We start from the raw sequence: 55,041 nt of genomic DNA on the forward strand, positions 1-55,041 counted from the left end.
GCCGGCCGGGCGCGAGCAGATGCTCGGCGACGCGCTGGCCTACCGGGACGAGGCGCTGCTGAGGGCGGTGCTGTCGGCGGCGCTGGAGGCCGGGCAGGACGCACTGCTGGATGTGTGGGCGGCGCGGGAAGGGCGGACGGCGCTGCTGACCGAGGTGCGGGCGCTGCTGCTGCGCACCGGCATCGACCCGCGGACGCTGGCGGGCGCGGCGTGATCGCCATGGGAGCCCAGGCCGGGCGGGTTCGGCGTCGCCGGGGTGCGGCCGGCGGGGTGCTGCGGACGGTCGGGTCGGCGTGGCCGCGGCTGTGGTCGGCGTCGCGGGCCGCGTTGCCGGCGGCGCTGACGGTGGCGGGGTTCGTACTGCTGTCGGCGGCGGCGTGGACGTTGGCGACGGCTGCGGGGCTGGCGGCGGCGGGCGCGTCGTGCCTGCTCTTGGAGTACCTGACGCACGAGGAACCGACCCACTTGGAGGACAGGGCATGATCACGTGCGAGGACATCGAGCGTGCCGCCGGCGAGTTGCAGGCCGCGAACAGCGCCGCCGAGGCCCTGGGTCCCCTGCATCGGTTCATGCCGCCCACCGACGCGCAGGCCGCCGCACAGCGCGAGGTCGAGGCGGCGGCCGGGCGGCTGGAGGCGCTGACCGCCCGCAGAGACGCCGAGCAGGCCGAGGTCGCCGAGCGCGGTCGGCGGGAGAAGGCCGCGGGCAAGTACCTGACGGCGGCCGCCGCTGAGCTGGAGGCGTCCCGCCGTAAGGTCGCTGCCGCCGCCGCGGACGCTCAGCAGGCGCTCGTCGCGTTGCTGTCGGCCGGAGCCGAGTATGACGCGGCCGTGTGCCACCACGCCGCCGACCTGGTCGCGCGGGGCCTGCCCTTGGACGACGAGGTGGGCGCGGAGTACGAGACCGGCGGCGGCCGGGGCAAGGTGCGGATCCGCGGGAAGTGGACGCTCGGTGTCGACCCGAGCGTCGTCGTGCTGTGGGTCCTGTCTCGTGTCGCGCACGCGCAGCTGCCCCGGCGCGCCGTGGTGTGGGCGCCGCCGCCGGCGATCGGGCCGCACCGGCTGTTGAACGGCCGTGTCGACGGGCTGCTGGACGATGTGCCCGCGGTGCCGACCGTGCCGGGCGCGTAAGGCAGGGGCCGGACGGTGAATAACGAGATCGGGTTCCGCATCTTCGGCAGGAACGACGGCTCGCAGGCCTGGCGGGATGCCGAGCGCGACGTCGAGCACTTCCGCCGCTTCGCCGACGGCCGCCTGCGTGACATGAACGGCCGGTTCGTCAGCGAGGGCCGCCTCGCCGGCGCCGGGTGGGGCAACGCCGCGGGCAAGGGCATGGCCGCCGCCATGGCCGGCATCGCCGCGAAGGCCGGGGCGATGCTGGCGCCAGTGGCCGCTGCTGGGATGTCCCTCGCTGCGGTTGGCACCACGGCGATCTCAGCGGCGCCGCTCATCATGCACGCGAGCGCGGCTCTCGCCGAGGTCGGCTCGGCTGCGATCTCGGCGGCGCCCGCACTGCTCGCGCTCGGCGTCGCCGGGAAGCTCGTCCAGTTCTCCCTCACGAAGATCTTCGAGGAAGGGTCGGCGGCCCGCAAAGCGCTGGCGCCCCTCAGCGATGGGCTGAACAAGGCAGGGCAGGCCGCGTCGGCCGCCGCCGCCAAGGGCATCAAGCCGCTCGCCGAAGGGCTCTGGAAGGCCGTGGGCCCGGCGGTGAAAGGCGCGATGGTCGACATCGGCGAAGCCACCAACCGCGTCATGTCCGACTTCCTGAAGTGGGGGAAGTCCGCCGAGGGCGTGAAGTCGATCAAGGGCATCGTCGAGCCCATCGGCAAGGCGATGAAGGACCTGGCCCCGCACGTGTCGAACGTGGGCATCTCGTTCGTGAAGATGCTGGGCCGGATCATGGGCGTGTCGGCCGCAGCCGGCGAGAACGGGCTGGCGAAGGTCTTGGACGCGCTGGCCAAGAAGTTCGACAAGATCACCGCGTCAGGTGTGAAAGACGGGCTGGAGACGCTCGGAAGCGTGTTCGGCAAGATCGGCCGCGCGATCAAGACCGTGATGACCGTGGTCGAGCGGCTGTGGGACATCGGCAAGCCGATCTTCGACCGGTTCAAGGCGCAGATCTACGGGCTGATGGACGTGATCGCGCTGCTGGTGATCGCGTTCGGTGGCCCCGTCGCGGCGGCGATCGCGGCGGTTGGGCTGATCATCCGGCACTGGGACCAGCTCAAAGCCGCCTTCGCTGGCACGAAGGACTACTTCAAGTCGCCGGTCGGCAAGGGCATGATGTCCGACCTGATGGACGCGGCGAAGACCGTCTTGCCCGCGCTGAAGAAGGCGTTCGCCGACATCAAGCGGGCCGTGCTGCCGGTGCTGGAGGAGCTCGGCGACAAGATCGCGAACAAGCTCGGCCCCGCGTTCGCCGACTTCATGAAGAATGCGGCGCCGGTCGCGAAGTGGCTGATCGAGAAGATCGGCGGCCCGGCGGTAGCGCAGGCCTTGAAGGGAACGGTCGAGATCCTCGAAGGCCTTGTCGATGCGCTGTCTGGACTTTTCAAGATCTTGTCCGGGCTGCTGTCGGGCGACATGGGCAAAGTCGGTGACGGCCTGAAGGATCTGTTCTCTGGCCTCGGTGAAATCGCCATCGGCGGCCTGCGGCAAATGCTCGCGCCATTCGGTGACGTGCTCGGCAACATGCGCCGCATGACCGAACGCGCGGTCGACTGGTTCGTCGAGAAGTGGGATGACCTGAAGCACGGGGCGTCCAAGGTCAGGGCTGCAGCCCGGTCCATCCTCTCCGCGATCACCGGGCTGCCAGGTCAGATGAAGGCGCTTGCGTTGCGCGCGGTCGCGAGCGTGGTGTCCGGCCTGTCGTCGATGGGCAGCCGGGCGGCGTCGACCGTGCGGGCCGGGGCGAGCAAGGTCCGCTCGGCGGCGTCGTCGGTGAAGTCCGCGATCACCGGCGTGTTCAGCGGTGCCGCAGGGTGGCTGATCGGCGCGGGGCAGCGGGTCCTGTCGGGCCTGCTGTCCGGCATCCGGTCCAAGATCGGCGAAGTCCGGGGCCTGCTCAGCAATCTCACGAACATGATCCCCGACTGGAAGGGCCCGGCCGGGAAGGACGAGCGGCTCCTCCACAAGGCGGGGAAGCTGATCATCAAGGGCCTGATGGACGGCATCGACTCCAGCACGGACGCGCTGAAGACCAAGCTCGGCAAGATCACCGACGCGATCAAGAAGCACTTCTCCGGCCGGCACGAGGACCGCCTCGTCGCGTGGGCGAAGAAGAGCAACAAGCGGCTCCTCGCGGCGGCGACCGCGCGTGAGGCCCTCGCCAAGCGCATCGCCGACGCCCGCAAGTACGCGGCCGACATGGCGAGCAACCTGTCCGGCGGATCCCTCGGCGGGCTGGACGGCGCGAAGGGCGCCGACGACATCCGGCAGGGCCTGTCCAACAAGCTTGCGCAGCTCCGCCAGTTCGCGACCGCGATTCAGCAGCTCACCCGTAAGGGCCTCAACCGGCAGCTCCTGCAGCAGATCATTGAGCAGGGCCCCGAGAAGGGCTTGGATCTCGCGACGCAGTTCCTCCAGGCCGACAAGTCCACGTTCCGGCAGATCAACAGCATCCAGTCGCAGATCGGCAAGACCGCCGGGCAGGTCGGCAACATGGCCGCCGACGCCCTGTTCGACTCGGGGAAGGGCGCGGCGCGCGGCTTCCTCACCGGCTTGCGCGATCAGCACGCGGCGCTGGAGCGGCAGATGGACAAGCTCGCGGCTCGCTTCAGCAAGTCCCTGCGCAAGGCATTCCACCTCCCAGCAAACAAGAGCCACCGCGGGCATGCGGCCGGTGGTCCAGGCGGTGGATGGGCTCTGGTCGGCGAGCAGGGAGCTGAACTGGTCCGCCTTCCGTATGGCGCGAGCGTGATACCTGCAGGGCAGACCGCGTCTATGCTCGGCGGCGGCGGTAGAGGAGGCGGGGCGACGGTGCTGCGGATCGAGTCGGGCGGGTCCCGCCTGGACGACCTCCTGCTGGAGGTGCTGCGCAAGTCGGTCCGGGTGCGCGGCGGCAACGTGCAGTTGGTCATCGGGCAGGGGGCGTAGACGATGGACGCTTCCCGCTGCACGGCTGAATTCGCCGCAGAGGTCTCAGTCGAATCGATCGGTAGCGTGCACGGCTATGAGACCTGGTGCGCCGCCGCCGGCCTCAAACCCGATGAGGGACCTTACGGGCTGGTGCTGGGAACCACCGAGCACGGCGACCGCGTCACCCTGCTGACCGATGACGTGAACTACATGGCGATGGTCTTGCAAGCCGTCGCCGCCTCTCAGATCACCGAGGGCATCGAGCTGGCAAGTGAACGGTTCGTGGTCCGGGACGGCTGGCCGTGCGACTGGCCGGTCCCAGAGACGGGCCACGGACGCTAGCGAGTGTCGATGCGTCCCTCTCGGCGCGGGCGGCGGTCTCGGCGCGCAGCCGAGTCGCCAGCTCCTCCAGCTCCTCCACCGACGGCCCGCCGGGGATGTACGCGGCTTCGGCGATCTCCCGGGCGGTCTGCGTAGCGAGGCGGGCATCTGCGGCGGCGAGGATCTGCGCGGCTTCGCTGATCGCCTGCTGGTAGGTCGTCACTGGCTGCGCCGAGCCTTGTCGCGCAGTGCACGGATCCGCTCTTCCAGCTCCTCCGCGGACGGCCCGTCGGGCACGTATGCCTCCTCGGCGGCCTGCCGGGGCGTGTGGCGCGCCATGTGCGCGCGGGCGCTGGCGAGGACCTGCCCGGCCTCGGCCGCGGACTGCTTGGCCGCGTTGGCGGCGACCTGCTCGGCGCGCAGCGCGCGGATCCGCTCCTCCAGCTCGTCGATCGACGGGCCGCCCGGCACGAACGCCTCCTCCGCCGCCTCGCGGGCGGTGAGCGTCGCCATGTGCACGCGGGCCTCGGCGAGGATCCGGCCGGCGTTCTCCATGGCCTGCTCGCGGGTGACGTGGATCAACGCCGCGCCCTCGTTTCCGAACCAAGGTAGGGCCGCAGCAGCGCCACCAACCGCGCGATCTCGGCGGACGACAGCGGCCGGTCGTACTTGGCGTCTTCGATGCCGGCCTGGAAGGCGTCCTCGGGGGTGCGGCAGATGCGCCGGGTGGGCTCGTCGGGGGTCGAGCATGCGCTGTCCATATCGCGACGCTGGGGCCCAGGCCCTGCCGCCACGCACGACCTTCCCGGAACATGGGCGAGCGATAGAGCGGGATCTACCCGTCGGCCGCCTGATGGGCAGCCGGGCGAGCGTGAGGGATCAGCGCCGCCAGCGATTCTGGCCGGGCCCCTTGCAGGTATACACGCGCCCTCTCCACGTCCCGGTGGCGCCGCCTGGTGAGCAGAACGCGCCTGGCCGGACATCGCTGACGCCCCCGCCGTCGGAATCGGACGGGTCGTCGGTGGGGTAGGGGTCGGGTGTCGGCGCGGCCTTCTTCACCTTGGGGGTCTTGACTCGGACGTTCGCGCGGCACCACGCCTGGATCCTCGCGCTGCGCGTGTCGGCGGGTCCGAAGGCGAGCCGCTGCACTTCCGGCACGCTGGATCCGAGAGCGTCCATCGCCGCTTCGCTCTGCGCGTCGCTCTCTTCGTCGTAGTTGCCGACCTTGTGATGCGCGGCGGCGAGAGCCGACTGGGCGCACATCGTTCGCGCTGACTCATCGATCGCGGCCATGGTCGGCGTTGCGCTGTCGCTGACGGACACGGTTGGCGAGGTGAACGAAGTCGACGGTTCCTTCTCGTCGTCGCCACCACCGAAGACCACTGCGGAGCAGGACACGAGGACCAGCGCGAGCACTGCTAGGCACCCGCAGCCCACAGCCATGTCTTTTGGTGACGATTCCTGCTGAGCCATGCACGCTCCGAGGTCAGGTGGTGCTTGTGTGACGCGCAACACTCACTGATGGTTCACTCGGGGTGACGACCTCAGTACCCATCTCGCGGGTCTGGCCGGAAGCTGCGCGTTCATCTAACGCACGCCTGGCACTCCGGCTCCGAATAATCTCTCGCCTTTGGAGATGTCCCTTGACTGGTGGCATATCGGCGCAAGTCGGCATTGACCTCAGCAGATAGCGCGCCGGGTGAGGGCGATTTCATCGTGCCCAGGGTCAGCGGAGCAGGCGGCGAAGGTCGGCCGCCATTCGGGCCCGCTCGGCGGCCGGGACGATGTCGGCGCCGCGGCGGCCGGCGAAGTTGAGCACGAACCGCCCAACGCGGATCGCGTCGGCACGGGCGAAGGCGGCCGCGGCGAAGCGGCGGGCGTGCCCGACGGTCCGGAACCGGTAGATGCTGACGCGGTCGGTGGTGAGGAGCTCGTCAGAGCCGATGTCCGCCATCGGCGTGTTCGAGCGTGGATTCGGAAGCCTGTACTTCCGCGCGAGTCGGGCGGCGAGCTGCTGCGCGGAAGGCTGCGCACGCGGCGCCGGCTTCACCGGGGCCAAGGTGCTGTGCCGCGTCCGCGAGCTCGAGCTCGCCGCGGCCGGCTGCTCCTTGGTCTTCGGCGGCATCCCGGCGACGGCCGCGGCGATGACCACGATCACCAGGAGTAGGCCGCCGATCCCGCCGCCGATGAGGCAGCCGAGCGGCACGCCTCGGCGCGGTCCGGGCTCTAAGCCGGGCGGCGGCGGGATGGGGGCTGCGTGCACGGCTATCTCCCAGGGCTGAGAAGGGGATTGTGTGACGCGTGGCATGGCGAAGGGGTTCACCGCGACCCCGGGCGCACGACGCACCCGGGGCCGCGGGAGACTAGATCGCCACGCCCGCCAGCAGCATCCGCCACCGCTCCTCAGCGATCCGGTGCCGCTGCGCCACGGCCTCGTGCACCACCGGCTTCCCCCGCCGATAGTCGGTCCGGCGGATGTACCACCGGCCCCCGATCAGCCCGAACTCGTAGGTGATCGGGCTGCACTGGTGGCAGGTCGACGCCTCCACCCGCATCCGCACCGGCGACGTCACCGGCGTCCACTGCAGCACCTCGGCGCCCGCCTGAGCGATGCGCGCGTGCAGCGCAACGGCACACGGCGCGGTGAGCACTTCCGGGGCTTTCACGCGGGGCGGCACGGGTCACCACCTGGTGGCCGCGGCGGCGCGGACTGCGGGTACGGTGCCGCGCCGCCGCGGCTGCTGATGTCGCGCGGCCGGGTCCACTTCCCCCAGCCCCCGGCCGCGCAACGTCCCCCCTCCTCGCAGAGCGACGCGTCACGCCCTGCGGAACCGGGCCGCGCTACCACCAGCCGTCCGCCAAGAGGCCGGGCCGCGCAGCTCCGGGCGTGCCGGCCGCGGGCACTGTGGGGAACAGCGCTCGCCCACGGCCGGCACGCGTCTGTGAAGCAGGACGGCGCCAACCGGCTCGGCGGCTTCGTCCTGTCGGTCTGGATGTGAACGCGATAAGCAACTGCCGCTGCTGCACTGGCTGTGCCCGCGCTCATCGCCCCTGCTCCACCACGCGAATCTCCAGAAGCTGCTCGCGTAAGAGGGCGGGGCCATCGGTGATGACCTCGGACACGGCGTGCGGGCCGGTGCGCAGCGCCCACCAGCGGCCCTGGTCGCTGATCAGGAACGACCAGCCGGGGAACTCGGCGCGCAGGGCATCCAGCTCTCCGGCCTCGTCGAGTCGACCGGGAGCGGCCAGATCGTCATTGCGCAGACGTTGTGAAGCGGATTCTCTTAGGTTGGTCATCTGCCAGGACTCGCTTCCTGGAAGGCCCCGGATCACCGACGTTGGCGCGTCGGCCGGGGCCGCCCTGTCGTTAGGGCGGGGGCGCGCCGGTCCTCTCTCGGGAGAGGGGGGTCGAACCACACGGGAACTTCAGTGGGCTGGCGCGTACCCGCACCACCTAGGGAAACGGCTGCATCCCGCCCGGCGGAAGGCTGATACTGCGGACATGGGGTGGACACGAAAGTGTCTGCATCCGACGGTCGAGCGATGGTGGTGCACGCAGATGACCGAACGACCGCATCCCGCATGGCCGCGCCGTCTTCGCGCTGAACGCGAAGCACGGGGCTGGAGCAAGCGCGAGACTGCCCGGCGTCTGTTTCGCGCAGCGGGGATCACGAACGGGCGCGTCGACTCGCTCGCCCGGCAGGTCGGCGGATGGGAAGACGGCGATCACTTCCCGCGCGACTGGGCAGCGGCCTATGCGACCGTGTTCGAGGTCGACCTCGACGACCTGTTCGGCTCAGCGCTCGACGGCCAGGACGCCGACGTCGACCGGCAGCGCCGGCATCTGCTGTCGTGCCTGAGCGCGCTAGGCGTCGAGGGCGCCGTCCGCATGGAGCCGCTGGAGCCGATCCGCGAGGCGCTCGTCTCGGTCCTGCCCGGTGATCCGCACGCCCGCATCGTTCAGGACTGGGAAGAGATCGCGTTCGAGCACGGGCACGCCTTCCTGACGACGGCGCCCTCCCTGCTACTGCCCGACCTGGCCGCCGATCTCGTCGCGCTCCAGGACGTGATGCAGCGTGCCCGTGACGACGAGCAGCGCCGCCGGCTGTGCGGCCCTGCCGGCAAGCTGTCGGCGCTGGTGGCGATGACGGTCGCCACCCTTGGTCAGCCTCGGCAGGCCCGCGACTGGTGGCGGGCCGCCCGGCATACCGCCGACGCGTCCGGCGACCGCGACCTGCGGGTATGGGTCCGTGGGTACGAGGCGATGAACGCGCTGTACAACGGCCGTCCTCTCGCCGCTGTGCTGCGGCTGGCCGACGACGCCATCGCCATCGCCGGCGGCGCGTCCGGTGCCGCCGTCCTGGAGGCCATGGCCAGCAGGGCGCAGACGTTGGCGTTGCTCGGCCATGCCGAGGACGCCGAGAAGACCATCGCCGCCATGCACATGCGGTTCGAGGGGCTGCCCGGTGCCAGCCCGGATGAGCGGTTGTCCACCTCGGCATGGCCGAAGACAGCGCTCCAGCACACCACGGCGTTCACCTTTACCCACTGCGGCCCGGCCGCCCGCGCCGAGCGTGCCCAAGCCGACGCGCTCGCGCTGTACCCGCCCGGGATGCGGCGCCAGCGTGCGCAGATCGCTCTGCTCCAAGCCGTCACGCAGGTACGGCGGGGCGACATCGACACCGCCGTCGACATCGCTGGCCGCGCGGTGAGCTCGCTCGACCCCGGACAGCGCACGACCACCATCCGCCGGGGCGCCCGCATGGTCTTGGACGCGGTGCCCGAGGTCGAGCTGTCCCGGCCCGCCGTCCGGGACTACCGTGCGGCGTTGGCGCTCCCGTCCGCGAGCGGCGCTGGAGCGAAGGAGTGAACGTGTCCGAGATCGAGCTTGCGGCTCTGGACCGGCGCCAGGCCCTCGACGCGCTGGACGAGGTCGCCGACCTGTACGAGCAGGTCTATGCAGAACCGCCGTACAACGCGGCCCCCAAGTTCAGCCGGGACCGGTTCACCCGCCGCACGCACGACCAGGCGACCGCCTCAGGGTTCGCCATGGTGACCGCGCGGCGAGGCGGGACGCTGGTCGGGTTCGCGTTCGGGTTCTCGATGATGCCGGGCGCCTGGTGGGCGAACGCGGCATCCCCGGCCGGCGAGGTGCTGAAGGCGGACAAGTTCGCCGTCGTCGAGCTGGTCGTCGACCGCTGGCACCGTCGGCACGGAATCGGTGGGAGGCTGCTGGACGCGCTGCTCGCCGACCGCCGCGAGCGGTACGCCACGCTCGCCGCGGTGATCGAGGCCGACGCCTACGGCTGGTACCTGCGACGCGGGTGGCAGAAGGTCGCCGAGTTCCGCGCGGAACCGCCCTACTCCGATGCTCTCGTGCTGCCGCTCGCCTCGGCGCGCACGGCCGGGGACGCGTAGCCTTGGAGACGCGTGCACCACACGCTGAACGCCCCACCTGTCTCGTGGCCGGTGGGGCGTTGTGCTTGCCGTGACGCTTTGGCGGGCCCAGGTACCCCTGGGCAAGGGTCAGTTGAGGGGCGGGGGCCCGGACCGCCACGGGGCAGCGGTCCGGGCCGGTCGGCGGGTCAGTTCTCGCGGTCGCGTTCGCCGCGGCGGGCCAGGTCTTCGGCCAGGCTCTCCAGGACCTGGCCGGCGGTCTCCACCGCGCTCTCCCACGGCTCCAGGGCCTCGGCGCCGGCGGGCACGCGCGTCTCCAGCTCGACCGCGTTCAGCCCGGCGCTGAGGCGCTCCAGGGCGTGGCCGGTCAGCGCCACTAGGACGCGCAGGTGCGGGCGGCGCATGTCGGCGGTCTGCTCGTACACCCCGTCCAGCAGTTCCTCGGACTCCAGGGCGTCGGCCAGGTCGGCGAAGGCGGTCATCAGGTGCGCGACCGCCGGGGACTCCTCTTCGAGCTGGCCGATCAGGTCGCGGACGTCGTCGGGGGTCATCTCCAGGGATTCCAGAGCGGTGGACATGTGCGGCTCTCCTCTCGGGCGGGCCGGGGCCACCATGGCCCCGGCCGGGACATCAGGGGGTCAGGGGCGGGTGTGCAGCCGGGCCAGGACGGCGGGCAGGCCCTCGGGCGTGATCAGCACGGCGCGGGCGCGGGACCCCTCGGCCGGGCCGACCACGCCGAGGGCGTGCATGGTGTCCATGAGCGCGCTCGCCTGCGCGTAGGGCACGCGCAGCTTGCGCTGGAGCATCGACGTGGATCCGAACTGGGTGGCCACCACCAGCTCGGCGGCCTCGGGCAGCAGCTCGGCCAGCTCGGCCGGCACCTCCACACCCGCGCTCGCGGCCGCGGCCGGGGTGGCCGTGGGCGCGTCGTCCTGGCCGTCGTCGCCGAGGCCCTCGGCGCGGTCGTCGTCGCGGTCGTCGTCGCCGAGCTCGGCGACGTGTTCGGCGCGGTGTTCGGTGGGGCGCCCGGTGGTGCCGGGGATCTCCCATCCGCCGCCGTCCACGGGCCGCACGCGGCCCTCGGCCACCAGGCGCCGCATGTGGCGGTAGATGGTGGCGCGGGACTGGCCGGTGCGCTCGGCCAGGGCCTCCCACTCCAGCGGTCCGCCCTCGGCCGCCAGCACGGCCAGCAGCGCCTCGGCGCCGGTCGGCCCGGCCTCCTGCCCGCTCCCGCCGTTCCCGGCGCGGTCGGCGGCGTCGTCCTGGTCCTCGGCGTCGCGGCCGCGGCCGCTGGCCCCCGTGGCGGTGCCGGCGGGGGCGGCGGGGCGGGTCGGCGTCGTGATGACGGGCGAGACGGGCACCGGCCGGTCGTCGACCGCGCCGGCGGCCGCCGTGGTGGCGGCCGTGGTGGTGGTGTCCTCGACCTGGCCGGGGATGGTCCGGATGCTGCGGGCCTGGCCCTGGCAGTGCCGCACCACGGCGATGATCTCCGGCTCGGACACGAAGCTGTTCTGCAGGCGCATCGGCCGGGACGCGCCGATGGGCAGGAACAGCGCGTCACCGGCGCCCAACAGCTTCTCGGCGCCGGGGGTGTCCAGGATGACGCGGGAGTCGGCCAGCGACGACGTGGCGAACGCCAGGCGTGAGGGCACGTTGGCCTTGATCAGGCCGGTGACCACGTCCACGCTCGGCCGCTGGGTGGCCAGCACCAGGTGGATACCGGCGGCGCGCGCAAGCTGGGTGATGCGCACCACCGAGTCCTCGACGTCCTTGGGGGCGACCATCATCAGGTCGGCCAGCTCATCGACGATCGTGACCAGGTAAGGAACCGGTTCGAGCGGCTCGCCCTCGGCGTCGCGCAGCGGCCGGCCCTTGGCGGCCGCCGCCGCGATCTTGGCATTGAGGTCGTCGACGTGCCGCACGCCGTGCCGCTCCATCGCCTCGTACCGGCGGTCCATCTCGCCGCACACCCATTCCAGGGCCTCGGCGGCCTTGCGGGGGCTGGTGATGATCGGCATGAGCAGGTGCGGCACCCCGGCGTAGGGGGTCAGCTCGACCCGCTTGGGGTCCACCAGGATCAGCCGCACCTCGCACGGCGTCGACCGCACCAGCAGTGAGCAGATCAGGCCGTTGATGCAGGACGACTTGCCCGCGCCGGTGGCGCCCGCGATCAGGATGTGCGGCATCTTGGCCAGGTTGGCCACCACCGACCGGCCCTCGACGTCCTTGCCGAGGCTGGCAATCAGCGGGTGCGTCTCGCGGCGGGCGACGTCCGAGCGCAGCACGTCGCCGAGGCGCACCAGGTCCTTGGTCTGGTTGGGCACCTCCACGCCCACGGTGTCGCGGCCGGGCACCGAGGGCAGCATGCGCACCTCATGCGAGGACCGGACCGCCAAAGTGAAGTTCTTGCCGAGCCCCGTGATCTTGTCGACCTTCACGCCCGGCCCCGGCTTGATCTCGTACAGCGTGATCGTGGGGCCGCGCGTGAACCCGGTGACCTTGGCGTCGATGTTGAAATCGTCCAGGACCTTGGTCAGGCGGCCCGCGATGCGCTCGGCCTCGCGGTCGGTGCCGGTGCGCGGCGGTTCGCTGCGCAGCAGCTCGGCGACGTCGGGCAGCGCGTAGGCCGCGCACGGGTCGACCGCCGGCCCCTCGGCCAGGTCGACGGGCGCGCCGTTGACCGCGACCACGGGCAGCTCGGCGCGCGCCGCCCCCGCCGGTCCGGCCGCACTGGCCGCCGTGGCCGGGCTGGCCGCCGCCGCGCCCGTGGCGGCGGCGGTGATGTCGGCGCCGTCCTTGGCGGCGTGCTCGGCCGCGGCCTGGCGCTCGGCCTCGGCGGCCTCCTGGTCGGCGCGGCGCTCGGCGGCGCGGCCGACAAACCAGAAGTAGCCGGTGACGCCGAAGGCCACCGCCAGCAGGAACGCCATGTTCCCGCCGCGCAGGTTGATCGTGATCATCTGGAGAGTCATCAGGGCCGCGACGGCCAGGGCGCCGCCGCGCGTCCACCGCATCCGGGTGCGGGCCTTGGCCAGCTCCTCGGCCGTGGGGGCGTAGGCGGCCGGGTCGGGGTCGCGGCGCGGCCGCCGAGGGTGGGCGCGGCCGCGCCGGGCGGCGTGCTCGGCGGCCTCGGCGGCCACCGCCTCGCGGTGCGCGGCTTCCTCGGCGGCCAGGACCCGCGCCACCCGCTCGGCCAGGTCGTCCTCGGACACGCTGGCCGTGGTGACCCACGCCCGCACCCGCGCCGAGGTGATGCGGCTGCCGGCCCCGATCCGGGCGCACTGCTGGCCGAGGACCGCGCGCACGTCCCCGGCCGTCGACCCCTCCCCGGCCGCGCCCTCGGCGGGCCCCTCGGCCGCGTCCTTGGCGGGCTTGTCGGCCGCGCCGTCGGCGAGGCGGGTGGCCTCGGCCGCCGGAGCCGCGCCGGGGGCCTGTGTGGCGCTGGGCGGGCCGTAGGCGGCCGCGTACAGCTCGGCCGGTGTCATCTCCTCCCGGCGGCCGCGCAGCGCGTCCCACGCCTCGCCCACGCGGTCACGCCACGTGGCCCGGTACGGGTCGGCGGCCAGGTCGGCCGGGACGGTGGCCGGAGCGGCGGCGGACGGGGTCGCCAAGGCGTCGGCGGTCTCGGCGGCGGTGGTGGCGGGGGCCCGGCGGTCGGCGGGGCCCGGCGTGTGGGTGCTCATTGGTCGGCCTCCCGGGCCAGCTCGCGGAGCTGGCCGTTGATCGTGGCGGTGAGTTCGTCGGCCAGGCGCACGGCCAGGCCCTCGGGCGCGTCGCGGATCAGCGCGCGCCACTGGTCCCACGCCACGGCGGCGCGGGCCTGCGGGGTCGCGGCCGCCGCCTGGCGCGTGCGGAAAAACTGGGTGCGGTTCTCGATGCGGCGCAGGGCCTCGCGCAGCTCGCGTGGGGACCGTTCGGTGCTCGGCACGGGGACCTCCGGACAAGATCGGTACGGGGTGTCTCAAGCGGGTCGTCTCAGCTCGGGTCGCGCGCGCGCATACGCGCGCGCCTTGGGGCCTGTCAAGAGCCCTGAGACGGCCCGTGAGACGGGGTCGTGAGACAGGGCGTGAGACGGGCCCCTGAGACGGCCCCGGGACGGGCGGGCGGACCGCCCGTCCCGGGGCCGCCGGCGGGTCACCGGGTACCGGTCGGCGCTCCGCCGCCGGGGGTGCCGGTCACCGTCGTGAGCAGCTGCGTCAGCGACGCGCCGGCGGTGTTGCTGGCCTGCAGGGCCACCGCGCCGAGCACCGACCCGGCCAGCAGCACGCCCATGGTGAAGGCCGCCAGGACGTGCGGGACCCGCGCCTTCTTGGACTTGAGCTGGGTGTGCAGGTAGAAGCCGAGCAGCAGCACCACCAGGACGGCGCCGCCCGCCGCCATGACGGGGTTGGGCGCGGCGGCCGGGGCGGCCGGCGCCTCGGGCGCGGCGGCCACGTACTCGATCGTGCGGCCGTAGGCCGGGGCCACGCCCGCCGCGTGCACGGCGGCCTCGGCGATACCGGCCGTCGTGGGGACGGTCGCCTTGTGGAGCGTCTCCTGCGAGACCATGAGGGTTCCTCCTTGGTGAGGGCCGGCCCCGGGCGAGCTGTGAGAGGTGCAGCCCGGGGCCGGGCTATCGGTTGGGACCGTCTCTGCCGTCCCGTGACGCCCCCGCACCGGTGCGCGGGGGCGCGGACGCGACGTCAGGCGTCGGTCAGGTCGTCGGTGCCGGGCGGGTGGTCGACCGGGTGGCCGTTGATCGGCCGCGCCGTCGACGCGCCCGCCATCTCCGGCTGAAGCTCGGGGCCGAGGATCTTGTTGACCCGATGCCGGGAGATCTCGAACTCCTCGGCGATCCGCCGCCGCGACAGCCCCGACGCGCTGGCCGACCGGACGGCGTCGGCCAGGGACCGGATGGGGTCGTGACCTGCGTGGCCGTCGTCGGCCACCCGGCGGCCGGGGTGGCTGAGATCCACCCCCGGAACCGCGCCGGCCGCGTCGTCGTCGGCCACCTGCAGCGCGGGCAGCGGCCACGCCGTCCAGGTGGCCGACCCGTGCCCGATCGCGCCCCGCTCCTCCTGCTCGGCGGGGGCATCATCGGTACCGGGGTCGGCCGTCTCGTCAGCCACCGCGGGAAGCGCGGGGCGCTCGGCTGGCGCCTCGGCCGGGGTGGTCGCTGTGGTCGCTTCGCGGCCGAGGGCCAAGAGCGCGAACGACGCGACGACCATCAGCCCGTCGACCGCCGCCGGCCCGATCCGCGAGGTCAGCTCGTCCTCGCCGTAGGCGGCCAGCAACGCCGCCATGTGCCGGTACGAGACCACGGCGGCGACCGCGGCGACCAGGCCGGTCCCGCCGTAGCGCGCCAGGCGCCACCACCAGCCGCCCGGCCACGGCATGCGGGCGAGCAGCTCGACGACCAGCAGCAGCGCCAGCGGGTAGAACGCGGCGGCGACCTGCGCGCCGATCGGCGGCACATAGCCGCCGGCCTGGTGCGCGGCGGCGATGACGTCGGCGCCGGGGTGGTAGGTGTGCGCGACGTTCGCCGAGATCGACACGGCCACGCCGAGCCCGAACGCGCCGGTCGCCCACAGCTTCGCGGAGTTCAACGGTCCCTCCTGGGAAAGATCAGCCCGGCCAGCGCCCACGCCACCGCGCCCACGGTCGCCACCGCGACCAGCAGCGCGAGCGTGGGGAACGGCTCGGGCAGGGTGAGAGCGGTGTCCAGCAGCACCAGCACGGCGGCCAGCAGCGCCAGGGAGCGGATCACGACGTCACCGCCGTCTCGCCACGGGCGGCGGCCAGGGTGTCGCGCACCGCGACCGCCAGGGCGTCGTTCCCGCACTGCTCGGCGATCGACGCGAACGCCTCGGCGCCGCAGCCCTCCAGGAACAGGTACGCCGTGACACCACGGCCGAACACCGCCGCCATCGGGCCACGCGCCGACGCCCACTCCGGCGCGCCCTCGGCGAGGACCTCCAGCACCGGCACGACCTGCACCGGCCACCCGGACGGGGTGTCAACGTTCACCGGCCTGCCGCGGTAAACGAGGACTCCCCGGTCGCCGGCATGGTCGGAGACGCACCACGGCGGGCAGCCCGCCCCCGCAGCGTGGGCCATCGTCTGGGCGGTCACCGGCCGTTCTCCTGCCCGGTGCCGTCGAGCCGGACGTAGGCGGCGATCAGCAGTTGCGCGAGGTCGAGCGCCTCGACCGGCTTTAGGTCCAGGCCGTCCGGCCCGGCCTGGCCGGTGCCGTCGCCGGGCAGGTCGCTCCAGTGCAACGTCACCGCCGGCCCGACCGTCGTCATGCCGGGCACCTCGCCCGGGCTGCCGGCCGGGCTGCCGGGGCGGGCGCTGGGCGCGGGCAGCGACTCGGTGAACGCCAGCGCGACCGTCAGCTGCTCGTCACCGTGCACGGTGACGTGGCCGATGTCGGCGCGGTGCGTCAGCGACAGCGCGCTGCGGTGGTGCTCCTGGCACCAGGGCACCGGGCACGGCGCCAGCGTCGGCCGCGAGACCGGCGTGGGGGGCTTACTGTTCTGCATGGGTTCGCTCTCCTAAGGGGTCGGGTCCAGGCCCCCGCCGGGCGGTGAGGTCGCCGCGGCGGGGGCCGCTTGCTCTAATGGGGCGAGTCGCTCAGGCCGCCGCGCAGCACGCGGAACGCCGCACGGCGCGCGGCTTCCTGCCGGGCCTGTTCATCCGCGCGGGCGGCGAGACGCCGGCCGCCGTCGCGCTGCAGCTCGGAGACGAGCGCGGCCACGATGGGCTCGCACCCGTCCAGCCCGTGCAGCTCCACGGCCGTCGCCAGGACGCTCGGCACGGCCTGCAGCGTCGGCTGCTGCTCGGCGGCCAGGGCGGCGCGCACCGCGGCCAGGTTCGCGGCGGTGTGGGTCTCCAGCTCGCGCAGCTGCGCGACGCGCGCGGCGTTCACCGGGCCTCGCTGACGGCGCCAGCCAGCGCCACCCGGAACCGCTCGGCACCCGTGGGGACCTGCTCGCCGGTCACCTCGCCGTCGAGAACGGCGCACATGAACTTCAGGAACTCCAGCGCGGTCGCGTCGCCAGCGCGCTCGGCGAGCAGGTCGCGGGTCTGGCGGATGCGCGCCAGCACGGCGCTGCTGCTCACCCCGGCCGCCTCCGCGGCTCGGTCGGTGTTCGTCGAGGCTTTCATCGTGTCGGACCTCCATGTCCGATCGCGGCCCGGACGCTCGGGACGTCTGCTGCGGCCGGTGTTCTGATAGGGGATTGGCGGGTGCGGGCCACCCCGCGAATGGGGTGGCGGGAGCCGTCGAGCAGGTGAAGCTGGCCGGGCGGGTCAGGCGGCGGGGACGAGCTGGAGCACGCTCTCGGCGGGCTCGGTGCCGGTGTCGGCCGCCGTGAAGGTGAGCGCCAGCGACGGCGCGCACGACTTCATCGGGATGTCGCCGAGGCCGTGCTCGGCGAACAGCGTGCGGATGGCGTCCAGGTCGGCGACCTGCCGGGACGACTCGAACCGCTCGACGACGACCGCGCCGTACTGGCCGTCCGGGGTGCGCTTCAGGATCTTCTCGGCGGCGCGCTTGGCACGGGCCGCGGCGTTGGCGTCGGTCCGGGCCTGCTCGAACTGCCGGGCGGCGGCCTCGATGTCGGCGACCGCGGGCACCTCACCCTTGATCTGGCCGGCGGTGAGGGGCGCGGGGACGCGGGCCGGGGTGGCGGCGCGCAGGGTGCGCAGCTCGCGGGAGACGCGGGGGGCGTCGGTCACGTCGCGGACGACGCGGCGGGCGGTGCGGGCGATCAGCTTCGCGATCTTCACGGACGCTCCCTGTGGGCCGGTTGACTGCCTATGCCCACACTCTAGGGAACATCATGTTCCATCGTCAAGCGCTCTGAGCTAGCAATTTACTGCGCATCTATGTAACATCTAGTTCCATGAGTAGACATGGAACACTAGGTGTCGTGGATAAGCGATCGCTGGAGCACCTCGCGCGCCGGTTCCGGGAGTCCGAGACCCGAACGGACATCCTCCGCAAGGAGCTCGCCGAAGCGATCCGCGAGGCCAGCAAAGACGGCGTCCTCCAGAAAGAGATCAGCGAGGCGACCGGCTACACGCGCCAGCAGATCCGCCGCATCGTCCTGACGAACGAGAGCGACACCGACGCCGCTGAGTAGGCCGGCGCACATACCCGTCAGCACCTCTTCCCGCTGACGCCCTTCACCTCGTCACAGCCGCGCCCGCGCGCGTCGCCGACTCCACACCCACACCTGGCGGACCGCCATGCGTTCTCTTCAGCGCGCCCACGGGGGGCCAGCGCATTGACCACCACCATTCGCACCGACACACCCGGCTGGACGCGCATTCCGCACACCCTCGCCCGCGACGAGCGCCTGACCAACGGCGCTCGCGGCCTGGCGGTGCAGATGCTCAGCCACGCCGACGGCTTCCGCAGCGACGAGGAATTCCTCGCCCACCACACCGCCGACAGCCGCAACGCCGTCCGCCGCCAGCTCGCCGAACTACGCCGCTACGGCTACCTCGTGCGCGAGCGCGTCCGCGGCACCGACGGCAAGGTCACCACCCGTAGCGTCCTGTATGACACCCCGCAGACCGCTCCCGCTGGCAGTGAGGCAAACGGAGCGCCAGCCGTCCCGCCGTCCCGCCGTACCCCGGCGAGACGGTCCGAGCTGGGCATCTTCACCGGCACCGGCTGCGAACCGCTCGCCGCCTCCCGGCGGGACGGCCCCACCAGCAGCGACACCACGAACCCGCAGGCCGCACCGTTCCGCCACACGTCGGCGACACGGCTCGACCAGCCCGGACGCGACGACACCGCAGGTCGTGCCGTCTCGCCACCCCCCGGCGCGCAATCAGGAAATCAGGGAGAAGAACAGAAGAAGATCGATCGATCAGCGCAGCACCGCGAAGCCGAGAAGTACCTGCGTTCCCGCTACGGCGCCACCCTTACCGACCGCGTCATCGGCGACGTCCTGGCCGTCGTCCACGGCCGCGCCGAACGCGCCGGCCGCCCCATCGCCAACGTCGTCGGCTACCTGGCGGGCATGGCCGAGGGACATCTCGCCGACCTGGTGACGGCCGCCCTGGCCGCCGAGCAGCGCGCCAGCGACGCCGCCCATGACGAGCACGACGAGCCGGGTGGCGATGAGCTCGTCCTTGACGAGCAGCTCTGGCCGCCCGCGCTCCGCGCCGAGCATCGCACCGTCGCCGAGGCCCTCGCCGCCGCCGTCCCCACCGACGAGCCCGACGCCCTTGACGACCGGCGTCCGCCCGGCCGCCCGCCCGCAGCCGAGGATGCCCGTACCGTCTCGCCGTCCCGGACGGCCGCCGTGCGCGCGATGCCCGCCGAGTGCCCGCACGGTCGCCCCGGCGGCGCTCTGTCCCGGCCGGATGACGGCGAACCGGCGTGCGGGCCATGCCGCACCCACAAGGCCGTCTGCCGCCGCGGCCCCAACGCCTGCCCGACATGCCGCACGCTCGCCGCCGCGGCCGGGCACCAAGACGGCCTCGCCATCGTCCGGCCGGCATGAGCCGCCGACGGGCGCCCGGACGCCTCACGTCCAACCCTTCGCCGATGTGCCATCACGGAGTAATCAGCCCGCATCGACGCAGGTCAGATAGACGTAACCGCAGTATCAAAGCGGTTTCTTGATGCGGACTCGAAGGCGTACGCCAAGACGCGCAACAGATCGAAGCAGGGACGGGCAAAGGCGCAGAGCGCGACTCCCGCTAGCCTGCACACGGAACGGCCCGCCCTCACTATCTTCGAGGGCGGGCCGTTTGCGTGTCCGGCTCTGCTTCCTAGCCGGGACCCGTCAGTCTGGGAAGTTCGGCTCGTTCCCCCAAATCGCGGAGGCTGCCGCGTTCGCCTGCGCTGATCCAGCGCGCCCGCCCCCTAGAGAAGGGCCGCTCAGGGTGGCGCTGTCCGTGCTGCGGTAGACAGCACGGCCGTTCACGATCGTGGCTGCGTAGCGGCCCTGGGGGTCGTAGATCTTGCCGCCGCTGATCTGTCCGAGGTACTGGCCTCTGCGGGAGTAGACCTTCCCGCCGGCGACCTGCAATGGTCTGCCGTTCTTGGTGTACAAGTTGGTCACCGTCCTATTGCAGCACCTGGGGACGACAATCAAGTAAGAACAGCCCGCCCCCGAAGAAACCGAGGGCGGGCGTCTGCTGCTGGCTTAGCTGGTCTGGTCCGGCTTCCGCTTAGGCGGGTGCGCGTCCAGCCGGTCACGCAGCCACGGCACCGCCTGTGATGCGGTCCACGACAGGCTGATGAGCGGGACCAGCGCGACCCCGATGCTGGTCTGCGCCACGTCGCCGACGATGTACGCGATGGTGCACGCGACGAGCGACCAGGTTCGCCCGTTCGACCTCAGCACCCACCGCACCGCGCGCTGAGTGACGTCCCGCCAGAACCATTCGATGCGGCTGATGAAGCCGGCCTTCACCTGCTCGCACCCGGCCGCGAGGAGCGCGAGCCGCCCCTCGTCGCGGATGGTCAGCAGGTGCTCCCGCCATTCCGCGTATCGTCCCGGCTCGGCGGCGAGCGCCGCACCGATCCGGGCCAGAACACCGGCACCTGCCAGAGTGCTGGACGCGCTGAACAGTTCCCTGTTCATGACGCGCCCCTCAACCCCCAGCGTCATGATCACACCGGCGCAAAACGGAATGACCGCGATGCTGCTGACGTTGCCAGAGGGCTCCAGAAGGCCCCACAGGGCAAAGGGGCCTGCGAGGAACACAAGGAGTGCTCCCCATTTCATGATCCGCTTCTCCCAAGGGGACGCCCGAGAGAGCGCCTCCACAAGGGCGTCGGGCTGGTCCCACGACGCTGTGATTGCCTCGCGGAATGCAGTCACGCGCTTCACGTGGCGAACCTCCGCGCGACAAGGCCGGGCCGGGCGGCGAACGCTTCCTTGATCCCGGCCCGGCCCTCGCCGGTCAGGGCGTAGAACTTGCGGCGGGCCCCGGGGGTATCGCTGTCGTCCCAGTGGGAGCGGATCCATCCGATCCGCTCCAGCCGGGACAGGATCGGGTACACGGTGCCGGTGCCGAGGCTGCTCTTGCGGACGACGTCGAGTCCGTACACGGACATGTCGTCGCCGCTGTCGGCGTCCATCAGCACCTCCAGCACCTTGATGGTGCTGGTCGTCATTCTGATCGGTGCCATGTCGTCCACGATATCAGTCGTACACGAGTTATGTCGAGATAGAGGGTTGACGCAGGTCAGGCGGCGGCGCGGTAGTAACAGCCCTGTCGACCCTTGGCCCCGGCGGTGCAGGTGCAGCCCTGCGGGGCGGCGAGGTGCCGGCCGATGCCAGATGGCACGACGATGGCACCATCGGCCGCACGGCGCCCCGACCGCGCCCCCACCAGACCACACGGCGAACGGGGTGTGACCTGCGCAGACCTCACCCGGCACGCCGCCGCCGATCAGCGCCCCGCGACCGAAATCACCCTCCTAAAGCGGGTGCCGCAGGTTCGAATCCTGCCGGGGGCACTGGAAAGAACAGCACGAAAGAAGCCCTGACCAGCACCTGGTCAGGGCTTCGCTCGTCCATGCGGCCGCCTGCGGTCGTGTGCGACCGTTCGCCGCTCCGTTCCCCATGCGTTCCCGCGAGCGCGGGTCACCGGCTCAGCGCGCCTTCTGCCGGATGTGGCGGAGGTGGACGGCCTTCCGGGCTCACCTGCACCGGGCGGCGTCGTCCACTTCAGGCAGTGAAGGGGCCTTTGCGAGATGGCCGCCCTTGGCTGTGCGGTCCGTCTCGTTGGACGGCCGGCGTTCGCCGCCTGGGATCTCAGGCGGTAGGCGGCGGAGACGGGGGCGGTTGCTGCACCGGTGCTGCCGGTTGTCCGTGCTGGGCAGGCCCATAGGGGTGCTGGGGAGCAGGGCCGTATGGCTGTTGCGGGGCCGGCCCATAGGGCTGTTGCGGGGCAGGGCCGTGGGGGTGCCGAGGTCCCGGGCCGTAGGGGTGGTAGGGGCCAGGCGGGCCCGCGCCATATGTCCAGCCGGGAGGCATCGGGTACTGGCCGGGCCGGTACGTGCGGTTCGAGGACTTGACCGCAGACGTGATGACCACGATCACCAGCACTACTCCCGCCATGATGACGAAACCCACGAGGCGGCCCGCCAATTCGACGGGGCCCGCCTGCTGGACCAGTGTCGCTTCGATCGCCGTGTACATCGGCACAGCCTCTAATAGACATTGGTGTTTGTCAAAGGAACATCGAAGGAACGGCAGGCGGCGCACTCGCTTCGGCCCTGCGCGGCACCTTGGGAACGGCCGTGCGTCCCGGCCCGTCGGGGCGGAGTTGACTGGGTGTTCGGAGGCTTGTGGGGACGTCTTCGCAGGTTGGAATGGGGGCTTTGCGTGCGTGCAAGCGGGGGTGACTGGACGGCCGGGCTGCGTCAGGGTTCGTCTTGGATGTACAGCCGGGCAGGAGGTGGCCGTGTCGGTCCTGAGCGTGGACGAGTGGGCCCAGGACGAGCGGCCTGGGCTCTACGGGGTCGGCGCGACGGCGCCGAACGCGGCCCGGGTGTGCGACTACCTGCTCGGGGGCAAGGACAACTACTCGGCCGACCGGGGGCTGGCCGAGCGGGTCCTGCGGGCGGCGCCGGTGGTCTCCCGGACGGTGCGGGCGAACCGGGTCTTCCTCGAGCGGAGCGTGCGGGCCCTCGGCAGGCTGGGGCTGCGGCAGTTCCTGGACATCGGCTGCGGGTTCCCGGCCGAGAGCAACGTCGGTGACATCGCCCGGCGGACCGTGCCGGACGCGAAGGTGGCCTACGTCGACAACGACCCGGTGGTGCTCGCGCACGCCCGTGCCCTGCTGGCCACCGGGCCGGGGCTGGTGGCGTTCGAGGGCGATCTGCGCGAACCCCACCTGATCATGGGGCATCCCGCGCTGAAGGAGACGTTCGATCCGCGCGAGCCGGTGGCCCTGCTGCTTTCGGGGGTGCTGCACTTCGTCACCGACGAGGAGGGGCCGCGCCGGATCGTCGCCGGGCTCCTGCGGGAGCTGCCCGCAGGCAGCCATGTCGTGCTGACGCACGCGGTGCGGACGCCCGGGCTGGCGGCGGTGACCGGGCTCTACCGGGAGGCCGGCCTGCCCTTCGTGCCGCGGAGCCGGTCCGAGATCGCCGGGCTCTGCGCGGGCCTGCGGCCGGTCGACGCGGTCGCGCGGCCGGACGAGGCGCTCCCCCTCGCCTGCCACGTCGGGAAGGTCTGATTTTTTCGTGTGCTGCCCTACTACGGGTGATCGGGACGCTATGCTCGGAAACCCATTGAATACCGCTGACAGGGCGGGTCATGACAGCGGGCAGCGAGCCGAGGCCACTCTCCGAAATCGCCAGTGACAACGGGCTGAACATGTCCGATGTGGCGGCCTTCTCCGGGCTTGACGAGAGCACCGTGTTCCGGTTGTGGGACAACGCGGGCTGGCTGGACCGGGTCAGCGGCCGGTCCCTGCAAAGCCTCATCTCGTCCGTGCCCGGAATCGCCGAATACTCCATGGCGCATTCCCTGGTGAAACGGCGCGACGCGCTGATCGGCCGGCTGGACGACGCGGGCCTGTCGGTCGACCGGGCCGCGCTGGAGCGCTCGGCGGTCGCCCCGCAGCATCTGCTGAACGCCCTCGAGGCGGCCCTGTGCATCGTGCGCGGGGACTCCTCGCAGAAGGTGTCCTCCTATCTGGCCCGTTTCTGGGGGCAGGAGCAGGATCAGGCCCTCGGCGAGCTGTACACGCACGAGAACGGGCTGCTCCTCAATCCGCACCGGCTGGTCGAGGCCTCGCGCGACCTGGCGCCCCGGCTGAACCGCAAGGCGTACTCGTTCCATTCGATCCTGGCCCTCAACATCCTGACGCACCAGGTCAGCAAGGTGGCGGGCACTCCCGATCCGGATCTGAGCCATGACGGCCCCGAGCGGCGCACCGCTTTCATGATGCGCGGCGTGGTGATGGGCGCCCTCATCAGCTCCAACGACGTGGAACTGGCCGAACGGTACCGGCGGGAACTCGACCGGACCCCGATTTACGCGGCGCTGGAGGAGTGGTCCTTCCCGACCTACACCCGCGACGGCCGTATCAGCTCCGATTTCACGCTGCCGAGTTCGCTGCTGCTGCGCAATACGGCGCAGGAAGTGCTGCGCGAGATCGAGAGCTACAACGACGCCTACGTGTACTACCTGGTCTCGACCTATATACCGCTGGCCCTGCGCCGCGATCCGACGTTCGGGTCGCGGCTCGCCGAGCTGGTCGCGGCGCTGGAGCGGCGCGGCGCGGGCCAGCGGGACCGAAGGATCCGGGAAGCCTGCAACGCGCTGGTGAAACGGCTGAAGGGCATGAGCTGATCGATGAAGGATGATGGTGGGCCGATGAACGGTGAGACCCGGGCGTTCGCCGAACTCACGCGCGAGCGGTGGGAGGCGAACGCCGAGTACTGGGTGCGGGTCATCCGGGACGGCCACGACCGCTACCGCACGGAGCTGACCGACCGGGCCGTTCTCGACGCGATCGGTCCCGCCAAGGGGCTGCGGGTCCTGGACGCGGGCTGCGGGGAGGGCTACCTGGCGCGCGAGCTGGCCGCGCAGGGCGCCGACGTGCTCGGCGTCGACGCGAGCCAGGGCCTGGTCGACGCGGCGCGGAGCCTGCCGGCGCCGGGGCCGGGGGCGGTGTCGTTCGAGCGGGCGAGCGTCGACGACGTGCCGGCCGCGGACGCCGAGTTCGACCTGGTCGTCTGCAACCACGTGTTCAGCCACCTGGCCGACCCCTCGTACGCGATCGGCGAGTTCGGCCGGGTGCTGAAGAGCGGCGGCCGGCTCGTCGCCCTCACCCTGCACCCGTGCTTCTACGTGGAGGACGCCGAGCGGGGCGCGCGGCAGAGCGTGCCGGCGTCCAGCTACTTCGGGCCGCGCACGGTGGACCAGTACTTCCAGGTCGACGGGATGACGTCGCCCTCGATGATCACCTCCTGGATGCGGCCGCTGGAGTTCTATTCTGGAACGCTCCGGGACGCCGGTTTCGTCATCGCCGACCTGCGCGAGCCCCACCCGACGCCCGAGCAGATGGAGCGGGACCCGTGGTGGCGCGAGGGCTTCCCGTCGCCGCTGTTCCTGCTGCTGGTGGCCGAGCGCCGCTAAGGGCGGGGCCGCCGGCCCAGCGCCGCGCGGAGGCCTTCGGGGTCCCGCACGGTGAAGGTGGCGCCGGGGTGCTTCAGCAGCCCGAACGGCTCCAGGCACCGGACCGGGGTGCGAAAGCGCACGCAGACGCCCCGGTCCGGGGTGGTGCCGAGGGTGACGCCGCGGTCGGCGGCCGACAGGTGCGGGCCGATGGCCTTCCACCACTGGTAGGGGCCGGTGATCTCGGCGCCGGCGACGTTGGCGCGGGGCGTGCGCAGCGTCCAGGGGCCGTAGCGGGCGCGCAGCTCGCCGTCGGTCAGCTCGACGTAGGCGCTGCCCTCGTGGACGCCGAGGAGCGCCAGCGGGCGCCGGTAGCGGTCGGCGAAGGCGAAGGGGAAGCGCTGGACGGTCATCGCAGCGGGCTCTCGTCCAGGCCGGCGAGCAGGCCGGCGACGTCGTCGTAGACGGCGACGGCCCCGGCCTCCTCCAGGTCCGCGCGCGGGATGCCGCCCGACAGGACGGCCACGCACGGCATCCCGGCGCGCGCGGCGGCCTTCACGTCCCAGACCGCGTCGCCGACGAAGACGGCCTCGTCCGCGGCGGCGTCGGTGTGGGCGAGGGCCGCCTCGACGATGTCGGGGGCGGGCTTGCTGCGCTCGATGTCGGCGGAGGAGGTGGCGGCGGTGATGGCGTCGTCGGCGTCCAGCGCGGCGCGCAGGGCGCTCAGCTCGTGCTCCGAGGCGGAGGTGGCGAGGACGACGTCGGCGCCGCCCTTGCGGCAGGCGCGCAGCAGGTCGGCGGCGCCCGGGAAGGCCTGCAGGCGGGAGTGGTACTGCCCGTACAGGGCGCTGTGCGCGGCGGTGACGGCGTCGTCGTCGGAGCGGTCGTCCGGCACCAGGCGGGCGAGCAGCCGGTCCGAGGTCATCCCGATGGCGGCGTGGACGTCGGTCATCGCCACCGTGCGGCCGTGCTGCCGGAACGCCTCCCACCAGGTCACGGCGTGCAGGTAGTTGGTGTCCACCAGGGTTCCGTCGACGTCGAAGATGATCGCTTTCCTCATGTCCGGACGGATACCCCGGCGTCCGGGGGCCACCCGGATGCGGCCGGCCTTTTCCTGACAGTACGATTACATTTTTCCCAAGAACCCCCATCGTTCGCGGGAGCCCCAGTAAAGTCTGCGCGACTCCTGAGGGGACAAACGTGCGCAAAAGGACTGACTCGCTGGTCGCCATCGGCAGCATCGCCGCCGTGGTGATCACGCCGGCCGTGCTGCTCATGCTGCCGCAGAGCGACCCCGCGCCGCGCGGGCTCGCCGGCGACGACCCCGCCCCGGCGGCACTGCAGAACGGCGTGCCGGTGCCCCAGCCGAAGAAGGCGTCCGAGGCCCCCGAGGGTCAGCAGCGCAGCGCGTCGCCGCTGCCGGACCCGAACAAGAAGCTCGGCACGAACCCGACGCGCAAGACCGTCGTCAAAAAGAAGAAGGCGGTCTTCGCCGCCGCCGACGACGGCGCCAAGATCACCGAAGCGGTGTGGAGCGGGAAGACCCGCGTCGACCTCACCGTCCAGTCCCCCGCGCTCGGCACCGCCCGCAAGGTGCGGGTGCTGGTCCCGCGCGGCTGGAGCGCGACGGCGACCCGCACCTGGCCGACCGTGTACGCCTTCCACGGCGGCAACGACTCCTACGTGTCCTGGACGCGCAGCACCGACATCGCCGCCGTCGCGGCCCGCTACGACACGCTCGTGGCCATGCCCGAGGGCGCCAACGGCTCCTACACCGACTGGTACAACAACGGCAAGGGCGGCAACCCGCGCTGGGAGACCTTCCACACCTCCGAGGTGCGGCAGCTGCTGGAGCGCAACTTCCACGCCGGCGCGCTGCGCGCCGCCATCGGCATCTCCTCGGGTGCGCAGGGCGCCATCACCTACGCCGGACGCCACCCGGGCATGTTCAAGTACGCCGCCGGATACAGCGGTGTGCTGTCGATGCTGTCGCCAGGCATCCCGTCGCTGCTGATGTACACCAACACCCGGCCGGGCACCGACCCCAACAAGATCTGGGGCGACCCCAGCGGCGACCGCGCCAACTGGGTCGCGCACGACCCGCTCAGCCTGCTGCCGAAGATGCGCGGCACCCGGATCTACGTCTCCGCCGGGAACGGGCAGCCGGGCCCCTACGACAAGCCGGGCCGGGCGCCGTGGGACGTGCGCTACCTGAGCGAGACGCAGGTGGGGCGCGCCACCGGCGATTTCGTCGAGCAGGCCCGCAAGCTCGGCGTGCCGGTCACCGCGAACCTGTACGGGCCGGGCTCGCACACCTGGGCCTACTGGAAGCGCGAGATGCACCGCACCTGGCCCGCGGTCATGCAGTCGATCGGGGCCCGCAAGCTCTGACGGGCTCCAGCCGGGCGAGCGCGCCGATCTCCAGCGCGGTCCAGATCGCGCCGTCCGGGCCCACGGCGACGCCGTGCGGCTCGGCGGCGGCGACCGGCAGCGGGTGCTCGGTGACCTCGCCGCCGCGGGTGATGCGGCCGAGCCGGTTCGCGCCCCACTCGGTGAACCACAGGGCGTCATCGGGCCCCGCGACGATGGCGTGCGGGCGGCAGGACGGGTCGGGCAGCGCGAACTCCTCGATCCGGCCGTCGCCCGGCACGAGCCGGCCGATCTGCCCGGCGCCGATCTCGGTGAACCACAGCGCGCCGTCCGGGCCGGCCGCCAGGCCGACCGGGGCGGCCTCGGGCGTCGGCAGCGGGTGGATCGCGATCGTGCCGTCGAGCGCGGCGCGGCCGATCGCGTCGGCCTGGTTCAGGGTGAACCAGAGCGCGCCGTCGGGGCCGGTCACGATCGCCGACGGGTAGCCGCCGCGCAGCGGCAGCTCGAACTCGCTGATCTCGCCGCCGGTGGTGATGCGGCCGATCCGGTCGGCGGACATCTCGGTGAACCACAGCGCGCCGTCGGGGCCCGGGGTGATGCCGAACGGCGCCGCGCCCGGTGTCGGCAGCGGATACGAGGAGACCTCGCCGTCGGTGCCGACGCGGCCGATCGCGGACGTCCCCGACTCGGTGAACCACAGGGCGCCGTCCGGGCCGGCGGTGATGGACATGGGCGCGGCCGTGGCCGACGCCAGGGGGAAGACGGTGACCTCGCGCGCGGCGTCCAGCCGGCCGATCCGCCCGGCGTGCACGAGCGTGAACCAGAGCGCGCCGTCGGGCCCGGCGGTGATCCCATAAGGACCGTCACCGGGGGCCGCGACGGCGAACTGTTCAATGGGGCGTGTCATGTCCCGATCATGGCGTATGCGGCTTTATCGCAACCAGCCCGGGGTTCACCCCGCCGAAAGGTGCTCTTCGGCCGTCATGGCGGTGCCGTATTCGGATTCTGCGGCGAAAACCTCGTCGCCCAGGCCCTTGCGAGCGCGCGCGGCGGCGCGGTCGATGTCGGCGCTCTCGGCAGGACCGGCTGGCATGTTCGCCTCGTCGCGGATGCGGGACGCCGTGCCGAGCATCCTGGCAGCGCGCGCGTGGTCACCGGCCAGGGCGACCGCTCCGGCGAGCCCTTCCAGGCTGAATGCCTTGTCGCGCGGTGCACGTAGGACGACGGCGGCTTTCAGCGCGTCCCGGTGATAGGTCAGCGCGCGCGTAGCGTCTCCGCGCAGGTCGGCGATGTGGCCGAGTTCGACCAGGACGGGCGGCAGGAACAGCGGCGGGACGTCGTCCTCGGCCGCCGGAATCGACCGCAGCATGTCGAGCAGCCGATCCTCGGCCTCGTCCAGGTCGCCGAGGCGGCGGGCGGCGAGTCCGAGCCCGAACTCGCCGAACACGATCGCTTGCCGATGTCCCTGCTCGGCGCCGAGCCGCCGCGCCCGCCCGAACATCTCGCGGGCCTGCTCATAGCGGGCGCCGAGCAGCGACACCCAGCCGAGCCAGCCGAGCTGGACGGCGGCGTGCGGCCACAGGCGCAGCTCCTCGGCGAGGCGCAGGCCCTCGCGCTGCAGGCGTTCGGCGCGCGCGTAGTCGCCGGTGAGCTCGGCGTGCCCGGCGAGCCACTCGGCCGCCTGCAGCCGGCCCCAGCGGTCGCCGAGGCGGGTGAACAGCCGGGCGGCCCGCTCGGCGTCGCGCTCCAGCGCGGCCGGGTCGCCGTGCGCGTGGGCGTGCTTGGCGCTGACGACCAGGCTCGCGGCGGCGCCCCAGTCATCGCCGAGCGCGGCGAAGTCCGCCATGAGCGGGGCCAGCCGCGCGGCGGCCGTGTCGGCGTCGTCGTACTCGGTGCCGGTGAACAGCAGGAACCAGGCGGCGCGGGCCCGCTGCCCCGGGTTGTCGATCTCAAAGAGCCCGTGTGCCGCCGCGTCCCGCTCGTCCGTTTCGCCCTGGAGCATCGCCAGGCCGGCCGCCCAGGCGGCGGCGCGGGCGCGCGTGGCGGGCGGGCCGTCGCCGGACGCCGACGCGGCGTGCAGGGAGCGGCGGGCCTCGGTCCAGCGGCCGCGCAGGAACCAGTACCAGGTGAGGGCGTTGGCGAGGCGCAGCGCCTCGGCGGCGGGCGCGCCGTCGAGCGCCGCGCGCAGGTTGGCGGACTCGGCGTCCAGGACCGTCAGCCACCGCTCCTGGTCGCCGCCGAACAGGTGCGGCTCGGCGCGTTCGGCGAGGTCCAGGTAATACGCGCGGTGCCGGTCGCGGACGGCGGCGTACTCGCCGGCCTCGGCGAGCCGGTCGGCGCAGTAGGCCGCGACGGACTCCAGCAGCCGGTAGCGGGGACCGTCGGCCATCACGACCAGGGACCGGTCGACCAGCCGCACCAGCAGGTCGACGACCTCCTCCTCGGGTGCCTCCGGCCCGGCGCAGACGGCCTCGGCGGCCTCCAGCGTGCAGCCGTCGGCGTGCGCGGCGAGGCGGCGCAGCACCGCGCGCTCGGGCCCCTCCAGCAGCTCCCAGCTCCAGTCGATCATCGCCATGAGGGTCTGCTGGCGCGGCGGCGCGCCGCGGTGGCCGGTCGCCAGCAGCCGGAACCGGTCGTCCAGGCGGGCGACGAGACCGCGCACGCCGAGCGCGCGGACGCGGGTCGCGGCCAGTTCGAGGGCGAGCGGGATGCCGTCCAGGCGGCGGCAGAGCACGCGGGCGTCGCCCTCGGTCGCCTCGTCCAGCCGGAAGCCGCGCGCGGACGCGGTGGCCCGCTCGGCGAACAGCCGGACCGCGCCGTCCTCGTCCAGCGGCGGGACGTTCCACACGGTCTCGCCGGGCAGGCCGAGCGGCTCGCGGCCGGTCGCCAGCACCCGCAGGCCGGGGGCGGCCGCCAGCAGCCGGCCGGTGAGGTCGGCGGCCTGCTCGACCACGTGCTCGCAGTTGTCCAGGACCAGCAGGAGCTCGCGCGGGGCGAGGGCCTCGGCGAGCAGGTCCAGGGGCGGTCCGCCGCCGGACTCGTGCACGTCCAGCGCCGCCATGACGGCCGGGGCGAGGTCGGCGTCGCGCTCCTGGGCGGCCAGCTCGACCAGCCAGACACCGTCGGCGAACGCGCCGGTGAGCCCCGCGGCGGCCTCCAGGGCGAGCCGGGTCTTGCCGACGCCGCCGGGTCCGGTCAGCGAGACGAGCCGGTCGTCGTGCAGGCACCGGCGGACGTCGGCGACGGCGTCGTCCCGGCCGACCAGCCCTGAGCGCGGCGCGGGCAGGTTGCCGCGAGGCCGGTCGCGCAGCGGCGCTCCGGCCGGCGCCGCCAGCGCGGGGTCCTGCCGCAGGATCGCCTGGTGGAGGGCGGCCAGCTGCGGGGACGGGTCCAGGCCGAGCTCGTCGGCCAGCAGCGTCCGCAGCCGCTCGTGGCTCTCCAGCGCCTCGCTCTGTCGTCCGGACCGGTACAGGGCCAGCATGTGCGCGGCGCGCAGCCGTTCGCGCAGCGGATGGGACAGCAGCGCCTCGCCGAGTTCCCCGGCGAGCGCGCCGTGCTCCCCGCGCGCGAGGCGGGCCTCGGCGTGGTCTTCCAGCGCGGCCAGGCGCGCCTCCTCCAGCCGGGTGATCGTGGCCTGGGTGAACGGCTCGTCGGCGAAATCGGCGAGCGCGGGACCGCGCCATAGAGCCAGCGCCCCGGCCAGCTCGCCTGCGGCGACCAGTTCCCGGAAGCGCGCGGCGTCCACCTCCGCGGGCGGCGTCCGCAGCAGGTAACCGGCGGGACGCGACTCCACCAGCGCGCGCGCTCCAGGCTCGGCGTCCTCCAGGACGCGGCGCAGCTGCGACACCTTCGACGACAGTGCGGCCTCGGGGTTGCCCGGCGGGGCCTCTCCCCACAGGTCGTCGATCAGCCGGTCGGCGGGGACAGGACGACCCTCGTGCAGCAGCAGGTCGGCGAGCAGCGCGCGGACCTTCAGGCCCGGCACCGCGACGGGCTCGCCGGCGCTCGTCCACACCGCGAGCGGGCCGAGGATCCCGAAACGCATGGCGGCACGATAGCCCGGATACCGGCCGTAAGGATCCCGTAACCGCTCCCCGGCACGGTGGGCCCGACAAGGAAGGAGGCCTGGAGATGGACGACACCATCCGGCTGGCGGTCATCATCGCCAGCACCCGCGACGGCCGCTTCGGGCCGACCGTCGCCGGCTGGTTCACCCGGCACGTCCGCCGCCGCCCCGGCCTGGAACCGGACGTGATCGACCTCGCCGAGACGGCGCTGCCCGCCGTGCTGCCCGACCACGGGGACGCGGCGCCGCCCGCGCCGGTCCGGGCGCTCGCGCCCCGGCTGGCCGCCGCCGACGCGTTCGCGGTGATCACGCCCGAGTACAACCACGGCTACCCGGCCCCGCTGAAGACCGCCATCGACTGGTACTACGCCGAATGGCGGGCCAAGCCCGTCGCGATCGTGTCCTACGGGCGCGACACCGGCGGGGCGCTCGCCGCCGCGCAGCTCCGGCAGGTCTTCACCGAGGTGGACGCGGTCGCCATCCGGGACGGCGTCACGCTGCCCCGCTACTGGGAGCTGTTCGCCGCCGACGGCTCCTGGCCGAAGGAGTCGGCCGGCTGCGACACCGACGTCAAGGTCACGCTCGACCGGCTGACCTGGTGGGCCCGCGCCCTCCGCGACGCCCGCGCCCGCCGTCCCTACGACGGCTGAAAAAAATCTCGGAGAAAGTTCGCCGGCCGTGTCGATCGGCGTCATCCTCGATCGACGCGTCAGTGAAGGCCGGGAGGAACCGGGCCGGACGAGAAGGAGAAGCAGATGCGGTTCATGATGATGACCAGTGGCGACGAGAGCTCCGCGCAGACCCCGCCCGACCCGCAGATGATGGCCGAGATGGGCGCCTTCATCGAGGAGATGAGCAAGGCGGGCGTGCTGCTGGCGACCGGCGGCCTGGAGCCCGGCGGCACCTACGTCCAGGCGACCGGCGGCAAGATGGAGGTCCTGGACGGCCCCTACGCCGAGGCCAAGGAGGTCGTCGTCGGCTTCGCGCTCATCGAGGTGAGCAGCCGCGAGGAGGCCATCGAGCTGTCCCGCCGCTTCTGGGCGATCGTCGGCGAGGGCAAGGGCGTCATCCAGCAGGTCTTCGGCCCCGAGGACTGATCCGCGCCCTTGCGCGGCGCGCGCGCTGCTGCTGTCATCTGTCGGGTGACGGCTACGGATGTGCGCCGCGCGATCGACGCGGTCTGGCGGCTGGAGTCCGCCCGGATCACCGCGGGTCTCGCCCGGCTGGTGCGCGACGTCGGACTGGCCGAGGAACTGGCGCAGGACGCGCTGGTGCAGGCCCTGGAACAGTGGCCCGAGTCGGGCGTCCCGGATAACCCGGGCGCCTGGCTCATGGCCGTGGCCAAGCGCCGCGGCATCGACCGGATCCGCCGCGAGCAGCGCTACGAGGCCAAGCTCGCCGAGATCGGGCACCGGCTGGAGACCGTCGAGGAGAACGCCTTCGACGCCGTCCTGGACGAGGGCGCCATCGAGGACGACGTGCTGCGCCTGGTGTTCACCGCCTGCCACCCGGTGCTGTCCACCCCGGCGCGCGTCGCGCTCACCCTGCGGATGCTCGGCGGCCTGGCCACCGACGAGATCGCGCGCGCGTTCCTGGTGCCCGAGGCGACCGTGGCGCAGCGGATCGTGCGCGCCAAGCGCACCCTGGCCGAGGCGGACGTGCCGTTCGAGACGCCGGTCGGCGCCGACCGGGCGGCGCGGCTGGCGTCGGTGCTGGAGGTCGTCTACCTGATCTTCAACGAGGGGTACGCGGCCACCGCCGGCGACGCGCTGGTCCGCGCCGACCTCTGCCTGGAGGCGCTGCGCCTCGGCCGGATGCTGGCGGGCCTGGCGCCCGGCGAGCCCGAGGTGCACGGGCTGGTCGCGCTGATGGAGATCCAGGCGTCGCGGACCCGGGCCCGGACCGGCGCGGACGGGCGGCCCGTCCCCCTCGCCGAGCAGAACCGGGGGCTGTGGGACCGGCTGCTCATCCGGCGCGGGTTCGCGGCGCTGCTGCGCGCCCAGCGGATCGGGGCGCCGCCCGGCCCGTACGTGCTGCAGGCCGCGATCGCCGCCTCGCACGCGCAGGCCGCCTCCTTCGCCGAGACCGACTGGCGGCAGATCGCCGGCCTGTACGAGCTGCTGGTCCGGCAGACGCCGACGCCGGTGGTGGAGCTGAACCGGGCCGTCGCGGTCGCGATGGCCGAGGGCCCCGCGCGCGGCCTGGAGATCGTCGACGCCCTCGGCCCGCAGCTGAAGGACTACCACCTGCTGCCGAGCGTGCGCGGCGACCTGCTGGCCCGCCTCGGCCGGTCCGCCGAGGCCCGCGCGGAGTTCGAGCGCGCCGCCGAGCTCACCCGCAACGCGGCCGAGCGCCAGGTGCTGCTGGACCGCGCCGCCGCTCAGTGAACGGCACGCGGCCCGGGCGGGTGACGAGGGAGGAGCCCGCCCGGGCCGCGTTCTTGAGGGGGAATGGTCAGCAGTTGGACTTGACCGGCTTGTCCTCGAAGCGGTCGCCGAGGAAGTTGGTCACGTCACCGGCCGCGCCCCAGTCGGTCGACAGGTGCTCGGTCGGGTAGGTGTTCTTCCAGGTGGTGTTGATGCCGGCCTTGCAGTAGGCGGCGCGGGTGGCGTCCTCGGTCTCGTGCGGGATGATCTCCTCCAGCCAGCCGCGGTACTGGAAGACCGGGAAGCCGATCTTGTACTTGGCGGCCGAGTCCGCGGTGCCGACGTCCACGCCGAGCTTCTGCCGGTCCACGACGTCGCTCCAGGTGACGCCGCCGGGCCCGGTCAGCTTGTAGATCTGGTCCAGGGTCAGCTTGTCCTTGGTGTAGTTCTCCACCCGGGCGCCGAGGAAGACCGCGAGGGTGCCGTACAGGCAGTTCTTCCTGACGTCGGCGACGGCGCGCTTGCCGGCGTCGTTCATCAGCTCGTTGAACGGCATCTCGGGGTAGGCGGCGTTCAGGCCGACCAGGGCGTCGGCCAGGAAGCCGGCGAACGCGCTGCCGTTCAGCTGCTTGGCGACCAGCTTCAGGTCGCCGGGCACGCCGCCCGCCGCCGCGCCGACGACGTTCACGTCGGGGGCGTAGGAGGAGGCGAGCTGGGCCGCCCACAGCGACGCGGCGCCGCCCTCGGAGTAACCGGAGATGCCGACCTTGCCGTCGGGCTTCAGCGAGCCGCCGGGCAGCAGGCGCGCGGCGCGCACGATGTCCAGCAGCGCGTGCCCGGCGTTCGCGCCGATCACGTAGGTGTGCACCTGGCCGTCGAGGTAGCCGACGCCGTCGGTGGCGGTGACGGCGTACCCGGCCTTGAGGAACAGCTGCAGGTTGCCGCCCTCGTACATGTCGACGTACTGGCCGGCGAGCTGCTTGGAGAACGCGCACTGCGGGCCGGAGCCGAGGGTGCCGGGGTTGAACGCCACGGTCGGGCGCGAGCCGGACTTGGTCCAGGCGGCGGTCGGGATCGCCACCGTCCCGGTCACGATGTTCTTGGCGCCCTTGGTGTCGGTGGAGACGTACCGGACCTTCCACGCCTTCATCGGCACGTCGCCGGGGATGTTGCTGAGCTTGACCTCGCGGCAGGCCAGCAGCTCGCCCGGGTTGCCGGTGACCTCGCCGGGGGCGGCGTAGATGTCGGCCTCGGAGGCGGTGCACCCGGTGGGCGCGGCCGACGCGGCCGACGCCGCCAGGGGGGTCATGAGCGCGGCGGTCGCGGCGGCCGCGATGGCACATGCTCGGAATCTCATCATCACTCCAGGAGGGGGTTGCCGGAAAGTGATCGCTGACGACAATTCCTCAGACCCCCGGGAGCGGGTAATGCAGCATCGCCACACGTCGCGACGCGTTTTTAGCAGCCGGCGCACAAGATTTCGCGGCGCCGGTCACCCCTCCTGGTCGGCGGCGAGCAGCTGCTCGCCGGCCACCTGCAGCAGCGCGGCGCGCTTCTCCTCGGCGGTGGTGCCGTCGTCCAGCTCCTCCATCGCGAACGTGCCGAAGTAGACGGTGAACAGCGCGCTCACCGACCGCACCCGCCGCACGAGCGGCCAGTCCGGGTCGCTGAGCAGCTCACCGAGGCCGTGCATCCGCTGCTTGAAGGTCTCCGCGCTCTGCATCCGGCGCAGCGCCGCCTGGTTCTCCTGCAGGAACCGCAGCGTCGGGGCGTTCTCGGCCAGCGCGGCGTTCAAGCGGGACAGCAGTTCCCGGCGGGTGGCGAGCGTGGCGGGCTGCTCGCGGCCCCAGGCGATGAGCTCGTCGATGCGGCGGCCGGCCTCGTCGCCGAGGCCGCCGACGATGTCCTCCTTGGACTTGAAGTGGTAGTACAGCGCGGCCTTGGTGACGTCCAGCCGCTCGGCGATCTCGCGCAGCGACGTCTGGTCGTAGCCGCGCTCCAGGAACAGCTCCAGCGCGGTGTCCAGGATGCGCTGCCGGGTGTCCTTGCGTCGCGTCCCGGTCACGGCGTCCTCCTTCGTCGGCCCCCTTAACTTACTTGACGCCCGGCTAGTTAGCGAGTTACCTTCCCCCCATCAACTAGCCGGGCGGCAAGTAAGTAGAGCTGGGACACGACATGACCGACACTCCCCCTGAAACCACGGGCCCCGCCACCACGGGCCCCGAAAGCCCCGAGCCCGAGGCGCGCAACCTGTACGTCGTCATCGGCGCCGTGCTGATCGCGATGCTGCTCGCGATGCTCGACAACCTGATCCTCAGCACCGCGATGCCGAGCATCGTCGGCGACCTCGGCGGCCTCGCCCACCTGTCCTGGGTGGTCACCGCCTACATCCTCGCCACCGCGGTCTCCACCCCGGTGTGGGGCAAGCTCGGCGACATGTACGGGCGCAAGGGCGCCTTCCTCACCTCGATCGCCGTCTTCCTGACCGGGTCGGCGCTGGCCGGCATGTCGCAGGACATGACCCAGCTGATCGCGTTCCGCGCGCTGCAGGGCCTCGGCGGCGGCGGCCTGATGGTCGGCGCCCTGGCCATCATCGGCAGCCTGGTCCCGCCCCGCGAGCAGGGCCGCTACCAGGGCATGATGTCCGGCGTGATGGGGCTGGCGATGATCGCCGGGCCGCTGGCCGGCGGCACCATCACCGACCACCTCGGCTGGCGCTGGTGCTTCTACGTCAACCTGCCGCTCGGCGCGCTCGCGCTGGTGCTGATCGGCGCCGTGCTGCACCTGCCGAAGCGCCGCTCGTCCGCGCGCGTCGACGTGGCGGGCGTGCTCACGCTGACCACCGTCACCACCTCGGTCGTGCTGGTCACCGCCTGGGGCGGCACCGAGTACGCCTGGGGCTCGCCGGTCGTGCTCGGGCTGATCGCGCTCGCCGTCGCCGGCGCGGCCGCGTTCGTCCTCGTCGAGCGGCGCGCCGCCGAGCCGCTGCTGCCGCTCGGGCTGTTCCGCAACGCCAACTTCTCCGTCGTCACCGTCATCGGCTTCATGCTGGGCTTCGCGATGTTCGGCGGGATGACCTTCCTGCCGCTGTTCCAGCAGGCGGTGCAGGGCGCGTCGGCCACCAACGCCGGGCTGCTCGGGCTGCCGATGACCCTGTCCATGGTGGCGGTGAACGTGGTCGTCGGGCCGATCATCACCCGCACCGGCCACTACAAGTCCTTCGTCGTCGCGGGCGGCGCGCTGGTCATGTCCGGGCTGGCGCTGATGTCGCAGATGGACACCGGCACCTCGCGCCTCACCACCGGCGTCTACATGGCCCTGCTCGGCCTCGGCATGGGCTGCCTGATGCAGACCACGCTGCTGGTCACGATGCAGAGCGTCGAGCCGAAGGACCTCGGCGTCGGGTCGTCCACCGCGTCCCTGGCCCGCACGATCGGCGGCTCGATCGGCGTCTCGGTCGCGGGCGCGCTGTTCGCCGACCGGGTGCACGCCATCATGGCCGAGCGCGGCGCGGGCGCCCTGGCCGGCGGCCCGGCCCAGCTGGACGCGGCGAGCCTGCAGCGGCTGCCCGCCCACGTGCGCGACGCCTACGAGCACGCGGTGGCGGGCGGCGTGCACCAGGCGTTCCTGCTGGCCTCGGCGGCGGGGCTGATCGCCTTCATCGGCGCCTGGTTCGTCCGGCAGGTGCCGCTGAAGTACCCGGCCGCCCCCGCCGAGGCGCCCACCCCCGAAAAGGCCGGCATCTGACGGACGCCCAGAGGGAACGCCATACTTCTAACGGAAGACAGACGCTTGACCCGTTAGAAGCGGCCGCGCTATAACTAACGCATCTGCTTAGCGAGAGGCATTAGAGATGGCGTTCCCCCTGGTCACCCGCGTCACCCACCGGCACCTCGACGTCGAGGGCGTCCGCGTCTTCTACCGCGAGTCGCTCCCCGAGCGGGAGAACGCGCCCGTCCTCCTGCTGCTGCACGGCTTCCCCTCCTCCTCGCACCAGTACCGGCGCCTCATCGACGCCCTCGGCTCCCGCTACCGGCTGATCGCCCCGGACTATCCGGGCTTCGGGCAGACCGAGGCGCCGGACGACTTCGTCTACTCCTTCGACCGGCTCGCCGACATCACCGAGGGATTCGTCCAGAAGCTCGGGCTGGAACGCTTCTCCATGTACATGTTCGACTTCGGGGCTCCCGTCGGGTTCCGGCTGGCGCTGCGCCACCCCGAGTGGGTCGCGGGGCTGGTCGTGCAGAACGGCAACGCCTACGAGGCGGGCCTGTCGGAGGGGGCGCGGGACTTCATCGCGCTGCGGCCCGGCCAGGAGGACGCCGTCCGGGGCCTGCTCACCCTGGAGGGCACGCGCGGCCAGTACGAGGGCGGGACGGGCGACGTCACCGCCGTCGCGCCCGACGGCTGGACCCTCGACCAGCACTACCTGGACCTGCCCGGCCGCCAGGACGCCCAGATCGCGCTGGCCTTCGACTACCGCTCCAACGTCGCCCAGTACGGCCGGTGGCAGGAGTGGCTGCGCGAGCACACCCCGCCCGCGCTGATCGTCTGGGGCCGCGACGACATGTTCTTCCCCGAGCCCGGCGCCCGCGCCTACCTGGCCGACCTGCCGGACGCCGAGCTGCACCTGTTCGACACCGGCCACTTCGCGCTGGAGGAGAAGCTGGCCGAGATCGCCCCCCTCGTCGCCGGCTTCCTGGACCGGGTGGGCTAAACAGAAGGAATGATCTTCCACGCCGACGTCCGGGACGCCGCCGCGCGCATCGCGGGCCGGGTCCGCCGCACCCCCATGGCCGAGGCCGACGGGCTGCTGCTGAAGCTCGAGCAGCTCCAGCACACCGGGTCGTTCAAGGCGCGCGGCGCCTTCAACCGGATCCTGGCCGCCGGGCCGCCGCCCGCCGCCGGCGTGGTGACGGCGTCGGGCGGCAACGCCGGCCTCGCCGTCGCGTTCGCCGCCGCCGAGACCGGCACGCGGGCCGAGGTGTACGTGCCGCGGACCGCGCCGCCGGTCAAGGTCGCCGGGCTGCGCCGGCTCGGCGCGGCCGTCGTGCAGGTCGGCGACCGCTACGCCGAGGCGCAGGAGGCCGCGACCGAGCGCGCCGCCGAGACCGGCGCGCTGTACTGCCACGCCTACGACCAGCCGGAGGTCTGCGCCGGCCAGGGCACGCTCGGGCTGGAGATCCTGGAGCAGGCCGCGGACGCCGACACGATCCTGCTGGCCGTCGGCGGCGGCGGGCTGATGGCGGGCGTCGCGGCGGCCGTGGAGGGACGCGCCCAGGTGATCGGCGTCGAGCCGGAGACCGCGCCCACCCTGAACCGCGCCCTGCGCACCGGCGGTCCTGCCGACGTGGCCGTCTCCGGTGTGGCGGCCGACTCCCTGGGCGCGACGAGGCTCGGCGACATCGCCTACGCGGTCGCGGCGCGCACCGGCGTGCGGTCGCTCCTGGTCGACGACGAGGCGATCATCGCCGCCCGCCGCGAACTGTGGACGAGGCACCGCCTCGTCGTCGAGCACGGCACGGCCGCCGCCCTGGCCGCCCTGCGCACCGGCGCCTACCGGCCGGCCCCGGGCGAACGGGTGGTGGTCGTCCTCTGCGGAGCGAACACCGACCCGTCCGACCTGGCCGGCTGACCCCTCCCCTACCCCAGCAGGTCCGCCAGGGCGCGCCGGCAGGACGGCTGGCGCAGCTTGTGCATGCCCTTGGACTCGATCTGCCGGATCCGCTCGCGGGTGACGCCGTAGACCTGGCCGACCTGGTCGAGGGTCTTCGGCTCGCCGCCGGCCAGCCCGTAGCGCAGCGAGATCACCCCGGCCTCGCGTTCGGTGAGGACGCCGAGCACCGCGTCGAGCTGGCCGCGCAGCATCGACGAGGACACCGCGTCGACCGGGTCGGGCGTCTCGGTGTCCTCGATGAAGTCGCCGAACTCGCCGCCGTCGCCGGCCTCGCCGACCGGCACGTGCAGCGAGATCGGCTCGCGGGACTGGCGCTGCAGCCGCTCGACCTTCTCCTGGGTGATGTCGAGCTCGGCGGCCAGCTCGGCCGGGGTGGGCTCGCGCCCGAGGTCCTGGACGAGCTGGCGGCGCACCCGGTTCATCCGGTTGACGATCTCGGCCACGTGGGCGGGCAGCCGGATCGTGCGGCCCTGGTCGGCCAGGGAGCGCGTCATCGCCTGCTTGATCCACCAGACGGCGTAGGTGGAGAACTTCAGGCCGCGCCGGTGCTCGAACTTCTCCACCGCGCGGATCAGCCCGAGGTTGCCCTCCTGGATGAGGTCGATCAGCGGCAGCCCCCGGCCGGCGTAGCGCTTGGCGAGCGAGACGACCAGCCGCAGGTTCGCCTCGATCATGTGCTCCTTGGCGCGGCGGCCGTCCTCGGCGATCCAGCGCAGGTCCTCGACGGTCTGCTCGTCCAGGCCCGTGGCGTCCTCCAGCCGTTCCCGGGCGAAGAGGCCGGCCTCGATGCGCTGGGCGAGGTCGACCTCCTGCTCGGCGGTCAGCAGCGGGGTCCGGCCGATCTGGGCGAGGTAGTCCTTGACCGGATCGGTGGAGCCGGTGGTGACGGTGCGGAAGGCGTTCAAGGGGGGTCCTTTTCCTCGTCCGGTAGGGGTGCGGCGGGGGTTGGGCCTCAGCCCCGCCCGAGGATCCGGTTCCGCTGGAACGCGCGGGGCTGCCTGGATCGGTCGTTCCCACGCCGGGGCTCGCGCACACCCCGGATGTCACGGCGGTTTGCCGGACGGGGGAACGCGGCGCCGCGATCGCGGCGGGGGACGGCGGGGACGGGGCGGGTGACGCGCGGGTGCACGCTGCCTCCAGTTCGTCGTGGTGATGACCTAAATTTAGATCCGACCTAGAAGTATGTCAACAACAAATTTAGGTCAACCTGTGGCAGACTGGCGCCATGAGCGGTTTGAGAGAACTGAAGAAGCGGCAGACCAGGGAGAACATCTCCCACAACGCCACCCGGCTGTTCCTGGAGCGGGGCTTCGACAAGGTGACGATCGCCGAGGTCGCGGCGGCGTCGCAGGTCGCCAAGATGACGGTGACCAACTACTTCCCGCGCAAGGAGGACCTGGCCCTCGACCTGCACGAGGTGTTCGTGGCGGCGCCCGCGGCCGCGGTGCGCGGGCGGGAGCGGGGCGAGTCGGCGCTCGCGGCGCTGCGGCGCGCGTTCGGGGACGCGGTGGCGCGCCGCGACGCGGTGATCGGCTTCTCCGGGCTGCCGTTCGCCCGGATGATCGCGGAGAGCCCGGCGCTGGTGGCCCGGCTGCGCGAGTTCCACGAGGAGCGCGAGCACCTGCTCGCGCGCGAGCTCGCGCGGGAGACGGGCGCGGCGCCGGAGGAGCTGACGCCCCGGATCGCCGCCGCGCAGCTCGGCGGCGCGCTGCGGGTGCTGTTCGAGGAGACCATGCGGCGCACCCTGGACGGCCAGGACCACGACGAGATCGCCGCGGCCCTGGCCGATGCCGGACAGGCCGCGTTCGGCCTGCTCGAACCGTCCCTGGGGGACTACGCCGTCAGGAGATGACCAGCAGCAGGTCCCCCGCCTGGACCGGGGCGGCGGCCGGGACGGCGAGCCGGGTGACGGTGCCGGCCACCGGGGCGGTGATCGCGGCCTCCATCTTCATCGCCTCGATGGTCGCGACGACGTCCCCGGCCGCGACGGTGTCGCCCTTGGCGGCGCGCAGCGTGACCGAGCCGTCGAACGGCGCGGCGACGTGGCCGGGTTCGGCCGGGTCGGCCCGCTCCACCGGCGGCGCGTCCGACACGACCGACTTGTCGCGCACCGACAGCGTGCGCAGCTGGCCGTTGACGGTGCAGATGACCTGGCGGACGCCCGCCTCGTCGATGCCGCCGACGGCCTCCAGCCCGGCCAGCACCCGCACGCCCGGCTCCAGGTCGAAGGAGACCTCCTGGCCGGTGCGCAGCCCGTACAGGAAGGGGCCGGTCGGCAGCACCGACAGGTCGCCGTAGGCCAGCCGGGTCTCGCGGTAGTCCTTGGCCGGGCCGGGGAACAGCAGCCGGTCCAGCGTCTCGCGGACCTCGGGCCCGGCGAGGGCCTTCTCCTCCTCGCCGGTCAGCTCCGCGCGGGCCGGGGTGTGCGCGCGCGAGCCGAGGGCGCGGCCGCGGAACGGCTCGGGCCAGCCGCCCGCCGGGTCGCCGAGCTCGCCGGCCAGGAACCCGATGACGCTGTCGGGGATGTCGTAGCGCTCGGGGTTGGCGGCGAAGTCGGCCGGGTCGGCGCCCGCGGCGACCAGGTGCAGCGCCAGGTCGCCGACGACCTTGCTGGACGGGGTCACCTTGACCAGCCGGCCGAGGATGCGGTCGGCCGCGGCGTACAGCCGCTCGATCTCCTCGAACCGGTCGCCGAGGCCGAGCGCGACGGCCTGCTGGCGCAGGTTGGACAGCTGCCCGCCGGGGATCTCGTGCTGGTAGACGCGGCCGGTCGGGGCGGGCAGGCCCATCTCGAACGGCGCGTACAGCCGGCGGACGGCCTCCCAGTACGGCTCCATCGCGGTGAGCGCGTCCAGGTCCAGGCCGGTGGCGCGCTCGGTGAAGTCGGTGTGCGCGACGATCGCCTGCAGCGGCGGCTGGCTGGTGGTGCCCGACAGCGGGGACGCGGCGCCGTCCACGGCGTCCACGCCCGCCTCGATCGCGGCGAGGTAGGTGGCGAGCTGGCCGCCGGCGGTGTCGTGCGTGTGCAGGTGGACGGGCAGGTCGAACCGCTCGCGCAGGGCGCTCACCAGTGTGCGCGCTGCGGGGGCGCGCAGCAGGCCCGCCATGTCCTTGATGCACAGGATGTGGACGCCGGCCTCGACGAGTTCCTCCGCCAGGCGCAGGTAGTAGTCGAGCGTGTAGATGTTCTCGGCCGGGGACGACAGGTCGCCGGTGTAGCAGAGCGTGCCCTCGACCAGGGCGTGCGTCTGCAGAACGGCGTCGATGGCCGGGCGCATGCGCTCGACGTCGTTCAGCGCGTCGAACACCCGGAAGATGTCCACGCCCGTACGGGCCGCCTCCGTGACGAAAGCGCGCGCTACCGAATCGGGGTAAGGGGTGTATCCGACGGTGTTGCGGCCCCGCAGCAGCATCTGGATGCACATGTTGGGCGCGGCCTCGCGGATCGCTGCGAGCCGCTCCCACGGCGACTCGCCCAGGAAACGCAGCGCGACGTCGTAGGTCGCGCCGCCCCACGCCTCCAGGGACAGCAGCTGCGGCGACATGCGGGCCAGGTAGGGCGCGGCCTGCGCCAGGTCGTAGGTGCGGACGCGGGTGGCCAGCAGCGACTGGTGCGCGTCCCGGAAGGTGGTGTCGGTGACGGCGAGGGCCTGCTGCGCGCGCAGCGCCTCGGCGAACGCGCGCGGGCCGAGCGCGAGGAGCCGGTCGCGCGAGCCTTCGGGGAGCGGGGCGCGCGGGTCCAGCGGCGGCAGCTTGTCGGCCGGGTCCAGGTCGGTCGGGGCCTCGCCGTGCGGCTTGTTGACGGTCACGTCGGCCAGGTAGCGGACGAGGCGGGTCGCGCGGTCGCCGCTGGAGCGGGCCGTCAGCAGCTCGGGGTGGTCGGCGATGTAGGAGGTGCTGACGCCGCCCGCGACGAAGTCCGGCTCGTCCAGCAGGGCCTGCAAGAAGGGGATGTTGCTGGACACGCCCCGGATGCGGAATTCGGCGACCGCGCGGCGCGCGCGCCGGACGGCCTCCTCGAACGTGCGGCCGCGGCAGGTCAGCTTCACCAGCAGCGAGTCGAAGTGCGGGGTGACGACGGCGCCGGCGTGCGTCGTGCCGGTGTCCAGCCGGACGCCCGCGCCGCCCGGCGACCGGTAGGCGGAGATCTTGCCGGTGTCGGGGCGGAAGTCGTTGGCGGGGTCCTCGGTGGTGATGCGGCACTGCACCGCGAACCCCGAGACGGCGACGTCCTCCTGCGCGATGCCGAGGTCGGGCAGCGTCTCGCCGCCGGCGATGCGCAGCTGGCTCTGCACCAGGTCGACGCCGGTGACCTCCTCGGTCACGGTGTGCTCGACCTGGATGCGCGGGTTCATCTCGATGAACACGTGCTCGCCCCGGTCGTCGACCAGGAACTCCACGGTGCCGGCGTTGACGTAGCCGATCTCGCGGGCGAAGCGGACCGCGTCGGCGCACAGCCGCTCGGCCAGGGCCGGGTCCAGCCGCGGCGCGGGCGCGATCTCCACCACCTTCTGGTGCCGGCGCTGCACCGAGCAGTCGCGTTCGCGCAGGTGGACGGTGTGCCCGGCGGCGTCGGCGAGGATCTGCACCTCGATGTGGCGGGGCCGGTCCACCGCCTGCTCCAGGAAGACGGTCGGGTCGCCGAACGCGCTCTCGGCCTCGCGGCGGGCGGTGTCGACGGCCGCCTCCAGGTCCTCGCGGCGCTCGACGCGGCGCAGCCCGCGCCCGCCGCCGCCCGCCGCGGCCTTCACGAACAGCGGGAACCCGACCTCGTCGGCGGCCGCCAGCTCCCGGCCCGCCTCGGGCGTGACCGACCGCAGCACCGGCAGGCCCGCGCGGCGGGCGGCGGCGACCGCCTCGATCTTGTTGCCGGCCAGCCGCAGCACGGCGGCGGGCGGCCCGACGAAGACCAGCCCGTTGCGCTCGCAGGCCTCGGCCAGCTCGGGGCTCTCCGACAGGAACCCGTAGCCGGGGTAGACGGCGTCGGCGCCGACCCGCAGCGCGGTCTCCACGATGCCGTCCACGTCCAGGTAGGCGCGCACGGGGTGGCCGAGCTCGCCGATCTGGTAGGCCTCGTCGGCCTTCTGCCGGTGCAGCGACAGCCGGTCCTCGTGGGCGTAGACCGCGACGCCGGCGATGCCCAGCTCGTAGGCGGCGCGGAACGCGCGCACGGCGATCTCGCCGCGGTTGGCGACGAGCAGCTTGTTGATCACGGAGGCTTCTCCCGGGGATGTCGAGCGCGTGTCAGGCCGGCCGGTGGTGGTGCGGTACCTACCCAGTGGAGCCCGGCGTCTCGATGATCGGGCGGTGTCGCGGCGGCGAACAAGTACGAGAACATACAATGCGGCCAAATCGTGCTTTCCTTCACTCCGTTCCTCCGGCGGCGGTCAAGAGCGTGGCCCCAGTCACTCCCGGCACCTCTTAGGCTGTTCGCTCGGGGTTTGGGCGTGTTAGAGGGGATAGCTGGTGCGGCTACCGGAACATCTGGAACTTCTCGTCTCCGACGAACCCGTTCTGGACCTCTACTCCTACGGTCCGTGGCGCGTCCCTGACGGCCTGTACGACCAGGTCCGCGACCGGCTGCGCGCCCTGGCCGCCGACCCGCGCGCCGCCGCGGCGACCTCCGACGGCGGCCACCCGCTGCTCGCCCCGCCCGGCCTGCTCGTCCTCGGCGACCTGCTGCTCGCCCTGGACTTCCTGTGCGGCGCGGCCGCGATCAACAGCGGCAGCCACTCGCGGCTGCAGTTCCAGTTCTTCAACGAGTACCTGCGCGAGCCGCAGGAGGCGCTGCGCCCGCCGGGCGGCTGGGGCGTCACCACCGGCGCGTTCCGCCCGCTGGAGTGGCTGGAGGACGCGCCCGACCAGGCCACCGCCCTCTCCCTCGCCCGCGCGTCGCTGGACGTGCTGGAGGGCGTCGAGCCGCTGGAGCCCCGCCGCCGGGCGCTGATCGCCCTCTACGACGACCCGCCGCCCGCCCTGGACATCACCCGGTCGCTGGAGGAGCAGCGCCGCGTGTGGATGGAGCACGCCTCCGACGAGATCGTCGCCGTCCTGCCGGAGCTGGCCGGCCCCATCGGCTACCTGGAGTGGATCTGCGCGGGGCTGCTGCCCCTGCACCGGCACCTGGTCGAGGTCGCCCCGCACGACGAGACCGTCCCCGAGCTGATGGTCCACCTGCTCGCGCAGGCCGGGCTCACCCAGGTCCCCGCCGAACTGTCGGCCGTCCTCGGCGCCGACGACTACCAGGAGGTCCTGGAACGCTTCGCCAAGACCCAGCCGGTCTTCGACGCCAACCAGTGGTACATCAACGCGCGCGCCTGGCTCGCGCGCGCGCTCGGCGCGGGCGAGGCCGACGCCTGCCGCGGCTGGCTCGACATGGCGATGCGGTTCACCGGCGCCGTGCAGGGCTTCCCCGAGGACGCCCGCTACCCCGACCCCGAATGGATCCCGGTCGGCGAGTTCCAGGCCGACCTGCGGCGCCTGGCCACCCCGCGCCGCCGCGTCGTCAACCCGCTCGCCGCCACCGTCGGCCAGGGCGCGCCGCGCACCCGCCGCCCGCGCAAGACCGAGTTCCACTCCGGCCTGGTCGGCCAGCCCGACCTGGTCGCCGCGCTCACCGAGATCGCCGAGCACCCCGAGCGGCCGGTCCGGCTGATGATCGTCGGCCCGGACGGCACCGGCAAGCGCGACGCCGCCCAGGAGATCGCCCGGCTGCTGGAGGACCGGCAGATCACCGACGAGACCCTCTGGCTCGCCGACGACTTCTTCGCCGGCAAGGAGGTCTCCGCCGCCACCACCCACCTGTACAACGACGCCCGCGAGTCGGCCGGGACCCGCCTCATGGTCATCGACGGCCTGGACGACATGGCCCGCGACCCGCGCAGCGGCGAGGCCATCGTGGAGGAGCTGCACCGCGCCCTGGACGTCCGCGACGACCTGCACGTCGTCGCCCTCTGCGAACCCGGCGGCGACGAGCGCGTCCGCGAGGTCAACCCCGGCCTGTCGCTGCGCTTCCAGGTCGTGCGCACCCGCCCGTTCACCCCCGAGGCCTACGCCGAGCTGTTCGCCCGCGCCCTCTACCAGCGCGGCGCGCGCGCCCACAAGCACGCCCTCACCGCCGCCGGGCGGCTGCTCGCGCAGACCCCGCCGGTGCGCAACCTGCGCAACGCCCGGCTCGCGCAGCGCCTCGCCGACGTGATCGTCGACACGGTCCGCGAACGCACCCCGGCCGGCGACGAGCTGGTCGTCAAGCGCGCCGACGTGCCCGCCGCGTTCGACCCGAGCGGCTCCCCCAAGGACCCGCTCGCCGAGCTGGACGCGCTCGTCGGGCTGCGCACCGTCAAGCAGGAGATCGAGCTGGTCACCGCCGGGCTGAAGGCCGCCCGGCTGCGCCGCGAGGCCGGCCTGACCGTCCGGCTCCCGGCCCGGCACATGGTCTTCACCGGCAACCCCGGCACCGGCAAGACCGTCGTCGCGCGGCTGCTCGCCCGCGTCTACAAGGACCTCGGCGTGCTCTCCTCGGGCCACCTGGTCGAGGTCGGCCGCGCCGACCTGATCGGCCAGTACCTCGGCGAGACCGCGGTGAAGACCCGCGCGGTCGTGCAGCGCGCCGTCGGCGGCGTGCTGTTCATCGACGAGGCCTACTCCCTGGCCGCCGAGGGCGGCGAGGACTACGGCGCCGAGGCCGTCGCCGAGCTGGTCAAGATGATGGAGGACCACCGCGACGACCTGGTCGTCATCGCGGCCGGCTACGAGGCCGACATGCAGCGGTTCATCACCGCCAACCCGGGCCTGGCCTCCCGCTTCCCCACCACGGTCCGCTTCCCCGACTTCTCCGACGCCGAGCTGGTCGACATCTTCGCCGGGATGGCCGGCCAGGCCGGGCTGGAGGCCGACGACGACGCCCGCGCCCGCGTCGCCGAGCTGCTGCGCCGCGCGCCGCGCGGCCGCTCGTTCGGCAACGCCCGCCTCATGCGCAACCTGTGCGAGCGCGCCACCGCGCTGCAGGCCCGCCGCGTCACCGCCAAGAAGCGGCCCACCCCCGAGGAGCTCGGCGCGCTGACCGCCGCCGACATCCCCGGCACCCTGGCCGGCACCACCGGCGACGTCCCGGCCGCCGACCCGCTCGCCGCGCTGGACGCCCTCGTCGGCCTGCGCGAGGTCAAGCAGGAGGTGCACCGCCTGGTCGCCGAGGCGCGCAGCGCCGAGCTGCGCCGCGCCGCCGGGCAGCCCGCGCCGTCCCCGACCCGGCACCTGGTCCTCACCGGCAACCCCGGCACCGCCAAGACCACCGTCGCCCGCCTCGTCGCCGCGGTCTACGCCCGGCTCGGCCTGCTGTCGTCGGGCCACCTGGTCGAGGTGCACCGCGCCGACCTGGTCGGCGGCTACCTCGGGCAGACCGCGCCGAAGGTCCGCGCGGCCGTCGAGCGCGCCGTCGGCGGCGTGCTGTTCATCGACGAGGCGTACGCGCTCGGCGCCGACGCCTACGGCCAGGAGGCCGTCGCGACCCTGGTCAAGCTGATGGAGGAGTACCGCGGCGACCTGGTCGTCATGGCCGCCGGCTACGACCGCGAGATGACGGCGTTCCTGGCGGGCAACTCGGGCCTGGAGTCGCGCTTCGCCCGGCGGCTCGCCTTCCCCGACTACACCGACGCCGAGCTCGTCGAGATCTTCACGCACCTGGCCGCCGCCGAGGGCTTCACCCTGGCCCCCGACGTCCCCGACGCGCTGCACGCCCTGCTGCGCCGCACGCCGCGCGGCCCGTCGTTCGGCAACGGCCGCCTGATGCGCAACGTCCTGGACATGGCGATCGGCACCCAGGCGCAGCGCCTGCTGGCGGGCGACCCGCCGTCGAGCGAGGAGGTCGTCCTCCTCCGCGCCACCGACATCCCCCCCGACACCGGCACCAAGACCCAGAAGTTCGGCCTGTACCTCTAACTACGCGCCCGCAGTTCGTTGAGGACCGGACGGAACGCCCAGTCGGCTGGGTGACGGGTCCGTCCGCCTCACCTCACAGACGGTCGTACGCTTCGGCCGGCACATCGTGATCTTCGATGTCTCCTACTTCCGGCTCCACACGTTCGCCCGCGCCGTCGGGGCCGAGCTGCGCAAGCGCTGACCCGTCACCCGCGGTACCAGCCGCCGTCCTGCACCCCGATGCCCGTCATCAGGAACAGGTAGAGGGCCGCCGCGAGCAGCACCAGCACGACCGACCGCGCCGCATGGAACACCACACCACCTGCGGCCAGTAGCGCCGGCACCAGGAACAGAGGGGACCCGCCCGACCCCCACACCCCGGAACGCGCCAAGGGGGCGAGCAGGCACATCACCAAAAGAGGCAGAACGAATCCGACCATCCCACCGACGACCTTGAACTTCATACGTCCATCCAAGCCCGGCCACCGCCCCCGGACCTCCACCGTCATACTCATTCTGGCGCAGGCGGCATACTTCCCCATCCTGGGGTCAAACTCAGGTCATGGCTGACTGGCGGGACCGGATGGCGACCGCACCGGCACGGTGGGTCTTCCTCTTCACCTCGATCCCCTTCGCGCTCATCATGGGCCTCTGGGTCTGGCTGGCCGACCGCGACGCGGGCTGGGCCTTCCCCGTCATCGGCGGCCTCCTCGCCGGCGCCGCCTTCGGCGGCCTCCTGGCCTTCCTCACCCAGCGCAGCCTCAACCGCGACAAGGCCGCGACGGGCACGGGCACGCGCGGCGAGGTGCTGACCCTCAACCGCGCCATCGGGCGGGGCCGGCCGCCCGAGGACCCCGCCTTGGACGAGGCCGCCCTCACCCTGATCGCGCGCCGCCGCCGGCAGCTCCGCTTCACCTACCGCTGGAACCCGCTCCTCTGCGCGTTCCTCGCCGTCCTCGCCCTCCTGCAAGCCTTGACGACGCCGCTCTGGTACATCGCGGTCGCCTTCTGGGTCCTGATGATCCCGGCGACCCTCGTGAGCGCCCGCCGTTCCCAGGCCCGCCTGGACGCCGTCGAGACCGCCGTCCGCGCCCGCCACCCGTAGGCGGCGGGCGCCGGGCCGTTACCCGAACTGGCCGGGCTGGTAGTCACCGGCGGGCTGCTGGATGATGACGTTCAGCCGGTTGAAGGCGTTGATCAGGGCGATCAGGGACACCAGCGCGGCGAGCTGGTCCTCGTCGTAGTGCTTGGCGGCGTTCTCCCAGACCTCGTCGGGCACCCCGCCGGCGGCGTCCGCGATCCGGGTGCCCTGCTCGGCCAGCTCCAGCGCGGCGCGCTCGGCCTCGGTGAAGACCGTGGCCTCCCGCCACGACGCGACCAGGTTGAGGCGCACCACCGACTCACCCGCGGCGGCGTCCTTGGTGTGCATGTCGGTGCAGAACCCGCAGCCGTTGATCTGGCTCGCGCGGATCTCCACCAGCAGCTGCGTAGCGGCGGGCAGCGTCGACTCCGACACCACCTGCCCCGCCGAGACGATGCGCTTCATGAACTTCTCCGCGACCGGGTTGCCGAAGACGTTCAGACGGGCTTCCATGCCGTGCTCCTCTGCCGTTGTCGATGGCTACACCCTCATGACGGAACACCCTGGCCCGATGTGACATGGAGGAAGGCGCCCCCTGTCTCTCTCCTGCGTCGGAGGCCGCAACACCTGGTGCTGAAATGCGGACATATAGATATTTCTGACTGGAGGATTGTTTACCGGTAAAGTCTGCCGCGATCTTCCGAGTCGATCACTGTGTGCGGAGGGCCCGATGCAGGCCGAGCAGGAGTCGCGAGCCTCGAACGCCCGGCCGCTGGCGGCGGAGGATCCCGCGGCGATCGGGGCGTACCGACTGCTCGGGCGGCTCGGCGAGGGCGGCATGGGCGCCGTCTACCTGGGCGTGGGGCCCGACGGGCGGCGGGTGGCGGTCAAGGTCGTCCGGCCGGAGCTGGCCGCCGTTCCCTCGTTCCGGGCGCGCTTCGGCAGCGAGGTCGCCAACGCCCAGCGTGTCGCCTCCTTCTGCACCGCGCGGGTGATCGAGCACGGCGAGGCCGGCGGCGCCCCCTACCTGGTCACCGAGTACATCGACGGCCCCTCGCTGCAGGAGCACATCTCCGCGCACGGGCCCCTCGCCGGCGCCGCCCTGCGGGGGCTGGCAGTGGGCACGGCACACGCGCTGTCGGCCATCCACGCCGTCCGGCTGGTGCACCGCGACCTCAAGCCGCGCAACGTCATGCTCGCCGCTGACGGCCCGCGCGTCATCGACTTCGGCATCGCCCGCGCCCTGGACTCCGACGAACGCCACACCCGGACCGGGGACGTGGTCGGCACTCCCGGCTGGATCGCCCCCGAGCAGTTCTTCGACGGGCGGATCGGTACTGAGGCCGACGTGTTCGTCTGGGGCACGCTGGTCGCTTACGCCGCCACCGGCCGGCATCCCCACGGCACCGGCACCCTGGCCACGCTCGCCGAGCGGGCACGGCAGGCCCGCTACGACCTGACCGGTGTGCCCATCGAGCTGCAGGCGCTGGTCCGCGCGGCGCTGGAACCCGACCCGAGGCGGCGGCCGAGCGCCGAGCAGCTCCTCACCGGGCTCGTCGGCACCTACGAGACCCAGCGGGCCGCCACGACGGTCGTCCATGACGGGTGGGCGTCGCTGGGCGCGGCGCCGACCGTCGTCCAGGGGGCCGCGCCGACGGTCACCGACACGCCGCGGCCGCAGCGGCCGACCTGGCAGCTGTCCGCCGTCTCCGCCGTGGTGACGGCGGTCGTGGTGGGGAGTGCCAGCGTCGGGATCCTGATGCTCGGCGACGACGCCCCGCCGAAGGCCAAGGCCCCGGCCAAGTCCGCCGGGCCGCCGGTCACCAAGGTCGTCGACCTGTGCGCGCTGGCCTCGGCGCCGGTCATCACCAAGTACGCGGCCAAGGCGACGGTCCAGCCGGGCAGCAGCGTGCCCGCCGAGCAGGCGGGCACGGACGGGGCCGCGACGACCTGCGAGTGGACCACGATCTCCATGCAGGACGCCAACGGGATGCGCAACGACCGGGTGCTGCAGGCGAAGATCACCCTGCGCCGGGACGGCGCCGGGCGGACGGCCGCGGGCCAGGCGGCGCAGGACTTCGCGCAGGCCCAGCAGAAGGAGCGCGGATACGCCGAAGAGGTCAAGCCGAACGTCACGTACGGGCCGGTGTCCCCGGTGCCCGGGCTCGGCGACCAGGCGTTCGGGATCTCCAAGGTGAACCGGCGCGACGCCGTGGGCATGGGCGGGGCCGTCGTGCAGCAGGGCAACGTCGTGCTCGACGTGCGCTACGCCGGCGCCGACTACCCGCCGCAGGACTCCAGCAAGGCGGTCGCGCTCGATCCGCAGAAGGCCCGCACGGCGGCGGCGGAGATCGCCCAGGACCTGCTGCGCAACCTCGCCGCCTGCTCGGCCTGCCACGCCTGACCACGGAGAACCCCACATGATCTATCGCACCGCCGCTCCGGCGCGGCCGGCCCGTCCCCGCTGGGTGGTCCCCGCCGCCACCAGCGCCGTCACGGCGGTGGTCACGGCCGGGACGGTCTTCGGCACCGCCGCCCTGCTGGACGACGGCGGCGGCCACGGCGCCAGGCCCACCGCCCCGGCCAAGGCCGCCGCGCCGCCGCCCGCCGCATCGGCCGCCCGGGACGGCACGTTCACCCAGGTCGCCTCCGCGTGCGCGCTGATCCCCACCGCGACGAGGCGGCGGCTGGTCCCGGAGAAGGCAGAGGTACACGCCTATCCCGCGGAGGACCGCAGTGCCGGGGTGTCCATAACGGAGTGCGAGTGGTCGTCCAAGTTCCGCCCCGGTCCGCAGCGGCACCGCACGCTCCGGCTGAGCGTGTCGGTGTACCCCGAGGACGACGGCAGCGCCGAGCAGCTGACCGCGCGCAAGTCCTTGGAATTCGAGGCCAGGGTCGACGGCTCCATGTCGCACGAAAAGGACGGGACCCAGAGCGGGAGCACCTACCACTACCTGCCTGGCCGATGGCTGCAGGGCCTTGGCGACAAGGGGTTCGTCTCGGCCCACCGGAAGCGCGACAAGGAAGGCGATTGGACCTTCGCCCAGGTGTTCTTCGTCCAGAAGAACCTGTTCGTGAAGCTGGCGTTCAGCGGGAGCAACGCAGCCAACGAGAAGCTCAGCACGAAGAGCACCGAGCTCAAGCCCGGGGTCTACACGCCGGCGCTGGAGCAGGCGGCGCGCGAGACCCTGGCCGCCCTGAACGCGTGCGCCGACTGCCATACCTAGCAATCCGCCCGGTTTCCTAACCAATGCAACTGTTGTCGGTAAGGTCGGCAGTGATCTTCCAGCCGGACCGTCTTTTCACAGGGGGAAGCGTGCAGGCCGAGCAGGAGTCGTGGCTCTCCGGAGCCCAGCCGCTGACCGCGGACGATCCCCCCGCGATCGGCACGTACCGGCTGCTCGGGCGGCTCGGCGAAGGCGGCATGGGCGCCGTCTACCTGGGTCTCGCCCCGGACGGGCGGCGCGTGGCGATCAAGGTCATCCGGCCGGAGCTGGCCGCCGGCCCGTCCTTCCGGGCCCGGTTCGACAGCGAGGTCGCCAACGCCCAGCGCGTCGCCTCCTTCTGCACCGCGCGGGTGATCGAGCACGGCGAGGCCGGCGGCGCCCCCTACCTGGTCACCGAGTACATCGACGGGCCGTCGCTGGAGGACCACATCGCCGCGCGCGGCCCGCTGCCGCCAGGACCGCTGCGCAGCCTTGCGGTCGGCGTCGCCACCGCGCTCACCGCGATCCACGCCGTCCGGCTGGTGCACCGCGACCTCAAGCCGCGCAACGTCATGCTCGCCGCCGACGGCCCGCGCGTCATCGACTTCGGCATCGCCCGCGCCCTGGACTCCGACGAACGCCACACCCAGACCGGCGGCGTCGTCGGCAGCCCCGGCTGGATCGCCCCCGAGCAGCTCTTCGACGGGCTGGCCGGCACGGCCGTGGACGTCTTCGCCTGGGGCACGCTGGTCGCCTACGCCGCCACCGGCCGGCACCCCTACGGCACCGGCAACCTGGCCACGCTCGCCGGCCGCGCGCAGCAAGGTCACTACGACCTGACCGGCGTCCCCGGCGAGCTGCAGGCGCTGGTCCGCGCGGCGCTGGAACCCGACCCGAGGCGGCGGCCGAGCGCCGAGCAGCTCCTCACCGGGCTCGTCGGCACGCACGACACCCAGCGGGCCGCCACCGCGATCGTCCACGCCGGATGGGCCGCCGCGCCGCTCACCGCGCCCGCCGCGGCGGACGGCGCGCCGGCCGCGCCGTCCTCGCGGAGGCGGACGTGGCTGCTGGCCGGCGCGGCCGGTGCGGCCGTGGCGGTGCTGTCCGCCGGGACGGCCTGGGGCGTCACCGCGCTGCGCTCCGACGACAAGCCGGCCAGGAAGGCCCCGCCGGCGGTCGCGGCGTCGCCCGATCCCGCCAAGGCCGGGTTCACCAAGGTCGAAGGGGTCTGCGCCCTCGTCCAGCAGCAGCTGATCGACGCGCTGGTCCCCGTCGAGCGGCACGGGCCGCTGCTGAAGGACCCGGTGGACGCCGCGACCGGGGACGGCCGCGCGATCGGCTGCGTGTGGACGTCCCAGAACCAGGCCGGCGCCCGGATACAGCAGGCGCGCAGCCTGCACATCAAGATCGTCCTGCGGACCGACGGCACCGGCCGGGACGGGGTGATGAAGGCCGGCTCGGACTTCGCCGAGGGCCGCCGCCAGGTGGCCTCCAGCGCGAACACCACGAAGAAGGGCGCCGTCTACGGGCCGCTCATCCCGCTCGCGGGGATCGGCGACGAGTCCTATGTCGCGACCAAGCAGGGTCCGCTGAACAACGCGCTGTTCGGCAACGCCATCCTGCGGTTCCGGCTGGCCAACCTGCACGTCGAGCTGATCTACGGGGGCACCGACGCGCCCGCCGCACCCAAGTCGATCAAGCAGACGAAGCCGCTGAGCATGGACGACGCCCGGCAGGGCGTGGAGCAGGTGGCCCGTCAGGCCGCCGCCGCGCTCATCGCCTGCGCGCCCTGCCACGCGTAGTCACCAGCTGCTGGATGAGGACCGCCAGGGCGGCCAGGGTGGCGCCGGTCAGGGCGCCCGGGATGAAGCCGTTGCCCTTGCCGTCGCCGAGCAGGAACCAGGCGGTGGTGGCGGCGGCCAGGAACGCGAGGTAGCAGGCGATGAAGGTCCAGAAGCGGCGGCCGTAGTAGGCGTGGCGGGACGGGGCCGCCGGGGGGTCGGCCAGTTCGCCGGCCGGGCCCTCGGAGGCCGCCTTGGGGCGCTTGAAGTACTCCAGGTGCATCCAGGTGCCGCAGGGTTCCCAGCCGTCGGGGGCGAGGCGGGCGGCCAGGCCCGGGACGTGGATCTCGCGGCGGTACTCCCAGCGCAGCGGGCGGTCCAGGGAGCGGCGGGACACGAAGCGGCCCAGGCGGTCGACGCGCTCGACCTCCCAGCCCTGGTCGCCGTGCTCGTTCAGGCGGGCGCGGTCCTGGAAGGCGTCGGCCGTCCAGGTCCAGGTCTCGGCCGACGCGGCGGGCGGCGCGGCGGGCCCGGGGGCGAGGGCGGCGGCGAACTCGGCGGGCGGGCCGAACTCCTCCTCGGGGGCGGCGCCGCTCTCGGCGAGGTAGGCGGTGAGCTCGCCGATCGTGCCGGTGATCTCGCCGGGGGTGCGGCCGCGGGCGGCCAGGTGGGTCGCCAGGTCGTCGAAGTAGGTCATCGGA

56 protein-coding genes and 1 pseudogene (2 of these 57 only partly in view) are annotated in these 55,041 nt (G+C 73.0%); 25 read left to right on the forward strand and 32 right to left on the reverse strand.

The window, feature by feature from the left end; all coding sequences use genetic code 11:
• The 5 genes in view from ACRB68_RS10850 to ACRB68_RS10870 are tightly spaced (at most 15 nt apart) and all read left to right on the forward strand, a layout consistent with a single transcriptional unit that may run on beyond the window.
• Positions 1-214: the 3' portion of a hypothetical protein gene (locus tag ACRB68_RS10850; RefSeq protein ID WP_153531941.1), read on the forward strand. It extends 101 nt beyond the left edge of the window; the window shows 214 of its 315 coding nt (coding positions 102-315); its start codon lies beyond the left edge, outside the window; its stop codon occupies positions 212-214.
• A complete protein-coding gene (locus tag ACRB68_RS10855) occupies positions 211-483 on the forward strand; it encodes a hypothetical protein (protein WP_153531942.1) in 273 nt (90 codons plus the stop codon). The genes ACRB68_RS10850 and ACRB68_RS10855 overlap by 4 nt, the downstream gene beginning before the upstream one ends.
• Complete coding sequence (locus ACRB68_RS10860) at positions 480-1,130, forward strand: hypothetical protein (RefSeq protein ID WP_153531943.1); 651 nt, start codon at positions 480-482, stop codon at positions 1,128-1,130. The genes ACRB68_RS10855 and ACRB68_RS10860 overlap by 4 nt, the downstream gene beginning before the upstream one ends.
• A gap of 15 nt (positions 1,131-1,145) precedes the next feature.
• On the forward strand, positions 1,146-4,094 hold the full coding sequence (locus ACRB68_RS10865) for a phage tail protein (RefSeq protein WP_153531944.1): 2,949 nt from the start codon (positions 1,146-1,148) through the stop codon (positions 4,092-4,094).
• Positions 4,095-4,097: 3 nt separating this feature from the next.
• Positions 4,098-4,418, forward strand: a complete 321-nt coding sequence (locus ACRB68_RS10870; protein ID WP_153531945.1) for a hypothetical protein — start codon at positions 4,098-4,100, stop codon at positions 4,416-4,418.
• Positions 4,419-4,616: 198 nt separating this feature from the next.
• Here the strand turns inward: ACRB68_RS10870 and ACRB68_RS10875 are convergent, their stop codons facing one another.
• The 6 genes from ACRB68_RS10875 to ACRB68_RS10900 all read right to left on the reverse strand — a co-directional run bounded on the left by ACRB68_RS10875 (position 4,617) and on the right by ACRB68_RS10900 (position 7,694).
• Entirely contained in the window at positions 4,617-4,979 is a 363-nt protein-coding gene (locus ACRB68_RS10875) for a hypothetical protein (protein ID WP_153531946.1), read from the reverse strand.
• On the reverse strand, positions 4,976-5,158 hold the full coding sequence (locus ACRB68_RS10880) for a hypothetical protein (protein ID WP_153531947.1): 183 nt from the start codon (positions 5,156-5,158) through the stop codon (positions 4,976-4,978). Before ACRB68_RS10880 ends, ACRB68_RS10875 begins: the two co-directional genes overlap by 4 nt.
• A gap of 118 nt (positions 5,159-5,276) precedes the next feature.
• On the reverse strand, positions 5,277-5,813 hold the full coding sequence (locus ACRB68_RS10885; RefSeq protein WP_153531948.1) for a hypothetical protein: 537 nt from the start codon (positions 5,811-5,813) through the stop codon (positions 5,277-5,279).
• 310 nt (positions 5,814-6,123) lie between these two features.
• On the reverse strand, positions 6,124-6,555 hold the full coding sequence (locus ACRB68_RS10890; protein WP_153531949.1) for a hypothetical protein: 432 nt from the start codon (positions 6,553-6,555) through the stop codon (positions 6,124-6,126).
• Positions 6,556-6,760: 205 nt separating this feature from the next.
• On the reverse strand, positions 6,761-7,075 hold the full coding sequence (locus ACRB68_RS10895) for a hypothetical protein (RefSeq protein WP_153531950.1): 315 nt from the start codon (positions 7,073-7,075) through the stop codon (positions 6,761-6,763).
• A 364-nt stretch (positions 7,076-7,439) separates the two neighbouring features.
• Complete coding sequence (locus ACRB68_RS10900; protein WP_153531951.1) at positions 7,440-7,694, reverse strand: hypothetical protein; 255 nt, start codon at positions 7,692-7,694, stop codon at positions 7,440-7,442.
• 262 nt (positions 7,695-7,956) lie between these two features.
• On the opposite strand from ACRB68_RS10900, the gene ACRB68_RS40115 reads away from it, so the two are divergent.
• Together ACRB68_RS40115 and ACRB68_RS40120 are read left to right on the forward strand one after the other, a co-directional pair.
• Entirely contained in the window at positions 7,957-9,267 is a 1,311-nt protein-coding gene (locus ACRB68_RS40115) for a hypothetical protein (RefSeq protein WP_194293243.1), read from the forward strand.
• 2 nt (positions 9,268-9,269) lie between these two features.
• Positions 9,270-9,815: a GNAT family N-acetyltransferase gene (locus tag ACRB68_RS40120; RefSeq protein ID WP_194293244.1), complete on the forward strand. Its 546-nt coding sequence runs from the start codon at positions 9,270-9,272 to the stop codon at positions 9,813-9,815.
• A gap of 167 nt (positions 9,816-9,982) precedes the next feature.
• Here the strand turns inward: ACRB68_RS40120 and ACRB68_RS10915 are convergent, their stop codons facing one another.
• From ACRB68_RS10915 to ACRB68_RS10970, 11 genes are all read right to left on the reverse strand, one after another.
• Positions 9,983-10,372 (reverse strand): hypothetical protein, encoded by a 390-nt coding sequence (locus ACRB68_RS10915; protein ID WP_153531954.1) that lies wholly within the window; start codon positions 10,370-10,372, stop codon positions 9,983-9,985.
• Positions 10,373-10,432: 60 nt separating this feature from the next.
• Complete coding sequence (locus tag ACRB68_RS40125) at positions 10,433-13,474, reverse strand: DNA translocase FtsK (RefSeq protein WP_194293245.1); 3,042 nt, start codon at positions 13,472-13,474, stop codon at positions 10,433-10,435.
• Complete coding sequence (locus ACRB68_RS10930; protein ID WP_153531955.1) at positions 13,471-13,719, reverse strand: hypothetical protein; 249 nt, start codon at positions 13,717-13,719, stop codon at positions 13,471-13,473. The genes ACRB68_RS40125 and ACRB68_RS10930 overlap by 4 nt, the downstream gene beginning before the upstream one ends.
• A gap of 206 nt (positions 13,720-13,925) precedes the next feature.
• Entirely contained in the window at positions 13,926-14,339 is a 414-nt protein-coding gene (locus ACRB68_RS10935) for a hypothetical protein (RefSeq protein ID WP_153531956.1), read from the reverse strand.
• Positions 14,340-14,473: 134 nt separating this feature from the next.
• Positions 14,474-15,376, reverse strand: coding sequence for a DUF2637 domain-containing protein (locus ACRB68_RS10940; protein WP_153531957.1), 903 nt, complete (start codon positions 15,374-15,376; stop codon positions 14,474-14,476).
• Entirely contained in the window at positions 15,373-15,537 is a 165-nt protein-coding gene (locus tag ACRB68_RS10945; protein ID WP_153531958.1) for a hypothetical protein, read from the reverse strand. Before ACRB68_RS10945 ends, ACRB68_RS10940 begins: the two co-directional genes overlap by 4 nt.
• Positions 15,534-15,902 (reverse strand): hypothetical protein, encoded by a 369-nt coding sequence (locus ACRB68_RS10950; RefSeq protein WP_153531959.1) that lies wholly within the window; start codon positions 15,900-15,902, stop codon positions 15,534-15,536. Before ACRB68_RS10950 ends, ACRB68_RS10945 begins: the two co-directional genes overlap by 4 nt.
• The gene (locus ACRB68_RS10955; protein ID WP_153531960.1) at positions 15,899-16,312 is read right to left on the reverse strand and encodes a hypothetical protein; all 414 of its coding nucleotides are present in this window, start codon (positions 16,310-16,312) and stop codon (positions 15,899-15,901) included. The genes ACRB68_RS10950 and ACRB68_RS10955 overlap by 4 nt, the downstream gene beginning before the upstream one ends.
• A gap of 74 nt (positions 16,313-16,386) precedes the next feature.
• Positions 16,387-16,698: a hypothetical protein gene (locus ACRB68_RS10960; RefSeq protein WP_153531961.1), complete on the reverse strand. Its 312-nt coding sequence runs from the start codon at positions 16,696-16,698 to the stop codon at positions 16,387-16,389.
• On the reverse strand, positions 16,695-16,937 hold the full coding sequence (locus ACRB68_RS10965; protein WP_153531962.1) for a hypothetical protein: 243 nt from the start codon (positions 16,935-16,937) through the stop codon (positions 16,695-16,697). Before ACRB68_RS10965 ends, ACRB68_RS10960 begins: the two co-directional genes overlap by 4 nt.
• A 144-nt stretch (positions 16,938-17,081) precedes the next feature.
• Positions 17,082-17,561: a hypothetical protein gene (locus ACRB68_RS10970; RefSeq protein WP_153531963.1), complete on the reverse strand. Its 480-nt coding sequence runs from the start codon at positions 17,559-17,561 to the stop codon at positions 17,082-17,084.
• A 143-nt stretch (positions 17,562-17,704) separates the two neighbouring features.
• Here ACRB68_RS10970 and ACRB68_RS10975 point away from each other — a divergent pair, with 143 nt between their 5' ends.
• Positions 17,705-17,917 (forward strand): hypothetical protein, encoded by a 213-nt coding sequence (locus ACRB68_RS10975; RefSeq protein ID WP_153531964.1) that lies wholly within the window; start codon positions 17,705-17,707, stop codon positions 17,915-17,917.
• A 144-nt stretch (positions 17,918-18,061) separates the two neighbouring features.
• On the forward strand, positions 18,062-19,291 hold the full coding sequence (locus ACRB68_RS10980; RefSeq protein WP_153531965.1) for a helix-turn-helix domain-containing protein: 1,230 nt from the start codon (positions 18,062-18,064) through the stop codon (positions 19,289-19,291).
• Between the two features lie 285 nt (positions 19,292-19,576).
• On the opposite strand, the gene ACRB68_RS10985 is transcribed toward ACRB68_RS10980, so the two are convergent.
• The 3 genes from ACRB68_RS10985 to ACRB68_RS10995 form a co-directional block, all read right to left on the reverse strand.
• Entirely contained in the window at positions 19,577-19,855 is a 279-nt protein-coding gene (locus ACRB68_RS10985; protein WP_207709625.1) for a 4-fold beta flower protein, read from the reverse strand.
• Positions 19,856-19,939: 84 nt separating this feature from the next.
• Positions 19,940-20,629: a hypothetical protein gene (locus ACRB68_RS10990; RefSeq protein WP_153531967.1), complete on the reverse strand. Its 690-nt coding sequence runs from the start codon at positions 20,627-20,629 to the stop codon at positions 19,940-19,942.
• A complete protein-coding gene (locus ACRB68_RS10995; RefSeq protein WP_153531968.1) occupies positions 20,626-20,931 on the reverse strand; it encodes a PadR family transcriptional regulator in 306 nt (101 codons plus the stop codon). The genes ACRB68_RS10990 and ACRB68_RS10995 overlap by 4 nt, the downstream gene beginning before the upstream one ends.
• A gap of 1,280 nt (positions 20,932-22,211) precedes the next feature.
• On the opposite strand from ACRB68_RS10995, the gene ACRB68_RS11000 reads away from it, so the two are divergent.
• The 3 genes from ACRB68_RS11000 to ACRB68_RS11010 all read left to right on the forward strand — a co-directional run bounded on the left by ACRB68_RS11000 (position 22,212) and on the right by ACRB68_RS11010 (position 24,898).
• A complete protein-coding gene (locus ACRB68_RS11000) occupies positions 22,212-22,988 on the forward strand; it encodes an SAM-dependent methyltransferase (RefSeq protein ID WP_194293246.1) in 777 nt (258 codons plus the stop codon).
• An 80-nt stretch (positions 22,989-23,068) separates the two neighbouring features.
• Positions 23,069-24,109 carry a hypothetical protein gene (locus tag ACRB68_RS11005; RefSeq protein WP_153531970.1) on the forward strand — a complete coding sequence of 347 codons (1,041 nt, stop codon included), beginning with the start codon at positions 23,069-23,071 and terminating at the stop codon, positions 24,107-24,109.
• Between the two features lie 24 nt (positions 24,110-24,133).
• Positions 24,134-24,898, forward strand: coding sequence for a class I SAM-dependent methyltransferase (locus tag ACRB68_RS11010; protein ID WP_194293247.1), 765 nt, complete (start codon positions 24,134-24,136; stop codon positions 24,896-24,898).
• Here the strand turns inward: ACRB68_RS11010 and ACRB68_RS11015 are convergent.
• On the reverse strand, positions 24,895-25,290 hold the full coding sequence (locus ACRB68_RS11015; RefSeq protein ID WP_153531972.1) for a hypothetical protein: 396 nt from the start codon (positions 25,288-25,290) through the stop codon (positions 24,895-24,897). The genes ACRB68_RS11010 and ACRB68_RS11015 overlap by 4 nt on opposite strands.
• Positions 25,287-25,937: an HAD family hydrolase gene (locus ACRB68_RS11020; RefSeq protein ID WP_153531973.1), complete on the reverse strand. Its 651-nt coding sequence runs from the start codon at positions 25,935-25,937 to the stop codon at positions 25,287-25,289. Before ACRB68_RS11020 ends, ACRB68_RS11015 begins: the two co-directional genes overlap by 4 nt.
• A 140-nt stretch (positions 25,938-26,077) precedes the next feature.
• On the opposite strand from ACRB68_RS11020, the gene ACRB68_RS11025 reads away from it, so the two are divergent.
• Complete coding sequence (locus ACRB68_RS11025) at positions 26,078-27,268, forward strand: alpha/beta hydrolase (RefSeq protein WP_153531974.1); 1,191 nt, start codon at positions 26,078-26,080, stop codon at positions 27,266-27,268.
• Here the strand turns inward: ACRB68_RS11025 and ACRB68_RS11030 are convergent.
• Together ACRB68_RS11030 and ACRB68_RS11035 are read right to left on the reverse strand one after the other, a co-directional pair.
• A complete protein-coding gene (locus ACRB68_RS11030) occupies positions 27,237-28,154 on the reverse strand; it encodes a Vgb family protein (RefSeq protein ID WP_153531975.1) in 918 nt (305 codons plus the stop codon). The genes ACRB68_RS11025 and ACRB68_RS11030 overlap by 32 nt on opposite strands.
• Positions 28,155-28,199: 45 nt before the next feature.
• Complete coding sequence (locus ACRB68_RS11035) at positions 28,200-31,292, reverse strand: BTAD domain-containing putative transcriptional regulator (RefSeq protein WP_153531976.1); 3,093 nt, start codon at positions 31,290-31,292, stop codon at positions 28,200-28,202.
• Positions 31,293-31,378: 86 nt separating this feature from the next.
• On the opposite strand from ACRB68_RS11035, the gene ACRB68_RS11040 reads away from it, so the two are divergent.
• The 3 genes from ACRB68_RS11040 to ACRB68_RS11050 all read left to right on the forward strand — a co-directional run bounded on the left by ACRB68_RS11040 (position 31,379) and on the right by ACRB68_RS11050 (position 33,700).
• The gene (locus tag ACRB68_RS11040) at positions 31,379-31,963 is read left to right on the forward strand and encodes an NADPH-dependent FMN reductase (RefSeq protein ID WP_153531977.1); all 585 of its coding nucleotides are present in this window, start codon (positions 31,379-31,381) and stop codon (positions 31,961-31,963) included.
• A gap of 105 nt (positions 31,964-32,068) precedes the next feature.
• Positions 32,069-32,410: a YciI family protein gene (locus ACRB68_RS11045; RefSeq protein WP_153531978.1), complete on the forward strand. Its 342-nt coding sequence runs from the start codon at positions 32,069-32,071 to the stop codon at positions 32,408-32,410.
• 45 nt (positions 32,411-32,455) lie between these two features.
• Positions 32,456-33,700: an RNA polymerase sigma factor gene (locus ACRB68_RS11050; protein ID WP_328594018.1), complete on the forward strand. Its 1,245-nt coding sequence runs from the start codon at positions 32,456-32,458 to the stop codon at positions 33,698-33,700.
• 67 nt (positions 33,701-33,767) lie between these two features.
• Here ACRB68_RS11050 and ACRB68_RS11055 read toward each other — a convergent pair whose 3' ends face one another.
• Together ACRB68_RS11055 and ACRB68_RS11060 are read right to left on the reverse strand one after the other, a co-directional pair.
• Entirely contained in the window at positions 33,768-35,036 is a 1,269-nt protein-coding gene (locus ACRB68_RS11055) for a lipase family protein (RefSeq protein WP_153531980.1), read from the reverse strand.
• Between the two features lie 135 nt (positions 35,037-35,171).
• Positions 35,172-35,744: a TetR/AcrR family transcriptional regulator gene (locus ACRB68_RS11060; protein WP_328594019.1), complete on the reverse strand. Its 573-nt coding sequence runs from the start codon at positions 35,742-35,744 to the stop codon at positions 35,172-35,174.
• 110 nt (positions 35,745-35,854) lie between these two features.
• Here ACRB68_RS11060 and ACRB68_RS11065 point away from each other — a divergent pair, with 110 nt between their 5' ends.
• The 3 genes from ACRB68_RS11065 (at position 35,855) to ACRB68_RS11075 (ending at position 39,314) form a co-directional block, all read left to right on the forward strand.
• Positions 35,855-37,426, forward strand: coding sequence for an MDR family MFS transporter (locus tag ACRB68_RS11065; protein ID WP_153531981.1), 1,572 nt, complete (start codon positions 35,855-35,857; stop codon positions 37,424-37,426).
• 106 nt (positions 37,427-37,532) lie between these two features.
• The gene (locus ACRB68_RS11070) at positions 37,533-38,396 is read left to right on the forward strand and encodes an alpha/beta fold hydrolase (RefSeq protein ID WP_153531982.1); all 864 of its coding nucleotides are present in this window, start codon (positions 37,533-37,535) and stop codon (positions 38,394-38,396) included.
• Positions 38,397-38,405: 9 nt separating this feature from the next.
• Positions 38,406-39,314, forward strand: coding sequence for a threonine/serine dehydratase (locus tag ACRB68_RS11075; protein ID WP_153531983.1), 909 nt, complete (start codon positions 38,406-38,408; stop codon positions 39,312-39,314).
• Between the two features lie 8 nt (positions 39,315-39,322).
• Here ACRB68_RS11075 and ACRB68_RS11080 read toward each other — a convergent pair.
• Positions 39,323-40,255: pseudogene (locus tag ACRB68_RS11080) on the reverse strand (RNA polymerase sigma factor); the annotation flags it as partial.
• A gap of 326 nt (positions 40,256-40,581) precedes the next feature.
• On the opposite strand from ACRB68_RS11080, the gene ACRB68_RS11085 reads away from it, so the two are divergent.
• The gene (locus tag ACRB68_RS11085) at positions 40,582-41,208 is read left to right on the forward strand and encodes a TetR/AcrR family transcriptional regulator (RefSeq protein WP_153531985.1); all 627 of its coding nucleotides are present in this window, start codon (positions 40,582-40,584) and stop codon (positions 41,206-41,208) included.
• On the opposite strand, the gene ACRB68_RS11090 is transcribed toward ACRB68_RS11085, so the two are convergent.
• Positions 41,198-44,569 (reverse strand): pyruvate carboxylase, encoded by a 3,372-nt coding sequence (locus ACRB68_RS11090; protein ID WP_328594020.1) that lies wholly within the window; start codon positions 44,567-44,569, stop codon positions 41,198-41,200. The genes ACRB68_RS11085 and ACRB68_RS11090 overlap by 11 nt on opposite strands.
• Before the next feature lie 253 nt (positions 44,570-44,822).
• Here ACRB68_RS11090 and ACRB68_RS42440 point away from each other — a divergent pair, with 253 nt between their 5' ends.
• Positions 44,823-48,293 (forward strand): AAA family ATPase, encoded by a 3,471-nt coding sequence (locus ACRB68_RS42440; protein ID WP_153531986.1) that lies wholly within the window; start codon positions 44,823-44,825, stop codon positions 48,291-48,293.
• Positions 48,294-48,478: 185 nt separating this feature from the next.
• On the opposite strand, the gene ACRB68_RS11100 is transcribed toward ACRB68_RS42440, so the two are convergent.
• The gene (locus tag ACRB68_RS11100; protein ID WP_153531987.1) at positions 48,479-48,736 is read right to left on the reverse strand and encodes a hypothetical protein; all 258 of its coding nucleotides are present in this window, start codon (positions 48,734-48,736) and stop codon (positions 48,479-48,481) included.
• A gap of 98 nt (positions 48,737-48,834) precedes the next feature.
• On the opposite strand from ACRB68_RS11100, the gene ACRB68_RS11105 reads away from it, so the two are divergent.
• The gene (locus ACRB68_RS11105; RefSeq protein WP_153531988.1) at positions 48,835-49,377 is read left to right on the forward strand and encodes a hypothetical protein; all 543 of its coding nucleotides are present in this window, start codon (positions 48,835-48,837) and stop codon (positions 49,375-49,377) included.
• 18 nt (positions 49,378-49,395) lie between these two features.
• Here the strand turns inward: ACRB68_RS11105 and ACRB68_RS11110 are convergent, their stop codons facing one another.
• Complete coding sequence (locus ACRB68_RS11110; protein WP_153531989.1) at positions 49,396-49,866, reverse strand: carboxymuconolactone decarboxylase family protein; 471 nt, start codon at positions 49,864-49,866, stop codon at positions 49,396-49,398.
• Positions 49,867-50,083: 217 nt separating this feature from the next.
• Here ACRB68_RS11110 and ACRB68_RS11115 point away from each other — a divergent pair, with 217 nt between their 5' ends.
• The 3 genes from ACRB68_RS11115 to ACRB68_RS40130 all read left to right on the forward strand — a co-directional run bounded on the left by ACRB68_RS11115 (position 50,084) and on the right by ACRB68_RS40130 (position 54,361).
• Complete coding sequence (locus tag ACRB68_RS11115) at positions 50,084-51,757, forward strand: serine/threonine-protein kinase (protein WP_153531990.1); 1,674 nt, start codon at positions 50,084-50,086, stop codon at positions 51,755-51,757.
• A gap of 16 nt (positions 51,758-51,773) precedes the next feature.
• Positions 51,774-52,580: a hypothetical protein gene (locus ACRB68_RS11120; protein WP_153531991.1), complete on the forward strand. Its 807-nt coding sequence runs from the start codon at positions 51,774-51,776 to the stop codon at positions 52,578-52,580.
• A gap of 89 nt (positions 52,581-52,669) precedes the next feature.
• A complete protein-coding gene (locus ACRB68_RS40130) occupies positions 52,670-54,361 on the forward strand; it encodes a serine/threonine-protein kinase (RefSeq protein ID WP_328594021.1) in 1,692 nt (563 codons plus the stop codon).
• Here the strand turns inward: ACRB68_RS40130 and ACRB68_RS11130 are convergent.
• Both ACRB68_RS11130 and ACRB68_RS11135 read right to left on the reverse strand, forming a co-directional pair.
• A complete protein-coding gene (locus ACRB68_RS11130; RefSeq protein WP_153531992.1) occupies positions 54,333-55,037 on the reverse strand; it encodes a hypothetical protein in 705 nt (234 codons plus the stop codon). The two genes, ACRB68_RS40130 and ACRB68_RS11130, sit on opposite strands and share 29 nt — an antisense overlap.
• On the reverse strand, positions 55,034-55,041 hold the 3' portion of the coding sequence (locus tag ACRB68_RS11135; protein WP_153531993.1) for a PadR family transcriptional regulator. 331 nt of this gene lie beyond the right edge of the window; only the last 8 of its 339 coding nucleotides appear in the window; its start codon lies off the right edge, out of view; it ends in the stop codon at positions 55,034-55,036. The genes ACRB68_RS11130 and ACRB68_RS11135 overlap by 4 nt, the downstream gene beginning before the upstream one ends.

This window comes from Actinomadura macrotermitis, from assembly GCF_009604375.1.
GTDB classification, from domain to species: domain Bacteria; phylum Actinomycetota; class Actinomycetes; order Streptosporangiales; family Streptosporangiaceae; genus Spirillospora; species Spirillospora macrotermitis.

Excerpts from the sequence above, each read along its gene's own strand:
- ACRB68_RS10860 (WP_153531943.1), top strand. The coding sequence starts at position 480 with ATGATCACGTGCGAGGACATCGAGCGTGCCGCCGGCGAGTTGCAGGCC.
- ACRB68_RS10870 (WP_153531945.1), top strand. The coding sequence starts at position 4,098 with ATGGACGCTTCCCGCTGCACGGCTGAATTCGCCGCAGAGGTCTCAGTC.
- ACRB68_RS10880 (WP_153531947.1), bottom strand. The coding sequence starts at position 5,158 with ATGGACAGCGCATGCTCGACCCCCGACGAGCCCACCCGGCGCATCTGC.
- ACRB68_RS10900 (WP_153531951.1), bottom strand. The coding sequence starts at position 7,694 with ATGACCAACCTAAGAGAATCCGCTTCACAACGTCTGCGCAATGACGAT.
- ACRB68_RS40115 (WP_194293243.1), top strand. The coding sequence starts at position 7,957 with ATGACCGAACGACCGCATCCCGCATGGCCGCGCCGTCTTCGCGCTGAA.
- ACRB68_RS10915 (WP_153531954.1), bottom strand. The coding sequence starts at position 10,372 with ATGTCCACCGCTCTGGAATCCCTGGAGATGACCCCCGACGACGTCCGC.
- ACRB68_RS40125 (WP_194293245.1), bottom strand. The coding sequence starts at position 13,474 with ATGAGCACCCACACGCCGGGCCCCGCCGACCGCCGGGCCCCCGCCACC.
- ACRB68_RS10935 (WP_153531956.1), bottom strand. The coding sequence starts at position 14,339 with ATGGTCTCGCAGGAGACGCTCCACAAGGCGACCGTCCCCACGACGGCC.
- ACRB68_RS10955 (WP_153531960.1), bottom strand. The coding sequence starts at position 16,312 with ATGCAGAACAGTAAGCCCCCCACGCCGGTCTCGCGGCCGACGCTGGCG.
- ACRB68_RS10965 (WP_153531962.1), bottom strand. The coding sequence starts at position 16,937 with ATGAAAGCCTCGACGAACACCGACCGAGCCGCGGAGGCGGCCGGGGTG.
- ACRB68_RS10995 (WP_153531968.1), bottom strand. The coding sequence starts at position 20,931 with ATGGCACCGATCAGAATGACGACCAGCACCATCAAGGTGCTGGAGGTG.
- ACRB68_RS11005 (WP_153531970.1), top strand. The coding sequence starts at position 23,069 with ATGACAGCGGGCAGCGAGCCGAGGCCACTCTCCGAAATCGCCAGTGAC.
- ACRB68_RS11010 (WP_194293247.1), top strand. The coding sequence starts at position 24,134 with ATGAACGGTGAGACCCGGGCGTTCGCCGAACTCACGCGCGAGCGGTGG.
- ACRB68_RS11015 (WP_153531972.1), bottom strand. The coding sequence starts at position 25,290 with ATGACCGTCCAGCGCTTCCCCTTCGCCTTCGCCGACCGCTACCGGCGC.
- ACRB68_RS11020 (WP_153531973.1), bottom strand. The coding sequence starts at position 25,937 with ATGAGGAAAGCGATCATCTTCGACGTCGACGGAACCCTGGTGGACACC.
- ACRB68_RS11030 (WP_153531975.1), bottom strand. The coding sequence starts at position 28,154 with ATGACACGCCCCATTGAACAGTTCGCCGTCGCGGCCCCCGGTGACGGT.
- ACRB68_RS11035 (WP_153531976.1), bottom strand. The coding sequence starts at position 31,292 with ATGCGTTTCGGGATCCTCGGCCCGCTCGCGGTGTGGACGAGCGCCGGC.
- ACRB68_RS11040 (WP_153531977.1), top strand. The coding sequence starts at position 31,379 with ATGGACGACACCATCCGGCTGGCGGTCATCATCGCCAGCACCCGCGAC.
- ACRB68_RS11045 (WP_153531978.1), top strand. The coding sequence starts at position 32,069 with ATGCGGTTCATGATGATGACCAGTGGCGACGAGAGCTCCGCGCAGACC.
- ACRB68_RS11055 (WP_153531980.1), bottom strand. The coding sequence starts at position 35,036 with ATGAGATTCCGAGCATGTGCCATCGCGGCCGCCGCGACCGCCGCGCTC.
- ACRB68_RS11065 (WP_153531981.1), top strand. The coding sequence starts at position 35,855 with ATGACCGACACTCCCCCTGAAACCACGGGCCCCGCCACCACGGGCCCC.
- ACRB68_RS11070 (WP_153531982.1), top strand. The coding sequence starts at position 37,533 with ATGGCGTTCCCCCTGGTCACCCGCGTCACCCACCGGCACCTCGACGTC.
- ACRB68_RS11075 (WP_153531983.1), top strand. The coding sequence starts at position 38,406 with ATGATCTTCCACGCCGACGTCCGGGACGCCGCCGCGCGCATCGCGGGC.
- ACRB68_RS11085 (WP_153531985.1), top strand. The coding sequence starts at position 40,582 with ATGAGCGGTTTGAGAGAACTGAAGAAGCGGCAGACCAGGGAGAACATC.
- ACRB68_RS11100 (WP_153531987.1), bottom strand. The coding sequence starts at position 48,736 with ATGAAGTTCAAGGTCGTCGGTGGGATGGTCGGATTCGTTCTGCCTCTT.
- ACRB68_RS11105 (WP_153531988.1), top strand. The coding sequence starts at position 48,835 with ATGGCTGACTGGCGGGACCGGATGGCGACCGCACCGGCACGGTGGGTC.
- ACRB68_RS11110 (WP_153531989.1), bottom strand. The coding sequence starts at position 49,866 with ATGGAAGCCCGTCTGAACGTCTTCGGCAACCCGGTCGCGGAGAAGTTC.
- ACRB68_RS11115 (WP_153531990.1), top strand. The coding sequence starts at position 50,084 with ATGCAGGCCGAGCAGGAGTCGCGAGCCTCGAACGCCCGGCCGCTGGCG.
- ACRB68_RS11120 (WP_153531991.1), top strand. The coding sequence starts at position 51,774 with ATGATCTATCGCACCGCCGCTCCGGCGCGGCCGGCCCGTCCCCGCTGG.
- ACRB68_RS11130 (WP_153531992.1), bottom strand. The coding sequence starts at position 55,037 with ATGACCTACTTCGACGACCTGGCGACCCACCTGGCCGCCCGCGGCCGC.